This is a genomic window from Endoryza foliicola (assembly GCF_050589245.1).
Classification (GTDB): domain Bacteria; phylum Bacteroidota; class Bacteroidia; order Chitinophagales; family Chitinophagaceae; genus Endoryza; species Endoryza foliicola.
Window position 1 is genome coordinate 1 of record NZ_JBOBEW010000005.1, and the last position, 57,671, is coordinate 57,671.

Here is a 57,671-nt window from a genome sequence, read left to right on the forward strand (position 1 = left end):
TGATGAGGAGCAAGATATGTATTGCAAGTATGATACATTTATTTTTAACTTTGGAGAGAATTTTGACAGTTGGGCAATAACATCCGTTTTTAGTGGCAAAGCTTGCAAATTTCTCTGGCTGAAAAACCCGAAGATAGACAATGAAATTCTTAATAATATACAATGTTTTGATGTTCCTTATACAGATGTACAAGAAGTTTACCGGCAGTTTTGTAAGTTGATTCCAAACAAATATTGGCCAACATCAATTAAAAAACTTGACTAGAATTAGAATAACAATAGATTTTTAAGCTTCGTAATTAGTCTTTAAACTAATTGAATCAATTTGGTTTGCTAGAATTATTAGGAGGCTAGTAGATATCAATCAAAATTGACTCAGTTTAATTTATACATCCAATGCACTAAAACCGTATGAATTAAAAAGCTAAAGTAGATACTTTCAGCCCTTCAATTATACATCTATTTATTGAAGGAGCTTATCCATACCTCATTTACGTTAAAATCTGAGCTATTTTTGGTTTGCCTTTTTGTAAAAATCCCAATCGATTCAAAATGTTCTAATATACAGTCATTCATATTGGAGTATTTTTTTTCAGGAAATTGGACCATATATGTCTCTAAAAAAACATCCCAACTAAGTGGCGTAATTATTATTTTGTTTTCAGAGGCCGCATCGACTTTGAATATTATTTTAACTTTGTTCCACAATAAGGTACAACCTCTTCCATGATAGCGATATTCAATAAATTCATTATCTATTTTGAGTGATCCATTTTTGGGAAACTTTTTGCCGGCCAAGTTATAAGGAATATCATCTAATTTGTACTTTTCAACCAAGCTTGCCTCAAATATTTTTATATAGCTCACATAAATATGCAGCAAAGAAATAAGTCTATCCATATCAATGTTCTGTTTCAAGTGCTTTATTGAAATTACCCTGAATTATATCGTCCATTTTGTCTTTGAAGGTTTTCAATAGAGCATGGCAACAATACCTCTTTTACAATTAAACAACTTCATCTCCTTGGCAACCATTCAATCCAATTTTAAATGATTATTTAGGAAACTCTAGTAACTTCCAAATAAAACCACCATTATGTTCAAAATCAGGTCCTAAAATCCTGACCGGAATCTTTTTATAGTAGATAACAGAACCTGAATTCCATTTAGCTTTCAAATCAACAAAATAATACTGAACAAATCTTAAACAATTATGCCTTCTAAATCTGATTTCATCTGGCTTTATAAGTTGAATTCCCTTATTATACACAGACTGATAATCATAAACAAAGTAGTTTAGATAAAAATCTGAGCGCGAGTTTGACACAATCGAATCTCCTATTACACGAAATGTTTCTATCGTATCATTTCTAATAATTTTAATATCTTGAATTTTTCCAAACTCGGAAAAATCCACAACTACCTGATAGATTTTTTTGTCTCTTTTACCGTTCTTTTTTTTAACAGAATACACGTTGTACTTTAACTGCCCGGATTCTAACTCATATCTCTTTTGATTTTTTTCTAGAGAGACATTCAGATAGCCATTTTGTTGTGAAAAACAAATGTCACTAAATAGAAGTAAAAAAATGATTAAAGAAAAAATATAAGTCTTCATTTTAATTGTTTTTGGGTATCCAAAAGCCTTTCATTCCTCTCCTAAATGCTCGATAAGACACCCCTTTGTGCTCCTTAATCGTGCCGTTTTCTAAGGTAGTATAGTCTACTGTTCTCTCAGCTTTATTTCTTTTAAACTTTAATAAAACAATGTAATGTATACCTACATTCAGTTCTATGCCTTTTCCAACTTCGACTCTTTCTTTGCTGCCTTGAGGACTATTAGGATCAATGCCTGATTGTGTAATAATCTCATTATCAAAGATAATTGGAGTATAGTTAGACTCCACCGCCTCTTCTAATTTCTTAAGAATTCCATTCCCTTGACCACGATAAATTCTTTGGTTTTCAACCGACATTCCTAACCTATTAAACATATCGTCAATTTCCCATGGCAATGTTCCTGCATTTTTTTGAGTATAGTTAGAAATCAGGTTCTGTCCACTGGCTGAACGATCATTTTCAGAAGCTCTTAAACTATACATTACAATTAAATCAATTGCAAAATTTGTAGTTAAGCCTGTACCATGGTAGTTTGATTGGGTTATTGTCCCAATACTCATATCTATATCAGAAATCCATATTGGTAAGACTAATCCATTTTTTAAAGAACCTTCACGATCAGATTTTCCTGTTGTAACAAGATCCCAAACCATTGTAGCATATCCCATTGGATTATTAATTGCAGCTGCACCTAATGCAGCTAATGGTCCACAATACCAGCCAACTTGATTACATGAACTAATAGTCTTTTGATCATGAACTAAATTCATCATCTTCTCGAGCTGATTGAGCACTTCCGTTCGTGATAAATTACTAACAAGTGTTTTATCATTACCTGTTGAAACTATTTCACTCCGCCAATCATTAATCATTCTTTTTGCTAATTCAAACATTTTTGGCTCAGCCCTTTCTTTACCTTCTAATTCTATAAATCGAATTGGGCTATTCTCAGAAAAAGCATACGGACTATTCCACGGAAAACTCTTTGCGATCGGATCAACACTAAAAAATCTCCCAAGCCGAGGATCTTCTGCGCGAAAATCAAAAATAATTGCGCCGTCGAAAAGATCAATATCTATTTCTTGGTTTTGGAAACCAAAGCGATATGACAAACTACTTGACAGATACTTTCTTTCCGGCATCAACATCCCGAACGGAGGCTACTTTCTAACTCAAAGAGCTACCCTAATATACACTGCTTTTTTGACATAGTAAGCAAGTTTATAATTAAAATAATTATTAATGAAAATTCTAATTGATTCAGAATGATTAACAAGTAAAAGTTAATTTTTGACTTACGATACCTATTAAAGAGTATCTTTTTCCTTTTTTTTGAAATTAAAATGATGTAGCCGTCTATTTAATTGCATAGAATACACTGAAAATTAGGATTATGCGGTGTACGCTTTTTTTCAAAGCAATCTACAATGTAAATGCTTAGTGGGTGGATATTACAGACTTAAGCTCTTGTAAGTTAAAGAATTAATACTAATGTCGAATCCATTCAAGAGAAAGGTTGACTTTCTTTCGATCAAATAGCAATGTTTTAAGGGATAAATGTGCTTCACTTAATATATTAAAAAATAAAAGCATGCGAATTGATCATGTTTAGTCTATCTTTATTGCAATTAGAAATATACTTTTGTAATTATTTTAATTACATATCATCAAACTGATCATTTTAAAGCTTTTATTGGTCATTAACTGGTATTAGTTGGTATTGTACTAAGGGTGATTTTAACATAGCAGGGATTGTTATTTTCCCAGTTCTGTAAGCGTTCTGACTTTATCATAAAGGATTGTTGAGGCTTGCTTTAGTCAGATTGGATCTTTTCTCTCCTTAGTAATTTAGATCTGAAAAATGATCTGGCAAGTTCAAATTAATGAATAGGATGAGATTAATGATCAATATGTTAAATCAAATCGGTATTCTTTTTTGCCATAGTGTATTCGTAAAGAACTTAAATTATAAATGAAAAATTGGTTGTTTTAGAATGGCTTTCCAATAAGAACAATAAAAACTAGGTATGGATTTTGCAAAAAACGTTTTTATTTCTATTTGTATTCCTGCATATAAAAGAGTAGAGTATTTGGAACGTCTACTAGCGTCTATTTCTATTCAGGAATATCGAGATTTTGAAGTAGTAGTATCCGATGACAGCCCTGACAACTCTGTTCAGGAACTTTGTGCAGAGTTTTCGACACAGTTTCCTATTAAGCTGCTTAAAAACGAAAAAGCCTTGGGTACACCTGAAAACTGGAATCATGCAATTAGGCACGCAAGTGGAGAATGGATAAAATTGATGCATGATGACGACTGGTTTTCAACCCCAACTAGCTTGAGAGAATTTGCCAATGCTGCACAGGGAAATCCGGGAGCCATTATTTTTTCCAGCTATAAAAACATATTTCTGGATGAAAATAGAGAAGAAGAAGTGGTGCCCCCAACCAATCGACTTAGATGGGTGCAGCTTGAGCCTGCTACCTTGTTTTCTTCCAATTGTATTGGCCCTCCTAGCGTAATCATGCATCCGGCCTCGTTAGCGATCGAGTATGACCGAACCATTAAATGGGTGGTAGATATCGACTTTTATGTTCGCGCTCTTGAAGGTAGAAAATTAAAACATATTGAATCCTCTCTGATTAATGTAGGAATGAGTCAAGAACAAGTAACAGTTTCTTGTGTACATAATCCAAATGTTGAGATCCCCGAGAATTTCTACATGCTTTCAAAAATTGGGTTCAAAAAAATGGAGAATTGGCTTGTGTACGATGCTTTTTGGCGATTGATTCGAAATTTGAATATAAGATCATTGAGAGAAATTGAACTTACGGGCTATACACAGAGAATACCTGCATCAATCGAGAAAATGATATTGTGGCAAAACAAAATCCCGAGAAGGTTATTACGAATCGGGTTATTGTCTAAAGTGTTTATGTTTTTGAATTTTTTAATGTATCGAAAGCACCAGTGAAAACCCTCTCCATTATATTCGTTAACTACAAAACAGCCGATTTATTAATCGATTGTCTTCACTCCATTTTTCAGTTCAAGAAAACCTGGGAATTGGATATAATTGTTGTTGACAATGATAGTAAGGACGGTGGTAAAGAGCGCGTTCTTACGCTTTTCCCCTTTGTACGTTGGTTTGAAACAGGGTACAATGCCGGGTTTGCCAGAGCGAACAATCTAGGAATAAAGCATGCAAATGGTGAGATCGTTTTGTTGCTTAATACGGATACCATAGTTCACGAAGATGCGGTACAACGCTCAGCTACTCGGTTGTCAGAGTTAGAAGCAGCGGCTGTTGGAGTTCAATTGTTGAACCCTGACGGAAGTCCACAGATATCGGGCAATTATTTCATGACAGGAAGCTTGAACAACTTGCTTCCCTTGCCTTTTTTAGGGCCGCTGCTTCGATGGATGGCATTTCAATTTAAAGTTAAAAAGACGAATATACCGGAAGCAGTTTCGGAAGTAGAAGTTGACTGGATCAATGGGGCCTTTCTGATGGTTACTAGAAAAGCTATTGAGCAAGTTGGACCTTTAGATGAAGACTTTTTTCTTTATGCAGAAGAGGCAGAATGGTGTTCTAGGCTTAGAAAAGCCGGGAAACTGATTGTGTTAGGAGAATTAAACGTAACTCATTTACAAGGTGCTTCCGCCATTGCTACAGTGGGATTGGATGCAAAAGGATACCAGCAGATAACCGGAAAAAAAGGTGGACAAATGATTCTCTCCAATCTTGTTAGAATTAGAAAGCAATACGGCTTGCTCTGGTACTTTTTTCATGTTCTGATATTATTCGGAGAGATTCCTATTTTATTTATAGGAGGTATTCTCGAGTCAATTCTTAAGTTCAATAGATTTAGACAAAGGTTTGGATTTGCCTGTCAATATGCTAAAACAATTGCACTCTTGACTCCATTTTTACTTAAATTGTTTGCAAACAAACCAACCTTTTATAAAGTGATGTAAGCTTTGTATTACAAGAAAATTCATATCATCTATTTCGGTCTTTTGTTCTGTTTTCTGAGTATCATGAGTAAAGCTTACTCTCAGGAGTACAGTTTTACGAATTTAACTTCTAAGAATGGCCTAGCGGGTAATCAGGTATACGCTATGGCGCAGGATTCTTCGGGTTTTATTTGGTTTGGAACAGAATCGGGTTTGAGCAGATTTGATGGATCCAAATTTGTTAATTATACTTCGAAAGATGGTCTTCCCGATAATGAAGTTCTTGCTTTGTTCGTGGATTCTAAAAACCGTTTGTGGATCAGCTATTTTAAGAATGCGATTGCTTATTACAGTAAAGGAAAGTTTTATACCGGTTCCAATGATTCTGTTTTAAGAAAATTAGTGCTAAGGGAAAGTGTAGGCTCCCCCTTTTTAGTACCATTTAAAAGTAGACTGTTTCATTCATTGGTTTCTGTTTTAAAGCCTCTGGGGCGTAGTGGAGCGAAGGCGTAGCCGAAGCGGAACGGAGCCCCAGAGGGCGGCCCATTTGCTCCCTGTAGACTCTGGGTGGTAGGCCTCCCAAGGCATCGTGAGGGCGATTGTTATTGTAATCCTCCATCCATTCTGCTGTCACTTCACGTACTTCATCCAGTTTATCGAACAGGTAGGCGTCTAGCACGCACTCACGGTAGGTTTTATTGAACCTTTCGATATAGGCATTTTGCATTGGCTTGCCGGGCTGTATGTATTTAAATTCAATACCGTTTGCTTCACTCCAGCTTTGAGCCAGTTTCGCTACAAATTCGGGCCCATTGTCCATTCTGATTTTTTGAGGTTTGCCATAGCGGTTGATTAAATGCTTTAGCACCCATATTACCCTGCTGCTTTTCAATGAATAATCGGTTTCAATAAACAACACTTCTCGGTTGTAGTCATCAATTACATTAAACGATCTGAACTTGGTACCATTACTCAACGCATCACTCATAAAGTCGATACTCCATGTATTAGTGAACGCTTCTGGTACTGCTAGTGGCTCTTTAACACGCGCTGGAAGCCGTTTCTTTACCTTGCGACGCAGTGACATGCCTAATTGCTTATAAACCCTGTGCAACCTTTTATGATTTACAATTTCACCGGTATTGCGGATGCGGCCATAGCATTTCCAAAAGCCTTCTAGTGGATTCTTAACTGCCAATTCTTGCAGATAAACACTAATGGCTCGATCGTCTTTTACCGATGTATACACTAAACTACTTCTGCTTGTTTTTAATAACCGACACGCCTTGCCGATGTCTTTTGGACGTTCCTCGCGGAGTTCGCTTATGATCCTCCGTTTATCGCAAGGCTTTAGAGCTTTTTTTCAATCAGATATTTTGCTACATCTAATTCCATGGCCAAATTAGCATACATCTTTTTCAAGCGCGCATTTTCCTCTTCTAGCTCTTTGATTCGCTTGAGTTCTGTAGCTTCCATACCGCCGTAGCGCTGGCGCCATTTGTATAAAGTTGCCTTGCTAATACCATGGTCTCGGCTGAGATCTTCAGCACTCTTTCCATGGTCAAATTCTTTCAAAATGTTCGCAATTTGCGTAGGACTAAATTGACTCTTTTTCATACTTTACGTTTTTAAAGTTAACGCTTTTGTCTACTTTCAAAACGTACTATTTTTGGGGGAGCCTACAAAAGTGTGAATTCTTTTACAGAAGATTCGAATGGGAATATCTATGTATTAGATAATTCAGAATTGAATGTAATATCAAATAATACCGTTGTTACTTACTCGAAAGAGAGTTTGGGTAAAGAGATTTTTGGTGCCGTAGGTAGGAGAAAGAGTGGTGGAGTATGGTTGGGGTATGGCGATGTACTGTATTCTTTAAAGAGTCAAAAGCTAAAACCAGAAAAGAGGTTTTCTTATCCTTCATTTCATTCTGCTTATTCTTCTGTAACTGAAAATGTGCTGGTTTGGAGAAATGAACTCTATAGTCAAACTATTTTTGTTTCTGAAACTAAGAATTTTAAGATTCCTTTTGATTTGAAAGTGTTGAAAACACTTATCGTAAAAGACAGTATCGTAGCAATTTGTAAACGCGACGGGGTCTATTTGTACGATCTAATGGATTCCACGAAAAATAAGCATTTACTGCAAAATCAGTTGATATCTTACGCGTTTATTGATAATGAAAACAATTGGTGGTTTTCGACTCTTGGCAAAGGTGTTTTTAAATTGAATTCTCAGGATTTTTTAAACTACCGAATTCCGCTTAATAGAGAACGGAATTTAAGTGTAACGGCAATTGAGGCGCTTAATAGTACACTAATCTTAGGAACGGATCTTGGGTATCTTTATAAATATCAATTAAGCGATCAGCAGAAAATCGAGTTTAAAAAAGAAGCTGAGAGTGTTATTGAAGTTCAACAACCGGTTAGTAAGATAGTTAAACTCCGCGATGGCAATTATTTAATCGGAACACCGTCAGCGGTTTTTGTTTATGACTCTCTTTTGAATTGTGGTATTTTGAAAGCTTTTGTTGTTGTTAAAGATATCTATGAAGACGAAACAGGTGAATTGCTTTTGGCTACAAGTGCAAACGTAATATCTTTGAAACGACCCAGCTTGATTACGCAAGACACAATCTGGCCAAGCAGAGCCACTGCGATAACAAAAATCAGCAACAGTTACTATATTGGAACTTTAAATGGGCTGCGTAAGGCAACTTATTATTCCGGTAGGTATAAAGAAGATAAGATTAACATTATATCTGACCGTATTTCCAGTTTGAAAAAGGATAGATATGGTGGACTTTGGATTGCTACTCTAGGAAATGGCGTTTTCTATATTAAGAACGACTCTATTATAAAGCATTTTGATACTAAAAATGGTTTAATAAGCAATATCTGCCGAAGCCTTGCAATCGACGAAAGTTCACTATGGATTACTACCGATAAAGGCGTCTCAGAAGTTAATTTAAACGATAAAGACCGAATGGTTTCGTTTGCCGAGTCCAATGGTTTAGCCTCCGAGGAGATCAGCAGTATCACCACTTTCCCAAATCTGAATTTGGTTGCAGCAGGGTCATCTGAGGGGTTCACTGTATTTCGAAATCAGGCTTTTAGTTCGAACTCAAAATGTGTGATGCGAATAATCACATTTCGAGCAAACGATTCTTTGTTGAATTGGTCTGATAGTGTGCGCGTATCATTATCTAATCAATTCAATAATGTGGAATTTGAATATACTGGGATTTCTTTTACTGCTCTCGGAGATGTTAAATACTTCTATCGGCTTATGGGGTTTGATTCTGTATGGAAAGTGACAGATCAAACTGTATTGAACTATACACAGCTACCTTCCGGGAATTATGAGTTTCAAATTAGGGCCCAGAACCGTTTTGGTATAATCAGTGAAACAATCAGTTTGCCATTTTTGATTAGTAAAGGGTTTTGGGAACTCAGTATTGTTCGATTTCTACTCTTGGCTTTATCGGTTTTCTTTATCTATCTAATTGTTCGCTGGAGACTTAACATTCAAGCTAGAAAGAATGCAGAAGTAATGATGGTTCAAAATAAGATCACTGAACTAGAACAACAAGTGTTGAGAACACAAATGAACCCGCATTTTATTTATAATAGTTTGAATTCTATTCAGCAATATGTTATTGATAAAGATGTTATAGGGGCAAATCAATATATTTCTTCGTTCTCTAAGTTGCTCAGAAAAACCTTAGACTTAACCTCTAAAACAAAGATTTCTCTCTACGATGAGCTTTCTTTTCTGGAAAATTATTTGAATTTGGAACGAATGAAGTTTGAAGATGATTTTAAAGTGATTACAAGTGGATTTGACGAACCAGTGCTAAAAGATGTTTGGGTGCCCCCTCTGATTCTACAACCTTTTGCAGAGAACGCAATCAGACATGGGGTGCGCAATAGAAACGATAAGTTAGGTAGGGTTGAAGTTCATGTTAAAAGAGTAAAAGGAGAACTTCAAGTTGTTATCCAAGATAATGGTATTGGGATGAATGCTTCAAGAAGTATTAATGAAACGAAGCAAATGCACCAGTCGAAAGGATTGCTCTTGTCTTTAGACAGGATAAATAATTTTGAGGAGTATTCTAATAAGATCAAGATACATATTGAAGATGCAGATAGTGAAGATAAAATGTATCCAGGTGTACGAATTATATTGTCTGTTTTAATTTAAGGTAATGTCTGATTTTTTAAAAATTGTATTAGTAGACGACGAACCAAAGAATGTTCGTGTGATGCAGGAACTCCTCAGCAATTACTGTGATGGTATTGAAATTGTTGGCACTGCTAATTCGATACAACAAGCTCAGGTTGTTATCCAGTCCACGAATCCGAATCTTGTGTTTCTCGATATTGAAATGCCTTTCGGTAATGCTTTCCAGCTCCTAGAAAAATACAAAAGTCGCGGGTTTGAAGTAGTGTTTATTACTGCTTTTGATGAGTATGCGCTCAAAGCATTTAAGTTTGAGGCAGTAGATTATTTGCTAAAACCCGTTTCTATAATTGAATTGAGGCAAACGCTTGAAAAAGTAAGAAAGAGAATACACTTAAAGCAACTGGATCAAGCTTCAATTGACTCTGAGTCAAAAAGTAAGTCACAACAAGAAATAATAAGTATAAGCAATTCAAAAGGTGGGATCGATATCATACCGCTATCTACTATTAGTAAGATCGAAGCATCAGGAGGTTACTCCGTTATCTATACAACTGATTCTAAAAAGCACCTTAGTAACAAGTCTATAAAGGAGTTTGAAGATAGTTTAGATAGTGAACTGTTCTTTCGGATACATCATTCTTACATTATAAATCGTGCTTGGATTAAAAAATATATAAATGGGAGAGGAGGATTTGTGGAGTGTGTAGATGGAACACAATTAGAAGTTGCAGCTCGAAGAAAGAAAGACTTTTTAACGTGGTTGTCGCCAATTTAAGCTCTTTAGCCTAGTTCTGATAATCAATGTATTGTAGTAGTTGATACACGGTTGATCAACGTTTTTACACACTTGGGGAAGCTTATTTCTTCGATGTACCCAACCGCCCTAATTTCACCTCAGAAATTATTCCTACTTTTTTTACCATTTCCTTTTTGAGTGAATCCCGCATTTAACCGTGCGGGATTGTGCTTATTATGCCTACCACTTTCTTCGCGATGTGACCCCAATAATAGTGTTCATAAAATGAGGCCGGTGTGGTGCCAGTTTCAGGCAAGCTGTTAACAGTTGTTGTCGCAAATAGAGTCCAATTTCCATCTTCTAGTTTTACCAATTGATCTCCGCATACTTCCGCTTCTATTCCCATAGCCCCCAATTGCGTGGAAATTACTTTACAGCCATAGGCAATCGCTTCGATGGCTTTTGTTTTTACCCCTCCACCGGTCATTATTGGATTTAAAAAGATATCTGCTGCTTTGAAGTATTCGGAAATATCATCTACAAAACCGGGATACACAATATTGCTATTCGCATATCCTTTTAATTCTTGGTATCGATCGGGTAAACCCTTTCCGCATATTAAAATTTTATACGGGATCCCGGCTTTTTCCAAAACCGGATTTATTTTTTCCAGTATAACATCCAACGCTTCATAGTTCGAGTTTTGATACAGGGCTCCATTGAAAAGCAGGATTCGATCTTGTTCATCAAATCCATGTCTATGCGCAATGGTCTTTTTGAATTCTTGTTTGCTATTCGGTGCAGCTGCAATTTCTATCCCATAAGTAATGGTATGCGTTTTTTCAGATTTCAACCCAAAGCTATTTACGGCATACGTTCGATCGTCATCGGAAATAAAGAAAACAGTGTCTGCTTGCCTGTACACCCACTTTTCGTACCACTTTAATGCAGGCCACCACTTTCTACCAATCGATCGAGAACGTTGGTATTCGATATTATGAGAATGTACGATCCATTTTGCATTTGTTGCCATCCGCAGCATCCATGCCAACCATCCATAATAGGGGTGTTCAATTATGAAATGTTGAGCTCCTGATTCTTTCAGTAGCTTTTTTACTTTAAAGAAAAGAAACAAATTCCCGTAGCGAGTTCGGCTATTAGGAAATACACGAAGAAATTGATACGTCTTTGCGAGAGTGGTATCATTCCCTTCCGTTCCAATTGCTGTGAGTTCCGCCTCTTGTCCCAAGTATTCATTAAACAAAGCAATGCCCTTTTCTCCGCCCATTTTTGCCGGCAACACCGTGTAAGGAACAATGCTGAATATTTTTACTTTGCTCATTACTTCTCTTTTTTGGGGATTGCTTCTATATAAATAAAAGGTGCCAAATGAGTAGCAAATACAGGTACAATTCCTTGTAAAGCGTTCATTGCTTTTCCCAATAGTCGTTTCAATACCGAGCGGTAATGTGTATCCCAAAAACCCGCTGCAAATAGAACTTGATAGCGTTGAGGAATGAACGTTCTGTATTCGCTGAATGGGATGATGTGTTCAGCCCAAACTCCGTATTCAGGATCGCAGGTATTGGTGCGGTGTATTGAAGGATCGGGAACTGTTTTATTCTGAATAAAAGCTTCTACCGAACTCTTAATATCTGTATAGCTCATGCCACGCGTAGCAACAGCTAAGTGTGACCAAACACCTTCCGATAATTGAGGGAACTGATCTTGTATGAATTTTTTTCTCAATGCCAGATAGGCAGGTTCCCATTTCTTATGCCATCGTGCATGCTTCCAACGACTGGCCGGATTGTTGAAATTGGCAGTAGTGGAAGAGATGATGATCGCATCCGGAGCTCTTTTGTCAATTAGTTCAAAAAAAGATTTTAAACTGTAAATATGCTCAACCACATTTCTTGATAAAATAACATCAACCTTAATTTGATGTTGATCTAAATAATCCAACGTAGTATCAATATCACCAACAACATAGTGATCTACTTGCACGCCTATAGCTTCTGCAATCAATTGAGCACTTTTTTTCCAATCCTCCAAATGATCATTATAAACAACTTTACACCCGATCATTTTTGCTAAACTATAAAGGGTTCCAACACCCGCGCCATAGTCCATTACACAGAGTTCTTCAGGTTTTTTTCCTGAGTGCTGCAGCGCTCTATTTAGCAAATGAGCGCTTGTTTGTATGGAAAAGAACAATCTAGTGAAATGGCTTCCTTTGAAGTATATTAAACAGGCCTCCGGCATACCGAGTTGGTCTACCTGCAAACGGGTAAGCTTTTCATAAAGTAAGCCGGCCTTTTCATTGATTAGCCGGCTTACTTCAGTTGTTGGATTTATAAAGTGGTCCATTTTTTTGTTCTATACGGTTGCTTTTTTTGCATCTTTCCATTCAAAAAAGAGGCAAATCAAAATCAAAATCCAAGATACAATTCCCAAAATCAAACTCAATAGGTCTCCTTTTTTAACACTGTCGGGCTCGAATTTGAATTCAATGGTGTGATTTCCTGCCGGTAAGGAAAGCCCTCTAAAGGCATAGTCAACCCGTGCAATGGGTGTCTCTTTTCCATCTACATAAGCTTTCCAACCGTATGGGTAATAGATTTCACTGAACACCGCAAACTGTGGAGCCGCACTTACACTCGTATATTTTATATAATCGTTTTTGTTTTCAACAAAACTGATTTTGGCAGTGGAATCGAATTGAGGAGTACCTGTAATTTTTGATTTCTCCCTTACATCAACATATACGGTATCCAATGGCTTAATTGAATCCAAGGAACGCATTTCTTCATCGGCATTGTTCACATATTTGATGTTTTTTACCAACCATGCAGCTCCAATATTGTCGGGGTTTGTAATGGCCACCGGTATATTATCACTTGGATTGTTGATGATGAAATACTTTGTGTTTAGCATATTGAACAACTGCATATTGCCCTTCCCAATTTGCTCAGAAATCAAATCTTGGTACAATCCCAGTTTTGCCGGATGGTAACCTCCTACAGAGTTATGGTGGTAAGCACTTCTACTATCGTCAGAGAAGTCATTCTCCCTGTCGAATACACGGTAGTAGCCGGTATCTTGTTTTATTTGCATGTCGGCTCTGTTAGGAGTGAATTTCGACAAGAATTCATCTTCCGGTACATATCTGGCATTGTTCAAATAGCGTAAATCAACTTGTATCAGATCAATAAAACTTACTACTGATAGAATGATCACTGCGGTTGTGGCAGCTAGTTTTTTGCGAATGGTGGCATAAATTAAACCTCCACCAATTACAAAAAAGAACAACATTCTTAACAAGTCTTTTCCAAACAATGCCTTACGATCTTCCGATAAACCATTGAACAAATCGCTGGCAATGGCGGTCACTTGCGCTCTTGCTTGTTCGTTTTGACCTTGAGTGAGCGCTTCCACCATCATTTTCTTACCTTCCACGTCGTTTTCCGAGCGATAGTCACTGGTGAAATACATAGCACAAATAATAAGCGCAAAACCTGCAACAGCAATAGCTGCCGGCTTCAAACGCTTCATTAATTCTCCTTCTTTCCAGTCTTCATAAATTAATGCTTGCAAAGCCAATCCCGCTAACACAGAGAACGTCAGTTGTGGAATTACCATCGCAATACTTGGAGCACGAAATTTATTATAGTAGGGTAAATGATCGAATAGGAAATAGTTAATACTGCTTACATGATAGCCCCAAGCGAGTACCAACCCGAATAGGGTGGCGGCTACCAACCATCCTAAATGCCAAGAACGGACTACAAACAAACCAATCAAGAACAACATCACTACGATCGCCCCAAAATAAACAGGGCCTGAAGTGCCGGAACGTTGTGGTCCCCAATAAGAGGAAAGAAATTGATAGAAATACTGTTGAGCATTCTGAGGTAATCCCGATTCTTGCAAAACACTGATTGCTTTTGATTGGTCGCCCAATTCACCAGGGCCACTGCTGCCGCCCTTCAATTCAGGAAGTGCAATGGTGAGCGTTTCATCAATGCCATAACTCCAACGAAACGCGTACTCTTTGTCGAGTCCACCTTTGGTTTTATCGTCTTTGGGTTTGTTAATGGTGAGTTCAGATCTTCCGCCTCTCATGGTTTCTTTGGCATACTCGTTCATGGGAATGAGCATGATGGCATAAGAGCCTGCGCTGATACCCGCCGCTACCAAACCATAAGCAGCAGTTTTTCCCAAAGCCACAAATTGCTTTTCCTTGATTGCTTTGATTGCAAATGCGATAGCCGCAATGGCGATGGTGATAAGGGTATAATAAACAATTTGGATGTGATTTTGATAGAAGAGGAGCGTACTAAATACTAAGGTAGTGATGAAGCCCCAACGGTATTTCCCTTGTGTTAGTAAGATGAACCCTGCTAATACAGCCGGTGCATATCCCATTGAAGAGAACTTCGTTGTATGGCCTACTGCCACTAATATGGCATTGTAAGAGGCAAAGGAATAAGCCAAGGCTGCAAAAACGGCTACCCAGGGTTTCATCTTTAGTACATTTCCTAAAATGTAGAAACAAAGGCAGCTCAAAAAGAACAAACTTGCCGGTGAAGCGAGTCCTAACTTGAACACGAAATCTAACCAAGCAATGCCAAAATTGTATTTGCTTTCAAATGCTACTTGATAAGCAGGCATACCACTGAACAAGCTATTGGTCCAATACGGAAAATGACCGTATTTCTCTTTGAACTCGAAGGATTGTTGCGCCATCCCTTTCCAACCCAATACGTCGTGTTGATTTACCACCATTCCCTTGAATGCCGGCAAACAATAGAACATGGCAATCACAAAGAAAATCGCAATCGCAATCACATGTGGCTGAGATTTCTGCCAAAGATTTTTCATCATAAATCAATAATAATTAAATAGATGGGCAAAATAATGCAATTTTACAGCACAAGGGTATGAGAAACCTATTATTTTTCTTCAGACTGACCGTAATTGTTAATGGCTGCTTCATCCTAAGCGCCTTGCATGAGTACTTTCATTGGACCTTTATTCGCGACATTACTCCCACCTTTCTCGTTTTGGGGCTGGGCATCGGTGTCTTTTTAAACGCCGCCGCAAACATTATAAGCGCCGTTTTGTTGTTGAGTCGATATTCTCAAAAGAACTTGATTCCCAAATGGATGATATTCTTTAACTTTCTGGTTCTCATTGCTCAACTAATCTATTTGTTTTCATGATTCATAATATTATCAAAGACAAGCCAACCCGTTTGTTCATCATTTTGGGAGGGTTTTTTATTGCCAATGCCTTGATCGCTGAAATTATTGGAGTGAAGCTTTTTTCGCTGGAACAAACAGTTGGAATTACTCCCGCTAATTTCACTTTACTGGGTGAGTCGGGACTAGGTTTTACCCTTACTGTTGGGGTGCTTCCTTGGCCGGTAGTGTTTATTATGACAGATATTATAAATGAGTACTACGGTGTAAAAGGGGTGCGCTTTCTTTCAATCATAACTGCCTGTCTCATAGCTTTTGCCTTTCTAGTATTCTATCTCGCTATTCACACTCATCCCGATGATTTCTGGAAAGGTTCTCAAGCCAAAAATGGGGTTCCTGATATGCAGGCTGCGTATACTCAAATTTTAGGACAAGGCATGAATATCATTGTCGCTTCTTTAACTGCCTTCCTAATAGGTCAATTAACTGATGCCTTGGTTTTCAAAAAAATCAAATTGATAACAGGAGAGAAGTCTATTTGGATGAGAGCAACCGTCTCTACTTTGTTTAGCCAATTGGTGGATACCGTTGTGGTGAGCTATATGTATTTGTATTTCTCACTTCATTTTTCCTTTGCCCGCGTAACAGCTATAGCTATTACAGGCTATTCCTACAAGTTCATAGTAGCCATCTTGTGCACCCCGTTAATTTATCTCGTTCATATTTTTATTGAGAAATATCTGGGCAAAGACACAGCGGCTAAAATGAAGGAAGCAGCTTTGAAATCGTCTTAATCAATTTGCAAGTGCGTTTCTTTTAGTCTCCTGCCTTCTCGGATGCTGCGGAGCGATACACGTATTGCTATAAAGTATGATAATAAAGCGCCCAATACTAGCAATCCTTCTGAAACATATCGAGTAACTTCTTTACTTTCTAATAGGAACAAGAAGTAATCGTAACATCCGTGAAATAGTATGGCCAATAGCAAACCTTTCAAAAAGTGTTGTAGTGGTTGGGTTGAGAATTTTGCTAAGCCAATATGAAATCCCATGATCACTCCAAAACTGGCATGTGCGGGAACAGAGAGGAACATGCGAAGAATAGCCGTTGCAAATCCATGTTGCATCACATATCCAATGTTTTCAACGGTCGCAAATCCCATACTTACAATTACCGAATAAACAATTCCATCAAAGGGTTCGTTGAATGCGGGTTTTCGAAAGGCAAAATAGCGAACCATAATAAATTTTGATAGCTCCTCACTAAAAGCCACCATGGCAAAGGCCTGAAAAGCATAGTAACTCCAACTTTTTTCGGCAAATAAGCCATCAAATTTTTCCGGAACAACTATTTGAAAGAGAAGTGGGGGAATAACACTCAGCGCACCTAAAAAAAAGGAGGCGAGTAAATAGCGCCAAGGTTCTTTATCATAACTGTCCTTAAAGTATATGAACAGCACGATCGCGATTCCTGGTGCAATAGCCAATCCAAGTAGTAGCATTACTAAAAATAAAAAATCCCGGTCAAAGACCGGGATTAAATTATGGGAAAAACAGGAATTACAATCCCATTTTAGCTTTCAAATTGGTATCAATTGCATCCAAGAACTCCTCGGTATACAAGAAATGTTCACCGTGGTTTACTTTATTGCCGTGGATACAAACAGCCAAGTCTTTGGTCATTTTTCCTGACTCAACGGTTTCGATACAAACAGCTTCCAATGCATCACAGAATTTGATCAATTCTTGGTTGCCGTCTAATTTACCGCGGAATGCCAAACCTCTGGTCCATGCGAAAATTGACGCGATTGGGTTGGTAGAAGTTGGTTTTCCTTTTTGATGATCGCGGTAGTGACGAGTAACTGTTCCGTGAGCCGCTTCAGCTTCCATGGTTTTTCCATCAGGAGTAACCAATACTGATGTCATCAATCCCAATGATCCAAAACCTTGAGCAACGGTATCACTTTGAACGTCGCCATCATAATTCTTACAAGCCCAAACGAACTTACCGTTCCATTTTAAAGCACTGGCAACCATGTCATCGATCAAACGATGCTCGTAAGTAATGCCGGCGGCTTCGTAGGCAGCTTTGAATTCATTTTGATAGATCTCTTCAAAAATATCTTTGAATCGACCATCGTATTTTTTGAGGATCGTGTTTTTGGTACTCATGTACAAAGGCCATCCTTTTTGCAAAGCCATGTTGAAACAGCTTCTTGCAAAACCTCTAATACTTTCTTCAGTATTGTACATGCTCAATGCAACACCGGCGCCTTTGAATTGAAATACTTCGTGCTCAATCACCTGACCGTCTTCCCCTTCAAATTTGATGGTTAATTTTCCTTTTCCAGGAACCACAAAGTCTGTAGCGCGGTATTGGTCTCCAAAAGCGTGACGGCCAACGATGATTGGGCTATCCCAATTCGTAACCAAGCGGGGAATATTCTGAATTACGATGGGCTCACGGAAAACAGTTCCATCTAAAATATTGCGGATGGTTCCATTCGGACTCTTCCACATTTGCTTCAAATTGAACTCTTTTACACGGGCTTCATCGGGAGTAATGGTAGCACATTTGATACCTACTCCATATTGCTTAATTGCGTTCGCAGCGTCTACGGTAACTTGGTCATTGGTTTGATCGCGGTATTCTACCCCCAAATCGTAGTATTTGATATCCAATTCCAAATAGGGGAGAATCAGCTTGTCTTTGATAAATTTCCAGATAATTCTGGTCATTTCATCGCCATCCAGTTCTACTACCGGATTGGCAACTTTGATTTTGTTTGCCATGTGTTTGCGGGTTTATCAATTTTAGGTTTGCAAACCTACTGTAAATCAAGCTAAATCCAAAAGTCAATTATCCCCCACACCCGCTATTTATTAACTACTTCAAGTTTCATTTCAGAAACTTCTTAAAAAAATTTAAATTGCAAGAGTGATCAATGAAACAAAAGCCTTTTTCGGTCAATACATCAAATTGCTACCGCAAGATGAAGCCTATTTAGTTGAACTGATGCAAGTAAAGCAGTTCGATAAAAAGGTGATTTTGACGCAGTTGGGTGATATTGAAACAAATGTCTACTTCGTTTTTAAAGGACTGCTGAAGAAGTATTTCTATAGCGGTAAAGACGAAATTGTTGCACATATAAGCCGTGAAGGGCAGTTATTGACATCTGAAACCTCCCTATTTCAAAATATTCCGTCGAAGTATATCCTGGAAACAATCGAGCCTTCCACTCTTATCGTATTTAGCAAACAAGGGTTGGAAAACCTGTTCTCAAAAGATAAACGTTGGGAGCGGGCAGGACGGTTGCTCATTAGCGATGTGCTGGTTCGGAAAGAATACTGGTTGCTCAATCACATTCTCTATACCCCTAGAGAGCGGTTTTTTAACTACGTGAGAGAATACCCTGACCTATTAAACCGAGTTCCGCAGAAGTTATTGGCTTCCCATTTAAACATTAAACCTGAGACCTTTAGTAGACTGAAACAATTGATTTAGTAAGTTAAACTTTTAGGTATTATGACAACGGTTCGCGTGTTAAGCAGCGAGGAACTGGCTATTGCTGTCGGTGCTATTCAGCGCTTGGTGGATATTGAAGTGCCTCTAGCAGAGGTCCTCATCAAATATTGCATAGTTAGGGAGTTTAAAAAGAAGACCATCCTCGTTGACGTTGGTGGCATGGAGAACTATGTAAATATTGTTATTAAGGGATTAGTTAGAAAATTCGCACGAAAGGGTAAAAGCGAGTTTACACTTCAATTAGCAACGGAAGGGCATCTAATTCATTCCGAAATTGCATTTATAAAACAAATTCCATCACCGGTAGTTATTGAATGTATAGAGCCTACCGTAATGCTTTCACTAGGGTACACACAAATGATCAAAGCACTTGACTCAGTTGTGGGGGGAGAACGCATGGCACGTCAAATTATGCAGCTAATGTTTGCAAAAAAAGATGATCGGATGTACAAATTGCTGCAACAAACTCCAAAAGAACGGTTCCTCGATTTTATTGAAAACAATTCTCATTTACTTCAGCGCGTTCCGCAGAAATACCTCGCTTCCTATCTGAATATTAAACCTGAAACGTTTAGCAGAATGAAGCACTTGGTAAAGCGAAAAAGCTAACTATTGCTTGCTTTCAATATTTTTATAAATACACAATTAACACAGGTATCGTTAACTCATGACGAACGGAATTGATCGTTTCTCCATAGATCCAATCTTTGATACCGGCATGACCGTGCGCTCCAATAACCAGTAAATCGGCTTCGCTGTTTTTTACCAAGCGTACTATTTCTTTGGTACGCAAATGATACCCCAAGGCACCATCAGCCTTTATTCCGCTGTTTCGTAAATCATTAATGTATTTATGCAATTGCATATTGTCGGCCCTGGTCTCCATATCATCACTGAACTGACCTAAATAGCCGGCAGAAACGCTTTCCACAACATGGATCAAATAATATTCGGTTTCTTCTCGACCTTGTCCAATGGCATGTGCTAAAATCTTCTGATCATTTGCACTGAAATCGAGCGCTACTGCAATTTTCTTGTATTGAGGAACTTGAAACTCCGGACTAATGGACTGCAATTTGTGAATGCCTTGCGATTTTCGTTGTTTGTTTTTAAAGAAAGGAACAAATGTGATGTAAAAAAGTAGTCCACTAAATATGAAAAGGATGACACCAATCAGAATTTTCCAGAATAGATATCCTTCACTCGCATAAAACCCGGTCACTTCATTGATCACCATCTTAATATTCAAGATCACTAGGATGGCTGCTATTAGCCAAGCCGCAATTTTCGTTGGAACTTTAATAGCAAAGCTGCCCATTTTCGATTTGTCACTTACAAAGTGAATCAAAGGAATAATTGCAAAGCCCAATTGTAAACTAAGGATCACTTGACTTAAAATGAGCAAGCTATCTACCTCATTTTCGCCAAAAACATAGATAACGATGATGGCCGGAGCAATCGCTAAAATGCGCGTGAGCAATCGTCTGATCCAAGGATTGATCCGCAATTGCAAGTAACCTTCCATTACAATTTGTCCTGCCAATGTTCCGGTTACCGTAGAGCTTTGTCCGGCAGCAATTAATGCAATGGCGAACAAGGCCGGCGCCAGATTCGTACCAAGCAATTCATTCAATAAGTTGTGCGCATCTTTTAATGCGGCAACCTCGGTTCTTCCGCTTTCAAAAAACACTTTGGCCGCTAGAATTAAAATGGCTGCATTTACTAAGAAAGCTATATTAAGTGCAATGGCCGAATCCAGAAAATTCCATTTCAAGGCTTGCTTGATACCTGCATCACTTTTATTGATTTTTCTTGTTTGCACCAAGGCAGAATGTAAATACAGATTGTGCGGCATAACGGTGGCACCTATTATTCCAATTGCGATATACAATGCTTCATCGTTTGGAATTTTGGGAATAAAGCCTCCGGCAATGGCACCAACACTTGGTTTTGCAAGAATTATTTCAATTAAGAACGAAAGTCCTACAATTGATACCAGCCCAATGATAAAGGCTTCCATTTTTCGAATACCCAAACGTTGTAGGAACAATAGTAATAGGGTATCTAATACCGTTATGGCTACTCCCCAGATCAATGGTAGGCCGGTAAGCAAATGAATGCCAATGGCCATTCCCAGTACTTCGGCTAAGTCGGTAGCGGCAATGGCAATTTCTGCCAATACATAAAGCAAGAAATTGATCTGCTTAGGAAAAGCCTCGTGGTTGGCCTGTGCCAAATCCCTGCCTTGTACGATCCCTAAACGTGTAGCTAAACTCTGCAGCAGTAGCGCCATTAAATTACTCATCAACAGCACCCATATCAGGGTGTAGCCAAACTTACTTCCACCCGCTAAATCAGTGGCCCAGTTGCCGGGGTCCATGTATCCAACGCTCACTAAATAGGCCGGACCAAAAAATGCCAATACCTTCCGCCAGCCTGTTTTCTTGGCACTAACATCAACACTTTCGTGTACTTCACTTAGGGAACTATGGTTGTGCGTTCTGCTCATAATTTTCTATTGATCGTATCGTACGAAAATATTTTTAGCTACAGGCTCGCTAAGCGTAATAACGGGCGATTGTTTCAATTTTAGCTCCATCGATTGGTCGAAACTGAATTTGCGCGTTATTTCCAAACGCGTGCCAATGGCAATTTGCTTGTGGTTGAGAAGCTCCAACATTTCTTGCGATTGATCACCAATACCACTTACTATTGCCGGAGTATTTTCGGGCAACAGGCTCAAAGGAACTTGCATTATTTCGATCAGCTTCCCATTCTTGTCGGGAATAGGATCACCGTGTGGATCGGTTTTGGGAAAGCCTAAAAATTCATCCAAGCGATCGATCAATCGAACACTACTAATATGTTCCAATTCTTCTGCAATTTCATGCACTTCATCCCAACCGAATTGCAATTTCTCCACTAGGAAATACTCCCACAAGCGGTGTTTGCGGATGATCTGTAGGGCCACTTTCTTTCCTTCCGATGATAATTTGAAACCCTTGTAACGCTCATAATTCAACAGTTTCTGTTGCTTTAGTTTTTTGAGCATATCGGTAACGGAGGCCGGCTTGGTTTGAAGGGCAGCCGCCAGTTCATTGGTGGTTACCAAACCATCCGATTCTTGCAGGTGAAATATTGCCTTAATGTGGTTCTCCTTACTGGATGAATATTGCATGTATCTAAAATAATATTTAGACAAATCTAAAAAAAATAATAAACTTCACAAATAAAGTTTTCCAATCATGTTTTTAATCATTACTTTAGCCACCAACACCTCTACTGCATGAAAAAGATTGTTTTCTATGTTTTCATTCCTTTGGTATTGCTGGCCTGTAGAAGCAAGGTGAAATCGATGAAAGGGGATGAGGAAGTAAAACCTAGTGAGTTTATTGAATTCTTTCCTGAGCAAAAATTTCCGCTGAAAATAGCCGATACTTCTTTGGTAAAATTTAGTAAAGACAGTTTAATAGTAGCCTATAAAGTTGCCAAGCAATTCATACCTGATACGGTGTTTACAAAGTATTTTGGAAAGAGCAATAAATTGAAAATTTACGCCATGGGCAGGGTACGGGAAAAAAGCAAGGAGCACTACCTGCTAATGAAAGTTGCCAATGGTAAAAAGCAAGTTGGATACCTTTTGATTTTTAATGAAAAAGATCAGTTCAAGTCTTCCATGCCACTAGTAACAAGCGGGTTTGAGAACTTTGCAGCTTCTTCCGGATCAGTGGATGCCAAATTTCAGATCGCAACGGTAAAAGAATTCAAGCCGGGTACCAATATTAGTTATAAGAGAAATATTTATATCTATAATGCTGAAGCGCAGAACTTTACACTGATTATGACGGAGCCTAATGAAGACATCATTGAAGAAGTCATCAATCCAATTGATACCTTACCGTCGAAGCAAAAAATTTCTGGTAACTACATAAAGAATAAGCGCAACTTTATTTCGTTTAGAGATGGGAAAAAAGCAACAGAGTTTTTGTTTTTTGTGCATTTCGAAAAAGAGAACGCGTCTTGTGTAGGCGAATTAAAAGGCATCGCTCGACAAACCAATAAAAATACGCTCCAATATCAGGAACCCGGCAATACTTGTGCGTTAGAATTCAAATTTGAAGGCAACGAAGTAACCATGAAAGAAACCGGTGGATGTGGGGCGTATAGAGATATCAAGTGTTTCTTCGAAGGATCTTATCCCAAGAAAGCTGAGCCAAAACCTGCTCGAAAAAAGCGTTCCTAAGAAAAAGAAATGCACCGAAAACGTTTGCAGTAGCCAGAATCGCTCCGAACTTCATCGATACAGACTGTGAGGCTTTGGATTTCAATTAATTCTGTTATATTGCGGACTGTTTGTGTAGTATTTACACATCAATTTTTGAACCCTTGCTTGCTGCCATATTAATAACTATTGTTTGATAACTATGAGTTTTAACAACTACAGGGTACCCTACACACCCGACGACCGTTATGCGAAGAAAGTAGCTTACTTTTCAATGGAGTTTGCTGTTCATCAACCCTTGAAGATTTACAGCGGTGGACTTGGTTTTCTTTCCGGTTCCCACTTGAGAAGTGCATATGAGTTGAAACAGAACCTGATTGGTATCGGTATTTTATGGAAATACGGTTACTATGATCAGGCGAGAAACCAGGATCAAACATTACAGGTAACCTGGATGGAGAAGCAGTACAGCTTTTTGGAAGATACCGGTATCAAGTTTCAAATCACCATTCACGACCATCCGGTTTGGGTAAAAGCATATTATTTGAATCCGGAAACCTTCAAATCGGCTCCGCTTTTCTTGTTAAGTACCGATTTGCCTGAGAACGATTACGTGTCTCAAACCATTACCCATCGTTTGTACGACGCCAATGTAGCTACCAAAGTTGCTCAATTCATTTTGTTGGGTGTTGGTGGTGCGAAATTGATGGATGAAATTGGCTTCAATCCTGAATTGTATCATTTGAACGAAGCGCACGGCGTATCTGCTGCGTTTTATCTCTATAAGAAATTTGGCAACACTGAAGATGTAAAGAAGCGTTTGGTATTTACCACGCACACGCCTGAAGAAGCAGGAAATGAAAAGCACGACATGCATTTGTGTCACAAAATGAGTTATTTCTGTGGCCTAAGTGTAGATGAAGTGCGCCGCTTAACAGGCATGGAAGGAGATCAATTCAATCACTCTCTAGCTGCGTTACGCTTTGCACGCTTGGCCAATGGAGTTTCTCAATTGCACGGTGTAGTATCACGCCAAATGTGGGCAAAGTATGACAATATCTGTCCGATCATTTCCATCACCAATTCTCAAAACTGGCGTTACTGGGCCGACAAGCAATTGTACCGTGCCAGCGATGAAGGCAATGATGCGTGGTGGGACGACCGTAAGAAATATTTGAAAAAGCGCGCTTTTGAAATTGTAGCGGATCAAACCGGTAAAGTATACGACCCGAATGTGTTTACCATTGTTTGGGCACGTCGTTTCGCCGGTTATAAAAGAGCCGAACTCATTACTAGAGACCGTGAGCGTTTCAACAAATTGATGAGCAATACGAAGTATCCCATTCAAATTATTTGGGCAGGAAAACCTTACCCAATGGACTATCCTGCTATCAATGATTTCAACAACCTGGTTCACTTGAGTAAGAATTACAAGAATGTATCTGTGTTGGTTGGTTATGAATTAGGACTTTCAAAGCGATTGAAACAAGCTGCCGACTTATGGTTGAATAATCCTCGCGTACCCCGCGAAGCTTCGGGAACCAGTGGAATGACCGCTTGCATGAACGGTGCTGTGAACTTCTCTACTGACGATGGATGGATTCCTGAGTTTGTGAATCATGGCAACAATGGATTTGTGATTCCTAAGGCAGACTATGATCGCATGAATACTTCTGAACAAGATGAATACGATTTGAACAAATTGTATGAAATTTTGGAGAAAGAAATTCTTCCGCTCTATTATGACAACTATGATACTTGGCGCCAAGTGGCTAAGAACGGTATGCGTGATGTTCGTTTCCGTTTCGATGCTGGTAGAATGGCGGAAGAGTATTATGAGTTGCTTTATAAGTAATAAGGTTTAAGTTATTAGTTTTAAGTGGGGCTTCGAAAGAAGCCCTTTTTTTGTAAGAAACAGAAGATGATTAATAATTAAGAAGTAATAATTAATAATGGAACAGCCTGGGTAATTAATAATTAATAAGTAATAATTAATAATTAAACGGCCGGCAGTCAGGTTGATAGAAAAGCGGAGGCTAATCTGTGGGAATCTGTAATAATTTGTGTGAATCGGTGGTCAAAAAAAGCCTAATACCTAAAGCCTAACCCCCCAAAGCCTAGCGCCTAAAGCCTAATACCTAAAGCCTAACGCCCAAAGCCTAACACCTAACACCAAATCCCCACCCCCTCCATATGTAATTCCCCCACACATTGCATCCAGTTCCAAAATAACTGTATGACGGTATCATTACTACTGGCAGGAGTGCTTCATTTTGCGACACCTACCGATACTACGCGACTTACGGCAAACTTAGAATCTGTAACAGTGTACCAAGCAGGAGCCGTGCTGGAACATAAAATGAATGCACCAATCAAAAAGGGAGATCAAACCATTGTTATCACCGGATTGAGTAATGAATTGGAAGAAGCTTCTGTGAAACTGAGCCTGCCAAAGTCGGTCTCAATTAAGTCGGTTCGTTTCTTAAAAGAAACTTTGAAAGAGGCAAGCCCCAACCCCTTACAATTAAAAAAGATTGAAGACTCATTGGCCTATACTGCCATCATGAGTCGTGTAATTCGCGAACAATTAGATATTTTAAAAGAGAATAAACCTCTAAGTGGGCAGCAAGTTACTACGGCGGAGCTCAACTTGTGGATGAATTTACATCGTTCCAAATTACTCGATTTAGAGTTGGAACTGGCTTATTGGAAAGCGAGAGGAACCTATTGGTCGGATAAAAAGACAACCCTTCTAGAGGAAGCAAAAGAAGGGGAAGGAGCTATTAAAAAAGGATTGGGAAAATTGATTTTTTCAATTGATGCTAACGAGGCAACCACACAACAATTGACGCTTTCCTATTTTACTAAACTTGCAAGCTGGGTTCCGTCTTATGAAGTAAAAGCCAATGGAACCGATAGTGCTTTGTTAATGCACTATCAGGCTCGATTGTTTCAATCTTCAGGTTTCGATTGGAAGAATGTAAAACTTAGCATATCAACGGCCATGGGGCTAAGTTTTAATCAAGCGCCCACTCCGCATCCTTGGATGCTTTCTTACTACAAACCGAAACAAGATATTACAGGAGCTTTGAGTGGTAGAGTAGCAGGTGTTGCAATTTCGAGTGGATATGCATTGCCTGGAAACTCAACCGAAGTAAAGTTGCGCGGTATCGGCTCTTTCAACTCTTCTAACCCACCTTTGTATGTGGTTGATGGTGTGGTGGTATCGTCAATCGATCATTTGAATCCCAATCAAGTAGTAAAGGTTGATGTACTAAAAGAAAACGCAGCCAGTTCCATTTATGGTAGTAGGGCAGCCAATGGCGCAGTATTGATTACCACCGCAGGCTCTAAACTTGTAAATGGTGTGTGGGAGCAATCGGCAGTTGCCGCTGTATTTCACTTGAATGGCAATTCTACCGTTTTGAGTGACCAAGATGAACAACAATTCAAATTGGAAGAGCTCTCTTTACCTGTTAATTACAAGTATACTGCGGTTCCTTACGAGTCTTTAGAAACCTACCTTGTGGCATCTGTTACAGATTTCAATTCTTACAATTTACTTCCGGGTTTGGCTAGTTTGGTATATGACGGAACTTATATGGGGAAAACACCTTTGAATAATTTTATTGTAAATGATAGTTTGAATTTAAGCTTGGGAGTAGATCCTACTATCGTAATCGAAAAGAAAATGATCAAAGAGTATTCCAGTACTTCATTTATTGGTAATTCAAAGAAGAGAACAATCACATACGAGTATCAAATAAAAAACAACAAGAGCAAAACTATTCAATTGGAATTGAATGATCGAATACCCGTTTCCGTTATTGATGAGATTCAAGTTGAAGCCATTCAAGTTTCTAATGCGGATTACGACAAAGAGTCGGGATTGCTAAAGTGGAATTTGAGTTTAGCCGCTGGGACCTCCGTTACCGTTAGAATTTCGTACATGGTGAAACATCCTAAGAATCAACAAGTTGCGCTATAAAAGGACGACAGGTACTACCGGTCGTCACTGATTTATTTTGCGGATATCGGCGAATTCCTATCTTTGGTCTTCAATTATTTCCTTTATGGAATCTGACCATCATACGCACCAACAATGGTGCACTTCTAATCAAGACCTAATCAGGTTTACGATTTACAATACTTCTCCTCCCCGTATTTAGCAATACTAGTTCTGCCCAACGGTGGTTGATAACTTATTGCCCCGTTAAACCGAATTACGGTAACCTATCCGTATGTTTAATATATAAACATAACGGACAGTACTAATCTTTTTATACATCTATAACCATAAACCAAAATCAAAATGGAATCTGAATCAAATGTTCTCTATTGGATACTCGTAATTGGAGTACCGTTGCTCGCTTTGCTTTTTTATAAGTTCATATTGCGCGTATTCTTTGGACTTGTAATTGTTCCCGAAGACCGAATTGGTCTGGTAACAAAAAAGTTCGTCTTATTTGGTAAACAAGAATTGCCGGAAGGTCGCATCATCGCAACTTCAGGTGAAGCGGGCTTCCAAGCCCAAACCTTGCCTCCGGGTGTGTATTTCTGGAAGTGGATCTGGCAGTATGAAATCAATTTCCAGCCCTTCACTGTAATCCCAACCGGAAAAATTGGTTTGTTATTGGCGAAAGACGGTTCTGAATTAAAAACAGGGCTGATCCTTGCGCGTAAAGTGGATTGCGACTCGTTCCAAGATGCAGAAGCATTCTTAAGAAATGGAGGTGCCAAAGGTCGTCAAACCGGTATCATACCTCCGGGTTCGTACCGTATCAACACCCATTTGTTTGAATTGGAAATTGTTGATATGACCAATATACCTGAAAATGCAGTGGGTATTGTTACCACATTGGAAGGTAAGCCTTTGGAAGAAGGACAAATTGCCGGACGTGTAATTGATGCCCATAATAAGTTCCAGGATGTGGACACTTTCTTAGCCAGTGGTGGTTACAAAGGTTTGCAAGAACAAGTGATCCTAGCAGGTTCTTATTTCTTGAACCCTTGGTTTGCTAAAGTAGAAATGGTTCGAATGACTGAGATTCCAATCGGTCATGTTGGGGTCGTTATCTCATATGTTGGACCTGAAGGTATTGATACATCCGGTGCCGAGTTTAAACACGGTAACATTGTTACAAGAGGCCAGAAAGGTGTTTGGGCTGAAGCTTTAGGACCCGGGAAATATCCGATCAACCCATATATCATGAAAGTAGAATTGGTTCCTACTACCAACCTCGTTTTGAACTGGGCAAGTGCGAGAAGTGAATCGCATCAGTTGGATAAGAACTTGTCGACTATTACAGTACGTAGCCGCGACGGTTTTACTTTCAACCTCGACGTATCGCAGATCATTCACATTCCAACTACGGAAGCACCGAAGGTGATCGCGCGATTCGGTAATATGGCAAACCTCGTTACGCAAGTATTGGAACCAACTATTGGTAACTATTTCCGTAACAGTGCGCAGGATGCGGAAATGATCGACTTCTTGAAGAGTCGTAAAGAACGTCAAGAATCGGCTAGAAGTCATATCGGAAGAGTATTGGAACAATACAACGTATATGGTGTAGACACTTTGATCGGTGACATCGTGCCTCCTGAAAGCTTGATGAAAACCCTGACCGATCGTAAGTTGGCAGAAGAACAGAAAGTAACTTATGAAACACAGATGAAGGCTCAGGAAACCCGTCAGGCTTTGGAAAAAGAAACGGCTATCGCTGAGATTCAAAAAGAGATCGTAAAAGCTGATCAAGGTGTATTGATCGCTGAACGCATCGCCGATGCTTCCGTGAAAAAAGCTACCGGTGACGCGAATGGAGTACGTATCCAGGCGAATGCCGATGCCGATCGTTTGAAGCTATTGGCAAGTGGTGAGGCGGAAAAAGTACGTCAATTGGCAAAAGCTGAGGCGGAAAGAACTGAATGGTTGGCTAAAGCGGAAGCTGAGAAAATTACCTTGACTGGTAATGCGGAAGCGGAAAAAATCTTGGCAATCGGTAAATCGAACGCGGAATCGTATCGATTGAGTGTAGAAGCGATGGGTGGTTCCAACTTTACACAATTGAAGGTAATGGAGTCTATCGCAAAAGACAAAGTGAAGATCATGCCTGATATCTTAATTGGTGGAGGCGGTGACGCTGCAAACGGGTCTATTAGCGGGCTGTTAGGGCTTCAATTGCTGGAACAGTTGAAACACCCTAAAAAGGAAGAGGGCGGACACACGCCTTCTTAATCCCCGTCTTTGAATCAAACCTTATCATAAAAGCTACGGCCTCATCTTTTGATGGGGCTGTTCTTTTTTCCCCCTTCGTTTTTTTAAGCCCCTGTTTTTAACTAATTTACTTGCAAAATTGAACTGTGAATAAAGCCGCTTGGAAATTACTTCAACCCATATTTATCCTGCATGCCATTATTATCATTGGTATTGTTGGCTATATGTGGATTGAGAAATTCAATTTTATTGAGGCAATTTACATGACTACCATTTCGGTAACAACAGCCGGTTTTACAGAAGTAAGACCACTCACTGATAATGGTCGAATATTCACCATTTTCTTATTAATTTTTAGTTGGGGTTCGTTTGCATTTGCATTGACCCGAATAACACAATACATCATTAGCGGTGAAATCAATCAGTATTTTAAAACCAGAAGAATTATGAAAGCAATAGAGGGGCTTCAACATCACATAATTATTTGTGGTTATGGTAGAAATGGCCAACAAGCAGCGAGAACGCTTGGATTTCATGGTGAAAAATTTGTAGTAGTTGAAAACAATCCCAGCATTATTGAGCGTATCGCGATTGAAGAGCCCGATTTACTGTTATTGCAAGGTGATGGTACGGATGATGATTTGTTGAGAAGGGCCGGCATTTCGAAAGCCAAAGCATTGATCACTACGCTTCCAGTTGACGCGCACAACGTTTTTATTGTTTTATCAGCACGCTCTTTGAACCCGGCAATTCAAATTATTAGTAGAGCCAGTGATAGTAATACGCATCCCAAACTGATCAAAGCCGGCGCTAACAGTGTAATCATGCCCGATAAAATTGGCGGCACCCATATGGCCACTTTAGTATCGAAACCTGATGTTATTGAATTCATTGATTATCTATCGGGAGAAGGTGGGGAGTCGATTCACATTGAATCGGTGAACTATGATCAATTACCAGTTGAGATCAGAGGCAAGTCGTTGCATGAAATTATGAATTGGAAGAAAACCGGAGTTAATTGTATTGGCCTAAAAGATGTGGATGGGAACTTTTTGATCAACCCACCTCAAGATGTGGTAGTAGGAAAAGGGATGAAAGTGATAGTGCTGGGAACAAAGCACCAGATCGAACACATGAAAATGAACTTATAACAAAAAATCCCGCAATTGCGGGATTTTTTGTTTCATTACTTATTTAACAATATCTAATAGTTCAACTTCGAAGATAAGAGCAGAACCCGCTTTAATGGTAGGCCCCATGTCATTATCGCCATAAGCTAAGTAAGAGGGTACGAAAAGCCTCCATTTGCTTCCTACAGGCATCAACTGTAATGCTTCTACCCAGCCTTGAATAACGCCGGTAACACCGAATGTGATGGGTTCCCCTCTTTGAACAGAAGAATCAAACACCGTTCCGTCAATTAAGGTACCATGATAATGAACTTTTACTCGATCAGTCGATACTGGTTTGGGTCCGTCACCTTGTTTTAAAATTTGGTATTGAAGTCCGCTTGCTGTAGTAACAATGCCCTCTTTTTTCTTGTTTTCGGCCAAAAAGGCTTCGTTTTTCTTTCGAGTTTCGGCAGATTTTTCAGACTTCTTTTCTTGCATGTACGCCATGATGATCATGTTTACTGCGTTATCGTCGAATTTTGATTTACCATTTTTTGCATCCGCCATGGCTTTACTAACCAAAGCGCCATTGATTTCACCAATCCCTTGTTCTTTATAAAAATTAGCGATGCTAAGTCCAATTGCATAACTAAATGAATCAGCTTGGTTTTTCAATGTTACGATCGGTGCTGCAGGCTTTTTTACAGGAGCTTTTACAGCAGGCTTTTTTGTTTGTGCTACAGCTACTGCACAAAGCGTAGAAAATAAGATAGTAGTGAGTAAACGCATGTTTTTTAAATTGAAACGTAAAGTTAGGAAAATCAGCCTTTTAGAAGCCTGTTCTCTTAAACGAATTTTTGCTCAGTATATTTTTGTTCATTTTCTCTGAATTGGACTCATTTTTGTTCTCCTTAACAAAATATTTCTTTTTTTTAGCATCTTAATTGAATCAACTTATTGTATGAAAAAACTATTACTCGCATTAACCGTATTGTTTGGATTGAATGCACAGGCTCAGAAAGATACTACTAAGCTCGGCTCAAAACTATTGAAGAAAGCAACAGCGGTATTACCTAAATCCGGTTCAGGAACTACGGGGCTGTCAACAGAAGAAATTGTATCGGGTTTGAAAGAGGCATTATCGGTAGGTGCTAAAAACAGTGCTACCAAATTGTCATCATTGGACGGCTTTTTCGCCAATGCTGCCATCAAAGTATTGATGCCGCCGGAAGCCAAGAAAGTTGAGTCAACCTTGAGAGCTGCAGGAATGGGTGATTTGGTTGATAAAGCAATTCTCTCAATGAACCGTGCAGCAGAAGAAGCTTCAAAATCAGCTGCTCCGATATTTGTAGATGCTATCAAAACAATGAGCATTCAAGACGCTCTCGGGATTTTAAAAGGAGCTGATACTGCCGCTACTTCTTACTTAAAAGGTAAAACTACTCCGGCATTGACAGCTGCATTTAAACCTGTAATTGATGCAGCCTTACAAAAAACAGACGCAACTAAGTATTGGAAAACAGTATTTGATACTTATAACAAGCTTCCAACTACTTTTAAAAAAGTAAACAGCGATTTGTCGGGATATGTAACCGAAAAAGCATTGTATGGTATGTTCTTCCAAGTTTCTGAGGAAGAAAAGAAGATAAGAAAAGATCCTGCTGCTCGAGTTTCCGATATTTTGAAGAAAGTATTTGGTTCATAATAACTACTAAAAACAACAAGGAAAGGCCGATTCAGTCGGCCTTTTTTGTTTTTAAGCCATTGGTAAAACCTAAATTTGCACCATGGTTTCTAAAACCTTCGATTTATACAAAAAAGCGTACACAGGACTATCACCTCAAACATGGCTGCTATCCCTGATCATGCTCATCAATAGGAGCGGAACCATGGTTGTACCTTTTCTAACTCTTTACCTTACGCGTCCTCAAATGGGTTATTCCATCGACCAAGCGGGTATTGTAATGGGTTTGTTCGGGTTAGGCGCTGTAATTGGCGCCCATTTGAGTGGAAAGCTTACTGATAGAATTGGGTTTTATCCCATTCAACTGTTTACCCTTGCGTTTGGAGGATTTTTATTTTTCATGTTGAGTTGGATGAAATCATACGCTTCCATTTGCGTCACAACTTTTTTGCTCAGTTTTGTAAATGAAGCATTTCGACCGGCGAATGCCACTGCTGTTGCCTACTATAGCAAAACTGAAAACAGAACCCGATCGTATGCTTTGAACCGACTCGCTATTAATTTAGGATGGGCTGTGGGAAATGCTATTGGAGGTTTTGTGGCATCTATAAATTATAAATGGCTGTTCTGGATCGATGGTACTACCAATATTCTGGCAGCTATAGCCATGTTTTTCCTCTTGAAACCCGAAAACAATGGAAAACGTGAACACAAGGAAGAAACCATCAATCCGGCAGATTCTGTTTATAAAGACAAAGAATACCGTTGGTTCATTCTCTTAGTAGTGTTGTTTGCAGCATGCTTCTTTCAATTATTTACCAATTTGCCTGCCTATTTCAGAAACGATATGCATTATTCAGAGCGGTTCATTGGGTTGTTAGGGACTGTGAACGGTTTGATAATAGCTTTTATCGAAATGGTATTGATCTTTCAAATTGAAGGTAAGAGACGTAACACCTACTTTATTACCAGAGGCGTACTTATTTGCGGTTTGGCTTACCTACTTCTTGCGGTATTTCCAACCAGTTATTCGCTAGCGATGATCATGATAGTGTCAATGACCTTTGGTGAAATTCTCTCCATGCCCTTTATGAATTCATTCTGGATCGAACGATCAAAAAACCACAACAGAGGGCAATACGCCGCCATGTACACGATGGGTTGGGCAACGGCACAAACACTGGGCCCGGTAATTGGCGCCTTAATTGCTGCACATGCCGGGTTTATTAGTTTGTTTTGGACCCTAGGTGTTTGCCTGCTGGTAGCTTCTATTGGATTTTATTTTTTGAATGAAAAAATGAATCGTATTCAAAACCTTCCCTCATGATTTCTGAAAAACATATCATGTTCAAGAATCGACTTGCCAAAGTGTACAAACATTTGGGCAAGTTGGCACGTCGACAAAACATCAGTTGTTTTCGTTTATACGATAGAGACTTGCCTGAATTTCCACTGATCATCGAATTATACGGAACAAGAGTTTACATCGCTGAATATCGCAGTAAACATTCATTAACAGAAGAAGAATACGAAGCATGGTTAGTAGGTTGTGTTGAAGTGATTAAGGAAGTATTGGAACTGAGTGACGAGCAAGTATTCATTAAGCTTCGTCAGAGAAAAGAAGGGCGGCACGGCCAATATCAAAAGCTGGATGAAAAAGGGGAGAAGTTTACTGTTCAGGAAAGTGGTTTGTACTTTCGAGTGAACCTAACAGACTATTTGGATACCGGCTTGTTTTTAGATCACCGTGTAACAAGACAGCGAGTGCGCGAAAACTGTGAAGGGAAAAAAGTACTCAACTTGTTTTGCTATACCGGGTCATTTTCAGTGTATGCAGCTGCCGGAGGCGCCTCTGAAGTAGTGAGTGTAGACCTTTCAAACACCTACCTCGCCTGGATGGAGGAGAACATGATGTTGAATGGATTTGATGATCCTAAAAAGTACAAAACGGTTCGCGCAGATGTAAAGCAGTATTTGGAAACCTTACCTTCTCAATACTTTGATCTGGTGGTGATGGATCCACCTACATTCAGCAATAGTAAAATGATGAAGGATATTCTCGATATTCAAAGAGATCATGTTGATCTATTGAATGAAGTGATTCGTGCCACCAAACCCGGAGGACAGATCTACTTTAGTAACAATTATCGGAAGTTTGAATTGAACAAGGAAGCGCTTCATGCCACAGAAATCAAAGACATCACCAAAGCAACTACACCTTTCGATTTTGAGGGCAAATTGTTGCGATGGTGTTATCTCATTACTGTCTGATTCTTTAACGAAATGGTTTAATTTATTGTAGCATAAAAAAAGCGAAGGTCAAACCTTCGCTTTTTTCGTAATTATCTGAATTGAGCATCCAGAGGAATGTCTCTTTTCAGCATATCGTTTCTATTGGCCATTTCCCAAGCAGTATAGAATACCAATTGAGCTCTTTTAGCCATTTGTACATAATCGATTTTATCAGGAGTGTCGGTTGGACGGTGATAATCTGCGTGTGTACCATTGAAATAGAAAATGATAGGAACGCCTTTTCTAGCAAAGTTGAAATGGTCGCTTCTGTAATAAATACGCTCAGTATCTTTTGGATCATTGTATTTGTAATCCAATTCTAGTTTGGTGTATTTATTGTTAACGCTCTCACTTATTGGTTTTAAATCAGAACTAAGTTTGTCATCACCAACAACATATACGTAGTTGGTAGAATCACCTTTTCTTTTCGGATCGATGCGACCAATCATGTCGATGTTTAAGTCAACGGTTGTTTTATCCAATGGATAAGTTGGATGATCTCCATAATAAGCAGATCCCCAAAGACCTTTCTCTTCCCCTGAAACAGTGATAAAAATGATGCTTCTGCGAGGTCCTTTTCCGGCTGCTTTCGCTTTAACAAAGGCCTCAGCGATGTCTAACAACCCTGTAGTACCGGATCCGTCGTCATCGGCACCAAAATAAATTACATTGTCTCTTTTACCCAAGTGGTCGTAGTGTGCAGAGATCACTACGTATTCGTCTTTTAAATCTGTTCCTTCCATGAATCCGATCACATTGCTACTGTTTAATTGGGCCGTTACTTTCGCAAAATCTAACATCACATTGGCTGAATACACTTTAGCAGGAGTGGTGCCGGTTTTCAAGGCTTCCTTAGCAGCGTTGAAATCAGCTCCCATAATTGCAGCGGCAACTTCTTCAGAAATAAGGAAGGTATTAGGGTAAATAGTTTTACGAAAACCATTTACGTACATATTTCCTTTGTTTCCTCCCGGTCTGCGAGGAGAGCCATTGGCAACTTGCAATACGGCTATGGCGCCATTTTTTTGAGCTGCTTCTTGAATAGCGAAAGGGTTTCTTCCTCTTACAGTGGTGCCCGTTTGAGCTGGAGGGGTACCGGCAAAAACCAGAACAATTTTACCTTTTGCATTCACCCCTGCATAATCATCACGAGTTGAATCGCTGATTCCGTATCCTGCAAATACTACATCTCCACCGAAAAGGGTAGAAGTATAGGCACTCGCAAAGTTGATCGAGAAGTCTTTGTTGTATTCAAATGATTTTCCGTTTACTTCCAAACCGGCTCTAACCATTGAATCCTGAAATACAGGATACAATTGTTGGTAACTGCTGCCATTTCCAGGCGCTAGTCCCAAGCTTTTAAAATGATTTTCAATGTAAGCGGCGGCCTTTTTTTGACCGTCTGTGGCTGTTTCACGTCCTTCCATCTCGGCACCTGCTACAATGTAAAGATGCTTTTTTAAATCATCGGGAGTGATAGTGGCTGCGAATGGCTTAGGATCCGCTGCCTTAGGGGCTTTCTTAGCTTTTTGAGCTTGAGAAGTCAAACTAAAAAGTAAGGCGCCGGCAATAAAGAGTTTTCTCATGTTGATGCGCTATTTTTTTCAAAAATAAGTTTGTTCTGGGGAGTTTTGTTGCCATTGGTACAGTAATAGAACCCGTTACCCTTTATATGTGGCTAATTTTCGGCAAACTCACTCAATTCTAACCAACGCAGTTCTTTTTCATCCAATTCGTTGGTGATCGAAACCAATGAAGCACTCACTTCTTGTAAGCGTTCATAAGGAAGATCGGGTTTGTTCAACTCATTTTGCAATGCTTCTTTCTTAGCCGCCAATTCCGGTAGTTCTTTTTCCAGTATTTCGAACTCACGTTTTTCTTTATAACTCAGTCTACGTTTCTCAACAGGTTTTACTTCTTCAATTTTCTCTTTTACAGGTTCTGGTGTCGACGTTTTTTGTTGAATGGCTTCTTGCTCTTTCTCCCAAAGGCGGTACTGAGTATAGTTTCCGGGAAAATCGCGAATCTCGCCTTCACCTTCAAATACCAACAAATGATCAACCAATCGGTCCATGAAATAGCGATCGTGTGATACGATCAATAAACATCCGGGAAACTCTGAGAGAAACTGTTCCAGAACTCCCAATGTAGGAAGGTCTAAATCGTTGGTGGGTTCATCAAGTATCAGAAAATTGGGGTTTCTGAAGAGAATCGACAGTAAATGCAATCTCCTCTTTTCACCGCCACTTAATTTGCTGATATACGTATATTGCTTGTCGGGATCAAATAAAAACAATTGTAAGAATTGGGCAGCAGTTAAGGATCCGCCACTTGCCAATGGAAAGTTCTCCGCTATGTTCTTCACAAATTCAATCACCCTTAGGTCTTCTTTGATCACCAAACCCTGTTGCGAATAGTTACCAAAAATAACGGTATCGCCAATGTTTACTTTACCACTATCGGGTTGCTCCAGTTGTTGCAGGATATTGATAAATGTAGATTTCCCAACTCCATTCTTTCCAACAATCCCAACTCGCTCTCCCTTTTTAAAAGTATAATCGTAACCTTTTAGTAGTACTTTCTCACCATAACTCTTGTATACTTTCTTGAGCTCTAAAATCTTTCCACCAAGCCTGCTCATTTTCATATCCAATTGCAGCTTGGCATCTTCTATTTTCTGTTTGGCTTTTGATTCAATATCGTAAAAAGCATCAATGCGGCTTTTCGATTTGGTGGTTCTAGCTTTGGGTTGCTTGCGCATCCATTCCAATTCTTTTCGATAGGTATTTCGAGCTTTGTCAATACTGGCCAACTCGCTTTCCATTCGAGCCGCTTTCTTCTCTAAATAGTTCTCATAGTCTCCCTTATATACATAGAGTGTATTTCGATCCAATTCCCATATTTCATCACAAACCGAGTCAAGAAAATAACGATCATGGGTTACTAATAGAAGGGTAATACGCTCTTGATTGAGGTAATGCTCGAGCCACTCTACCATGGCGATATCGAGGTGGTTGGTAGGCTCATCCATGATCAGCAATACATGTTTGTGCTCAAATCCGATATCGATGAGGGTTTTTGCAAGAGCAATGCGTTTGCGCTGTCCACCCGATAAAGTTCCAACGGGTTGTTGTAAGTGGTGGATGTTCAATCTGCCTAAGATCTGCTTTACTTTAGCGTCAAAATCCCAGGCCCCCAATTGATCCATTTGAACAACGGCTTCATGGATTTTCGTTTCGTCGTTTATATCGCAGGCGTCTTCGTAGGCTTTAATGGCCGCAATGACAGGATTGCTGTGATGAAATATATTATCGAGAATGGTGGCCTTTTCATCGAAATGCGGTTCTTGTTCAAACAACGCGACGGTTACATCTTTATTGATCCAACAAGTACCTTCATCAGGCGTTTCGGCACCTGAAAGTATTTTTAGTAGGGTGGATTTACCGGACCCGTTCTTGGCAATTAGGGCTATTTTATCCCCTTCTTCAATGTGAAAGGAAATAGATGAAAACAGGGGCTGAATCCCATAACTTTTTGAAAGCCCCTCCACAGATACATAATGCATGGCGCAAAGATATTCAATTTAGCTTCCGATCTTCTAATTCCTTTTGCCATTTCAATGAACCTGCTTAACTTATATAAAATTTTAAAAATGGCCAGTTATAGCTTTAAAGTGAACGGAAAAGAGGTAGCGGTGGAGGCAGAACCCGATATGCCGATTTTGTGGGTTTTGCGCGATTTACTTGATTTAACCGGAACGAAATATGGGTGCGGCGTTAATACCTGTGGTGCCTGTACCATTCTCATTAACAATCGATCTGTTCGCGCTTGTCAAACTCCCGTTCGAGCCTGCAGCGGCCAAGACCTCACTACCATTGAAGGACTGGGCAAAGACGCCTTACACCCCATACAAGAAGCCTGGGAGAAGTTCAGTGTGCCACAATGTGGTTACTGCCAAGCAGGACAAATGATGGCTTTTGCCGGCTTATTGAGTCAGGTAAAAAAGCCAACAAAAGACCAGGTAAATTCTGTGATGAGCCAGAATTTATGCCGTTGTGGAACTTATCACAGAATAGAAAAAGCCATTGATCACGTATTATCTAACCTCCCAGCGTAACCGATTATGAAAAAAACTACAATCGATAGAAGAAGATTTCTTCAACTGAGTTCGATGGGAACCGGAAGCTTGTTAATTGGCTTCGTATTGCCATCGCAGGCGCAAGCCATGCTGCCCGATGATTGCGAGTACTTTCAACCCAATACACTTATTAAGATAGATAAATCGGGTGCCATCACCATTTATGTTGCCCGCCAAGAAATGGGACAAGGGGTGAATACATCACTGCCAATGATTGTGGCGGACGAAATGGATGCCGACTGGAAAAAAGTGAAAACAGAAATTGCGCCGTATGGAGCACTGGCGCCAGGTGCCCACGATACAGGAGGGAGTCAAAGTGTATTAACCGACTACAATGAATTACGAAAAGCAGGTGCCATTGCAAAAACGATGTTGATCACTGCTGCAGCTAAAAAATGGGGCATTGCTCCTGAAATGTGTGCTGCCGACAATGGGACCATTGTAAATACCACCACCATGAAATCGATTGGTTATGGTGAATTGGTGTGTGACGCGGCCAAGCTTCCGATTCCTGAAAAAGTGACTTTGAAACAAGCTAAAGATTTCAAACTAATTGGGAAAGAGCAAAAGAAATCAAACTTAAAAGAAATTCTTACCGGAAAAGCAAAGTATGGTATTGATCTTAAGATACCGGGAATGGTATTCGCATCCATTGAACGATGCCCGGTTTTAGGAGGCAGTCTTGTGAAAGTAGACGATACAGCTGCCAAAGCAATTCCCGGTTATTTGAAATACGTTACCATCAAAGGCACGGGCGTTCCTATGCACGTTCGCGATGGTGTAGCAGTGATTGCCACCTCTACTTGGGCCGCACAAAAGGCCAAAGCACAGTTGAAAATTGAGTGGAGCATTCCAAAGGATAAACAACAAAACAGTGCTGATCTTTTCAAACAAATGGCGGTTGTAGCAAAGCAAAAGCCGAAGTTTGAAAAGTTCAAGAAAGGAAATATCGACTCTTTGAAGAAAGATCCTCTAAGAAGTTTACGCCAAACCTACAGTGAACCATTTTTAGCGCATGCCACTATGGAGCCTATCAATTTCATAGCTCAGGTAAAAGATGGCAACTGTGAATTGTGGGGTGGGTTGCAATTGCCCGATTGGACCGTCAATCAAATTGCCGCCGATTGTGGCATTAAAAAAGAAAACATTAAAGTAAACCTCGCATTAATTGGAGGTGGTTTTGGAAGACGCCTCCATTTTGAATTTGCTATCGAAGCCGTGAAAATTGCACAGCAGCTCAACCAGGCCGTTAAAATTGTGTGGGATAGAACGGAAGATATACGCTTCGATCCCTTCCGCCCGGCGAACTATCATTTACTGGAAGCTAGTTGGGACGTAAAAGGGAACATGGAATCTTGGTATCATCATTTGTTGTCAACTTCAATTGCAGTGATGACGGGTGGCCCTTCGGTTCCTGATCCATCGGAAAACTTAGGTGGTGCTACAGGCGATTTTTACTATGATGTCCCCAATGTTAAAACCGGATATACCCACATTGATTTCAATATCAACAGAGGATGGCTTCGATCAGTTGAAATATGTATGAATGTATTTCCAATTGAAAGTTTTATCGATGAAGTTGCTAGAAAGCAGAAAAAGGATCCTTTGAAATTCCGTTTGGGGCTTTTAGAAAACAGACCAATGTTTTTAGTGGGAGAAGGAGCAGGAGCGATGAAACAATATCCCTCTAGAATTGCAAATGTTTTAAAAGCCGCTGCTGAAGGCATAGGATATAACAAGCCACGTAAACCCAAGCATTACATAGGTGTGGCAACCCATTCCTTCATTTTTGCAAAAAGCTATGCAGCTCATGCAATTGAAATTGAAATGGTAGGTCCGAAACAGTTTAAGATTGTAAAAGTAGTTGCTGCGATCGATTGTGGCATTGTGATCAATCCGGATGGATTGAAAAACCAGATGGAAGGAGGATTGGCATTTGCACTTCAACAAACACTGAAAGGAGAAATTACTATTAAAGACGGCCGCGTGGTTCAAGATAGTTTCCGAAACTATGAACTCTTGCGCTACAATGAAATGCCGCCGGTTGAAATCATTGTAGTGCCTAGTGAAGAAGAACCCGGTGGAGTAGGGGAGGTTGGATTGCCAACGGTAGCACCCGCGCTGTGCAACGCTTTAGCAGCAGCAGGCGCAAGACCTAGAACTTTACCAATTCGAAACGAAGGATTTGTATTAGTAACCGGGACTGCCTAGCAGCCCCGGTTTTTCTTTTACTGGATAAAATATACTCTCGCAATCTTTCCTTTTTCAACTTCATAGATCGCTACTGCACGAAGTGGTTTCGCCCCAAAACCCGTAACCGATTCATGATCAATAATACGATTGCCTTGAATGATCCGTTCTGTTATTTCACAATGCAAGTTCTTAACAGAATTGAACATTCCTTTGTAGTCATCGTAGAGTGCTTTTTTACCTTTTGCTAGCAGTTTATTAGGGAATTCATACAACTCTACTGAATCGGAGTAGGTAGCTGCAAATGCATCAATGTTTCGAGCATTGTAGGCGTTTAATTGCTCCTGAACAATTGCAGCAGGCGTTTTCTGAATCAATGTGTCCGGGCTATAAAGAGTTCCTTTGTAGATCAAAGTTCCAATTTGTTGAAGCGCTATTAAACTGTCGAGCGGATTACTATTTAATAAAAGTAGATTGGCGATTTTTCCTTTTTTGATACTCCCATAGAGACTGTCTTTTCCAAACCCTTTTGCGGCTTGAATGGTGGATGCTTTTAGAATATCGGCGTTCGACATTCCACCCTGATGCATCAACTCTAATTCTCTATACAATGAAGCCGCATGTTGTGTTCCAATATTACCCGCATCCGTACCCGATACAATTCGAATGCCGGCCTTGTTCAACAGCCCTAAATTAGTAAGCATAGTGCTGTCTTCTTTGCTGGGTGCGGGTAACCTTCCCACTAATTTTTTATAGTCGAATTTTATAGTGGTAGGGTTTAAGTGTTTTAGATCATAGAGAGAACCCAACATAAATGGATTCGACATGGACAGTTCATAATTGGTAAAATCAAAGTTTTGAGAAAACACTCGATTGTACAACTGAGCTACTTGAAGGGTAGGGATGTAAACGGTGTTTTTAGCTTTTAATAGTTGGATAAAAGCATCGTCTACCAATTGATCGTCTACGCTGTGAACCAAGATGTCGGCTCCTGCAGTGACTGCCAATTTTGCTGTCTGATATTCTGTTGCGTGAACAGCAACTTTAAGTCCATTCACATGGCTCTCTTGAATGGCCGCTTCAATAATGGGAAGTGTTTTTTCTGCGGGTTGACCCGGTAATACGATGTACCAGATTTTAATAAAATCAGGTTTGTAAGGCAATTGTTTTTTAACCAAGTCTCTTGCTTCTTCCGCCGAACTGACCTTAATGATTGGAGGATCTTTTTTATCTAAGTTGGGAGGTAGGTAGGTTGAAATCAATGGACCGGTAACCCATGCATTGGGTGCATATTTTGACTGTTCCAATTGTTCTCGCACAGCATAATTGCTCATAGGGCCACCCACGTCTATAACCGAAGTAATGCCGCAAGCCAAATAACGGCGCATCAGATCGTTCAAATTCTCTTTAATCCACTGCTGGTCTTTTTCATAAGGCAATGCCACATTTAAGTTCAACGCATCGGGGCGGGTATACAAACCTCCACTTTGAAAGAAATGGATATGAGCGTCAATCAAACCCGGCATGATGTATTTGCCGGTAGCATCAATGATAGTGGCTGAAGCAGGAGTTTTTAGTTTTCCTGTTTTGCCTAAAGCAGTAATTCGATTACTATCTATAATAATCGTTTGATCAGGGATTGCTTTTCCGGTTTCAACATCAACAATGGTAACATGCGTTAAGGCCAATGTTTGAGCGATGCTACCATAGCTAACGGATAATAGAAGAATAAAAAAGAAGACGCGTTTCATGGAGAATAGTTCATTAAAACAATGGGTTGACTTCATTTGAAAACAACCCATTGTTTTTGTTATCAATATGATGGTTTACTTTTTCATCAAAGCAGTTGGCGGAACGGGTGCCGGTACTGCATTGCTGATAGCGGGTAATGTTTTCAAATAGGTAAACAGTGCGGTGAGATCTTCATCTTTCCATTGTGCAATGCTTTGCCAAGGCATAGGAGGCAGAAGTGGGCGACCACCGTCTTGGCCCAAGTGTTTCCCTTTTCTAATGGCGCCGATGAAATTTTCAACAGTCCAGCTACCAATGCCGGTTGTTGAATCTGGCGTTAGGTTAGCTGCATAAGACATACCCCAAGGACCAACTGCAGCAGTAAGTGTACCACTTATCAAAACCCAGTTACCGGGTTTGGTGGCATCGTACGTAATTTCAGGAAGAGGAGAGCCTGCTGGATGGCCCGACATAATTTTCGTAGTGTCTAGCATGGGGCCTTGAGGCGTCATTACTTTTGGTGTATGACAATCGTTACAGCCGCCTATAGCCAAAAGGTATTTGCCTTTGTCTAAAACATCTTCTTTCACCACAGCTTTTTCTGTTTCTGCAGTTGAAGTGTTTTTTTCTGATGGTTCGGAGCAGCGAACCAATGTAAATAAGCAAGCAGCTACACTGCCGATCGCGAGCAGTTGTTTTGATTTCATGTTGAGTTGTATTTAAGTTTTAGGATAGAAAACGCATATGTGCACTCACTATTTCAAACTAATGTATAGGATAAAGCGGATAAGCTTTTAATAGGAAAGGAAACGAAGGATTTCCTCAAGGTATTTCTGATCGGTTGTATCGAAACTGTCGAGTTGATCACTGTCTACATCTAGTACTCCCATTACTTCACCTTGATGAAACATCGGTACAACAATTTCTGATTTTGAAAGACTGGAACAGGCGATATGTCCCGGGAATTTTTCGACATCTGGTACAATCAGTGTTTTTGCTTGTTCCCAACTTGAACCACATACACCTCGGCCTTTCCTGATTCTGGTACAAGCTACCGGTCCTTGAAATGGCGCCAGCACTAACTCTCCGTTTTTCACCAAATAGAAACCTACCCAAAACCAATTGAATTGCTCTTTCAAGGCGCCGCAAATATTGGCTAGGTTGGCAATCAGATCGGTTTCACCTTCCAGCAATCCTTTGATTTGAGGTATCAATGCTTGATACTGTTCCTCCTTGGTTCCTTTTATAATGGTTAAATCTTCTGCCATTTTATTTTGTTTCTTCGAATATGCCTGTTTGTTTGTTTTTGCGAACATTGTCCCAATTGAAGGCTTTTCCATTCATCGCCACGTACACTCCCGGCGGAAGTGTTTGCACGAAAGCCAATGCACTGCCCAAATTGAAGAACCCGTCGGAGCTACCAAATTTATAGGGGATCATGGCACCTGTAATAACGATTGTTTTGCCGGGAACTTTCTCTGCCAATACCTGCGCTGTATAGCTCATGGTATCGGTCCCATGCGTAATGATGATTTTATCTTCAGACGCATTTCTACATTGATGAACAATCAAATCTCGGTCCTCTTCCGTCATGTGCAAACTATCGATCATCATCAAGGTTCGAACGGTTACGTCTAAAGAACTTCTGCTTCGTTTGAGCATTTCAGGAAGATGGGTTTCCTTAAAGAAAAGCTCACCGGTGAGTTCATTATACTCCTTATCGAAGGTTCCTCCGGTTACAAATATTCTTATGGCCATGTGAGTCGGTTTGGGCTGTAAACTTACAATTTTAGCAGCAAAAACTAATACTTGTTCGTGTTATTTGTCCCAATTGAAACGAATGTTTAATTGAATATCGGGGTGAAGGCTGTAAAAAACTGGACAGGTATGCGCACAGCGCTCTAAAATGGTTCTTTCTTTTGGGTCGGAAGTTGCAGCGGCCGGGAAATGAAATGTTAAATTAATACCTCCAACACGTCTAGGATCTGCCTTCATGATCTTTTCTACGGAGATCTCTGTTCCTGCCAAATCGACCCCCATGTCTCTTGCCTTGATTCCCATGATCGTCAATGCGCAGGCTCCAAGAGAGGTTGCCAGTAAATCGGTTGGAGAGAATTTTTCTCCTTTTCCGTTATTATCAACAGGCGCATCGGTTAAAATTTCGGTTCCACTCGATAAATGGGTACAAACGGTTCTCAGATTTCCTTCGTATACTACAGTAGAAGTCATAATTCGTGATTTTTGCCCTAAATTTACGTTGAATATATAAATCTATGCGTGTGAAGAATATTGTTCCTGTTTTGATGTTAACGCTACTTAGCGGCTCGGCCATTGGTCAAACGCAAAAACAAACAACGGCAAAGCAAGATAAAAAAGCCGAAAGGAGAGAGCGCATCAGTAAGTTGATGAAGCAAGAGGAGGAAGGTGAAGTGGTATTCAACAAGCAAAGTGTGTTTGGCTTCAAAATGGTTACAGATGGATATGGCATTTCTTATGAATTCGGCAAATTCAAAAGCAATAGAGTAACCAATTTGTTTCAATTCGATTTCAACGAAAAGAAACATCCAAAAGAAAAAAAGATATCCTTGTTCGACGGTTTTGGATTCTCAAGTATCATCTTCGGTAAAACCAATAATTTCTATCAATCCAAATTTAGCTTCGGACAACAAAGACGGATCGGAGGAAAAGGAAATAGAAACGGTATCTCTGTTTCCGGCATTTATACCGGTGGTTTCAGCTTGGGAATGTTGAAGCCTTACTATGTAAATGTGTTGGCAAACGGAAAAGAAATCAAAAGCACCTTCCCAACAATTGTTGACAGCAACTATGCCATTGGGGGCGCTGCTGGTATTACCTACGGTTGGAAAGACTTGAAGATAAAGCCCGGCGTTCAAGTTAGAGGCGCCTTACGCTTCGATTATGGACGTTTCAATGAAGCTGTAAGCGCAATTGAAGTAGGCTTGGCGGCGGAATACTACACACAAAAAATCTCGCAGGTTGCTTATGTGGACCAAAAGCAGTTGTTTTTTACTGCTTATATGTCTTTCCTTTTTGGTCGTCGCAAGTAAGCAAGTAGTTGATATTCAAGTTATTATAAACAGGTAACCTCGAATAAACTTTTCGAGGTTAATTTTGTTCTTATCTTTACATCATCATGACTGAATTACCTGTTATTTCTGGAATTAAAGAGCAAGATTCTCGCGTAAAAAAGCCCGATTGGCTTCGAGTAAAATTGCCGATTGGAGAAAGTTATAAACACGTGAGAGGATTAGTAGATACTCACAAACTCCATACAATCTGTGAAAGTGGGAACTGTCCCAACATGGGCGAATGCTGGGGAGAAGGAACCGCTACATTCATGATTTTAGGAAATGTGTGCACCCGTAGTTGCGGATTCTGTGCTGTTGCAACAGGTCGCCCTGAGCCTATTGACTGGGATGAGCCCCAACGAGTGGCTGAAGCCATTCACCTAATGAAAGTAAAACATGCGGTGATCACTTCTGTAGACAGGGATGAAGTGAAAGACGGTGGAAGTATTATTTGGTACAATACAATCAAAGCTGTAAAAGCCTTGAATCCGGATACAACATTGGAAACTTTGATTCCTGATTTCAAAGGAGAACAAGAAAACATTCAGAGAATCATCGATGCGGCTCCAGAAGTTGTTTCTCACAATATTGAAACAGTGGAACGCTTAACTAGAAAAGTGAGGATTCAGGCCAAATACTGGAGAAGCATGGAGGTGTTGAAGTTATTGAAAGCCGGAGGCATGCGTACTAAAAGTGGTATCATGTTGGGCTTGGGCGAAACAAAGGAGGAAGTAATTCAAACCTTGCATGATTTGAAAGCCCAAGGAGTGGATGTAGTAACCATTGGACAATACCTACAACCCACTAAAAAGCATTTGCCGGTACAACGCTTTGTGCACCCCAATGAATTCGCTGAATACCGTGAAATTGGATATCAAATAGGTTTAGATTATGTAGAAAGTGGTCCATTGGTCCGTTCTTCTTACCACAGTGAACGTCATGTGATTCCCGGTTACGGAATTGAAGCATGGAAAAAAGAAAAAGAAATGATGGTTTCCTAAGTTTATTCCACTTAATTTCATAGAGCAGGTTCATGCCTGCTTTTTTTATGCGTTTATTTTCAGTTTTAATTCTTTCCATTGGCCTTTTCAATTCTGAAATTGCAGTTGCTCAAACGCGATTGAGATGGCAATTGGAGAACGATAGTTTCCAATACTTGCCGCCTTCTATTCGTGTTTTCAAAACCAATGATTCTTTGAACGGCAGGCCTTTCAAAGCCTTTTATGCTGAGATCAATTTAAAAGACCCAAATCTTGCTGTGTCGGCCGAAGTAGGGCGTGGTAGTGCTTACAAGCTTTCCGAATATTTTGAGAAAGAAGAGAAACCGTATATCATTATCAACGGAGGTTATTTTAACAGAGAAACCCTCCAAAATTTGAGCCTGGTAATGCAGAAAGGGGTTCAATTGGCTTTCAATCAGCCCTCGGTAAAAAGTAAAATGACCGACTCTTTCTATTATCCAACCAGAGCTGCTCTTGGTTTTTCGAGATCAAAACGCCCTTTTATAAGTTGGGTGTTTACGGATACGGTTAATAGATATCCCATGTCTTTCGAGGTAAAACCAATAAAAGCCAAAGGCATCAATGCAGACCCCAGTTTCGAAGATCTCGAAACGCTTGAACATTGGCAATGGTGGAGAATGGAAACCGCTATTGGGGGTGGACCTGTACTTGTTCAAAAAGGGAAAGTTTTTATTACTGCGAATGAAGAACAGCTATTTGTAAATTCAGTAAAGGAACTGCATCCGAGAACCGCTGCAGGATATACTAGAACCGGTAAGTTGATTTTTTTAGTAGTAGAAGGGAGAAATAAAGAAGCGAGTGGCGCCAGTTTGGAGGAATTGGCTCAATTGTTTGTTGAATTGAAATGCAAAGAAGCCATTAATTTAGATGGAGGAGGCAGCTCGGCAATGCTCATTAATGGCAAACATTCAATACATCCATCCGACAAAGAAGGAGAACGGCCTGTTCCTTCCGTACTAATGATTAAAGCAGTGGCCGTGGCACAAATTTATTAAAAGAAAAAACTCTCGCTTTTTACGAGAGTTTTTCTTTTATTATTTATCCCATGCCAGAGCGCTGGCGCCTAGGATTGCAGCATCTGATTCTTTTAAGTGACTCACCAGAATCTTTACTTTATTCTGGAACACTTGAATCAAATTTGCTTCCATATGTTCTCGTGTTGGTTTTAATATGAGATCACCGGCTTTGGTGAGTCCCCCAAACAAGATAATTGCTTCAGGACTACTGAACATTACGGCATTTGCAAGCGCCAATCCAAGAATTTTTCCGGTATATTCAAATATCTCAAGGGCCACTTTATCTCCTTGAATAGCAGCATCGAAAACTGCTTTTGAATCTATTTTGTCTGTTGGTACTTCTCTTAATAAAGAAGGTTCGCTTCTTTTTTCTAACACTTCCAGAGCGGTCAATCTAACACCGGTTGCTGAAGCATAACTTTCCAAAGAACCATACTTGCCGGTCCCTTCGTGTAAACGGCCATCCGGTATTACAATGGTATGTCCTAGTTCGCCAGCAAATCCATCATGACCATAAATGAGTTGACCATTCGCTACAATACCACTTCCTACACCTGTACCCAAGGTTATCATGATAAAATCTTTCATCCCTTTGGCTGCTCCGTACATCATTTCACCAATTGCCGCGGCATTTGCGTCATTGGTAAGGGTAACAGGCAACTGGAATTTATCTTCAATCAATTTAGCAAGCGGAACAATTCCTTTCCAAGGTAGATTGGGCGCATATTCAATAGTTCCTGTATAGAAATTCCCGTTGGGCGCGCCTACACCTACGCCTTTGATTCTTCCAATACCACCTACTTTTTCAATTAAGGGAAGAAAGCTTTCATACAGTTCATCGATAAAGGTTTCTACTTCTTTGTGTTTCTTGGTAGAGATTTCACTTGAGAAGAGTACGTTACCATTTCTGTCTACGATCCCAAACTTTGTTCCGGTGCCGCCAATATCGATTCCAATGGCTAAGGGTTCTAGTGCTGAATTAGTTGTTGCCATGTCTTGAAAATGCCCTCGGCAAAACCGAGGGCAGCTGTTTTATGAGTTGATTAATAAATTAGTGTCCACCTCCAATTTGATTGTCGAAGTCCAATCCTTGCGCCTTCAATACACTTCTTAATTTGAGTCCTAACCAAGCAAGGAACAAGAAACAAACTGCAGCAATTAAATAAGATTGATGCATGTCGTGTGTAGTATCACCAACAGATCCTTGCAATGGTGGAATGATAGCACCCCCTAAGATCATCATGATCAAGAAGGCAGAACCTTGACTGGTAAACTTACCCAATCCACTCACACCAAGTGAGAAAATACAAGGCCACATTACAGAGCAACACAAACCACCCGCCATAAATGCATATACTGAAATGATACCATTTGTAAACACACCAATCAGCATCGCAGCCGTTGCTAGCAATGATACTGTAACCAAGGTTTTAACAGGTTTCTCTTGACCAAAGAAGAAGGCTGCAATTGCGATAGCTACGCATGCTGCATAACCATAAAGGTCGGAAATGTCGCTGCCATAAAGATTGTTCACAAACAAAACAATAGCTAACGCAACAAATGGCACAACGATCATTGCTATAGTTTTGGCAGTTCCTTTTAAATTAAAAACGCTCACCGCACCAGTCCAACGACCAATCATTAAACTACCCCAATAGAGGGAAACGTATTTAGAGATTTCACTTTCATCCAAGCCGGCATCTGTTAAATAGCCCGGTGTTTTCAACAAAGCTCCGAAGTTGTTGTCGATGGTTACTTCAACGCCAACGTATACAAAAATACCCAACATGCCATAGATCAACTGTGGGTATTTCATAGCTCCCCAACCTTCCGGGTTTTTGTTAGCACTAATATTAGAGCCAAACAAAATGGCGATGATCATCACTAAAGTGATGATTAATAAGTTGAGTTTAGAAATGCTGGTATATTGACCGGCAATGATTACACCGATCAAGAAGATGGTCATGAAGATCAAAGAGCCGGAGGCTTTTGAAACTTTCTCCACTTTGGCATCATCTTGACCTGCCGGTAATTTTTTTGAAAATTGAAAAAACAGGGCAACAGCAGCAAATACAGCTGCAACGATCATATAAAGCGTATTTACATTGGTAACCGTAACATTCGCAGCTTTGCTGCTAACCGTTCCAAATAAGAAATAGCTTACAATGATGGGTCCTAATGTAGTACCCAATGAGTTTACACTTCCGCCTAAATTCAAACGGTGTGAACCTGTTGAAGGATCTCCCAATGCTACTGCAAATGGTTGGGCGCAAGTTTGTTGCAAGGAAAAGCCCAAGGCTACAACAAAGAAGGATCCTAAAATGGCCGGGAATGAATTCATGTTTGCTGAAGGAATAATTAGTAAGGCACCTGCAACTGAAATCCAGAGGCCATAGATAATCCCTTTCTTATAACCGATTTTGTTAACGATATCGAATCCGATAATGTTAGAAGCTAAAAACAAAATCAAAGAACCAATAAAGTAAGCACCATAAAACGCTGAACCAATCAGTTGTGATTCAAATTGGTTCAATTCGAAATGCGACTTACAAAATGGGATAAAAATACTGTTGGAAGCTGCAATAAAACCCCAGAAAAAAAACACAACAACGAGGGTGCTCAGCGCACTGTTATTGGTGGGTTGCTTGGGTTGACTCATAGCAATCTGTTTGTTTAAAAAAATGAGTGCTGAAAGTAGGCACAAATTTGATAGGAATAAAATTTTTCTTTCCTGCACCAGTATTGGTAATTACTTATTAAATTGATAAAATTTTTATAAACTCTTGTCATGGAAATTCTTCACGTAAGCGCCGAATGTTATCCGGTTGCAAAAGCTGGCGGGTTAGGCGATGTAGTTGGTGCTTTACCCAAGTACCTCAATCAGTTAGGACATTTTGCGAAGGTTGTGATGCCGATGTACCGAACTAAGTATCTCTACAATCATGACTGGGAAGTAGTGCACAAAGGTTATTCTAATTTAGGCAATTGGACATTCGAGTTTACCGTAATTAAGGAAGCCACTAATGAACTCGGTTTTGACTTGTATTTGGTAGACATCAATGGATTGCTCGATAGGGAAAAAGTATACGGCTACGACGATGACTCTGAGCGCTTCTTGGCCTTTCAAATAGCTGTTTTAGACTGGGTAAATGCCTGGGAGCATCATCCAGATGTAATTCATGTTCACGACCATCACACCGGTTTGATCCCCTTTATGATCAAACACTCATTTAGATATCGAAAAATACGCTCCATACCTACTGTACTTACCATTCACAATGCCCAATATCAGGGTTGGATGGATTGGTCGAAAAGCAATCAGATTCCGGAATGGGATAGTTGGCGCTGGGGACTCCTAGATTGGGAAAACAATATCAATCCGCTGGCATCTGCTATTAAATGTGCCGACAAAGTAACAACGGTTAGCACTAGCTATCTTGAAGAACTTCGTTATATGAGCAATGGACTTGAAGATCTGTTTGAATACGAAAAAGGAAAGTGCGTAGGAATTTTGAATGGTATTGATGTAGAAGTTTGGGACCCCAATGCTGATACCTATTTAGAACATCACTATTCTATAAAAACAGCAGCAGCAGGCAAAGAAAAAAGCAAACGCGAACTTTGCGAGACTTTTAATTTGGATCCCGAAAAACCCTTGATCGTTTTTATTGGTCGTTTGGTAGGCGAGAAGGGCTCAGAATTGCTCCCACAAGTTATTGGAGATAGTTTCTACTACGTTGGCAGAAGAATGAATTTCTTGATTTTAGGAAGTGGGTTTCCTGAAGTAGAAGCCGCTTTAAATGCAATGAAACCTTTATCTCAACAAGATTTCAACGTTTTCATAGGATACAATGAAGCGTTAAGCCATAAAATGTACGCCGGCGCCGATTTTTTATTGATGCCTTCCCGTGTTGAACCTTGTGGATTGAATCAAATGTACTCCATGCGATATGGTACCATACCGATGGTTAGAAGAATTGGCGGTTTGAAAGATACCGTTATTGATTTCGGTGAAACAAACGGTTATGGCATTTGTTACAATCATACGGCAGTAGGTGATATTACTCATGCCGTTTGGCGTGCGGTAGAACTATATCAAGACAAAGCGTTGATGCAGACGCTGAGAGAAAGAATGATGAATCTGGATTTTAGCTGGGAAACGAGTGTAAAAAAATATTTAGAGGTTTATCAAAGTATTCAATAAATTCAACCAAAATTAACTCATATATGAGCAGTAACATTGTAGCCGTAATCTTAGGTGGAGGAGCAGGTTCTCGATTATATCCCCTTACAGCTAGTCGTTCGAAACCAGCTGTTCCCATTGCAGGGAAATACCGATTGGTAGACATTCCGATCTCAAACTGTTTGAATGCTAACATCGCTCGCATGTTCGTGCTAACGCAGTTCAACTCAGCTTCGCTCAATCGTCATATCAAGAATACCTATCACTTCAGTGCCTTTAGTAGCGCTTTCGTTGATATCCTTGCTGCAGAGCAAACACCCGATAACCCTACTTGGTTCCAAGGTACTGCCGACGCGGTTCGTCAAAGCTTAAGGCACATCGTTGCCTTTCCAAGTGAATATGTATTGATCCTTTCAGGTGACCAATTGTACCAGATGGATTTCCGTGAAATGCTGCAAAATCACATCGACCGGAAAGCCGATATTTCCATCGCTACCATCCCGGTTGCAGCTCGCGAAGCTTCTGAATTTGGTATCATGAAGAAAAATGATGAAGGGGTGATTACGTCTTTCATCGAAAAACCTAAAAAAGATGTGCTGGCCGATTGGGTAAGCGATACCGGTAAAGAAATGCAAAAGATGGGTAGAGATTACCTGGCTTCTATGGGTATCTATATCTTCAATAGACAATTGTTGTTTGATCTTTTGAACGACGAATGTAAAGATGCAACCGACTTTGGAAAAGAAATCATCCCTCAATCAATCGATCGATACAAAGTTGCCTCCTATCAATATGAAGGATATTGGACTGATATCGGAAACATCTACTCCTTCTTTGAAGCCAACTTGGGACTAACTCAAGATATTCCGGATTTCAATTTATTCGACAATACCAAGGCTATTTACACGCGTGCGCGCATGCTTCCTCCTGCGAAGATCAGTGGCACAACCCTCGAAAAAACAATCATTGCGGAAGGTTGTATCATCAACGCTTCAAGATTGGAAAACAGTGTAATTGGTATTCGAACCAGAATAGGATACGGAACTACCATTGTAAGCAGTTATGTTATGGGTAGCGATTATTATGAAACCCTTACAGAAATGGAATACAATATGGCAAAGGGTACACCTAAACTGGGTATTGGCGAACGCAGTTATATCAAAAATGCTATTGTAGATAAGAACTGTAGAATTGGTGACGATGTTCGCATCAACGGCGGTTCTCACCTTGAGAATTCGGATCATGCCTTGTACACAGTGAAAGACGGAATTGTAGTAATTAAGAAAGGTGCCGTAATTCCAAATGGGTTTGTAATATAAGTTTAAGAGTTATTTGTTTTAGTCAGGTTTCGGTTCAACAAAATCGTATCCTTCTACTACAAATAACTTTTTTAGTATATTTTTCAAATAGTGTATAAATTACACATTAGGAGCGTGCAGCTCTCACATTAAAACGATTGCTATGGCCTTAAGTTCAGCTACCGGCGGCTCAAGTTTGAAGCCCAAGCCGAGAATGTCCCTCGCTCAAATATTCTACATGAGCTTTGGGTTCTTAGGAATTCAATTTGGATTTGCACTCCAGAATTCCAACGCTAGTGGTATCCTTCGAAATTATGGAGCCGATGTAGAGAGCCTATCTTGGTTTTGGCTGGCAGCACCGGTTGTTGGGCTAATTGTTCAGCCCATTGTAGGTCATTACAGCGATCGAACTTGGAATAGATTGGGTAGGCGCAAACCTTATTTTCTTGCAGGTGCAATCTTATCATCTTCGGCCCTTACGCTCATGCCGAATGCAAATATTCTAGGTAGTTTGGCACCGCTTGTGATCATTGGCGCCAGTTTCTTAATGATTATGGATGCCTGTTTCAATTTGGCGATGGAGCCTTTCCGAGCTTTGGTAGCCGACAACCTTCCTGATGAGCAAAGAACAGCCGGATTCTCTATTCAAACGTTTTTAATTGGAGTAGGTGCCGTTATTGGTTCTTGGTTGCCCGCTATTCTTGCAAAAGCAGGTGTTGCCTCGAACGCCAGTGAAGGGGTTGTGGGAAACAATGTGAAATATGCATTCTATATAGGAGCGGCCGTTTTTATCGTATCTATATTGATCACCGTATTTACAACCAAGGAGTTTAATCCGGAAGAATACAGGTCTTATCATGGTGGCGAATCGGATCACAAAGAAGGTTTGGGAAGCATTTTTACCGATTTACGAAAAATGCCAAAAACCATGCGCCAATTAGGACTCGTGCAATTTTTCTCATGGTTTGCCTTGTTTGGAATGTGGGTGTTTACTACCGACACAATTTCAACTCATATATTTCACTTGCCCATCAGCGATAGAAGTTCTCAATTGTACCGAGATGCAGGAGCCTGGACGGGTGTAATTTTCGGCGTTTACAATGGGGTCTCAGCTTTGTATGCCTTGGCCCTTCCCAAAATTGCCTCCGCTATTGGAAGAAAGCAAACACATGCGCTTTCACTTTTAATCGGTGGTATTGGTTTGATATCCATTTATTTTGCTCCCAACAAAGAGTTTCTCATCTTCTCTATGGCTTGTGTAGGAATTGCATGGGCTTCTATTTTGGCAATGCCTTATGTGATATTGTCCGGTTCAATTCCTGCCGGTAAAATGGGGGTTTACATGGGAATCTTTAACTTCTTTATTACGTTACCTCAAATATTGAATGGAATTGTTGGTGGGCCGATGGTAAAACATGTGTACAATGAACAACCCGTTTATGCAATTGTAATGGCCGGCGTATTCATGTTGTGCGCAGCAGTGAGTGTTGTGTATGTATATGATCCGGCTGCTATAAAAATTAAAAAGGATTAAAATGAAGAATTTTTGCTTTTTAGCTACCATGCTTCTTGCATCAATAAACTTATTGGCTCAAGACAACCTTACGGTGTATCCAACCAATTGGTGGACCGGTATGAAACACAAAAACCTTACACTACTAGTTAAAAGCACTGAGGCGATCGGGTCCCCAAAACTTGCAGCAAGCGTAAATAAAAAAGGCATCTCCATAAAAGAAGTACGCTCTATGGAGAACAACCACTATGTGAAAATCAATATCGCCATTGATTCCAATGCTACGCCGGGCTTGTATACCATCCGATTTGGTGGAATAGTTGGAAATACTTGGAAATCTTTTCAGTTCGAATTGAAGAAGAAAAGTACCGATGATGGCAAATCGCGGGTAAGAGGAGTAACTAGTGAAGACTTTACCTACCTCTTAATGCCCGATCGGTTTGCAAACGGTGATCCTTCCAACGATGCTTTCGACGACATGCGTGATAAAACAAGTGATCGCGCAAATAAATTCGCACGCCACGGAGGCGATTTAAAAGGGGTACAAGACCACCTTGAATATTTCAAAGACCTTGGTATTACCACGCTATGGTTTACACCTGTTTTTGACAACGACATGCCGAAAATGAAAGAGAACAATACCGATATGGCAGGATACCATGGTTATTGGTTCACTGATCATTATAAAGTAGACAAGCGATTCGGCGGCAACGAAGGGTATAAAACCTTGGTAAATGCGGCCCATCAAAAAGGATTGAAGATTATTCAAGATGCGATCTATAATCACGTAGGATTGTATCACTGGATTTATCAAGATGCTCCTGCAAAAGATTGGATCAATGAATGGCCAAGTTTTACCGGGCCTAATCATAGAGAAGAGACCATGTTTGATCCATATGGATCAAAGTTTGATAAAAATAATATGGTAAAGGGATGGTTTGTTCCACATCTTCCTGACCTAAACCTAGCAAATCCGGATCTGTCCACTTTTTTGGTACAACATGCTATTTGGAGTGTTGAAGAATTCGGAATTGACGGATACCGTATCGATACCTATAAATATTGCGATGAGAAATTTGTGAATCGCGTAAATGAAGAATTAAAAACGGAGTTTCCTCAGCTTACAACTTTCGTAGAAGCCTGGGTAAATACAGTTGTAGGGAATGCATATTTCGTTCAAAACAATTTCAATATTCCCTTTAAACACAATGCACCCGGTGCCATTGATTTTTCTCTCTGTTTTGCCATGCAAGCCGGTATGAACCAACCGGCCGGATGGACGGAAGGCGTTAATCGCGTTTATATGACCCTGTCGCAGGATTTAGTGTACAAGAATCCACTCAATAATTGCATCTTCCTCGACAATCATGATATGGACCGCGTGTATTCTGTGATTGGCGAAGATTGGAATAAAATGAAATGGGGTTTGAATTGGCTTTTAACCATGCGGGGAATTCCACAAATATTTTATGGTACTGAATTACTCATGAAGAATTTCAAAAATCCAACAGATGCAGAAGTTCGGTACGATTTCCCGGGTGGATGGAAGGAAGATGCGGTAAACAAGTTCACTGCCGCTGGTAGAAATGAGAAGGAAAATGCAGCCTATAATTACATTAGTAAGCTGGCACATTTCCGCCAAAGCAGCTCAGCCCTTAAAACTGGAAAAACCATCCAGTTCATTGTACGAGACGGGGTGTATGTTTACTTCCGTTACGATGCAAAAGAAACGGTTATGGTGGTTACCAATACCGGCTCGAAAGAATTTACTCCTGATTGGGCGATGTATGCTGAAGTGGCTGCAGGTTTTACAAAAGCCTGGAATGTACAAACAGAAACTACCACTACACTTACTGATTTAAAAATCCAACCAGGTGACTCGCAAGTTTTAAAACTAATAAAATAGCGTAAACAAAAAAGCCCATCAAGTGGGCTTTTTTGTATTTTGATACTTACAAGTTGCAGAGCCAGATGTTGCGCTCGCCCCATTTACCCCAATCTTTTAAGCTTTCCTTTAATTTGTCGCGCATTCCAACAGCCGTTGTTTTCTTTCCTTTCGTAGGTGGTAAGAATTCCTTGTTAGGGATCTCAGCCAATTCTAGTTTGGTAGCGAAATAGGTATAACCAATACGAGGAATGGCGATACCTAAAATCATACCCGGCAGCCCATTAAAGCCTTCCGGACCGCCCTGGCAAAGAATTTCATCGGTATAATACGCGAAAATAAACACCGAATCATTGATAATGGTTGTGGCTTTTCTGCAGAGAAAACCCGCAATTTTTCTTGTGTCAGAAGTCAGTTTCCATTCAAAGTTTTTGATACTGTCTTGAATGAGGTATTGCGTTTCGAATACTTGTTTCTGACTGGCAGTGGTATGATTGGTGTAATTTGAATACACTACGTTTTCTGAGGCCGGTGCGGAGCCAAAGAATCCATTTTTAGGTGCATCCACTTCACGCCCCGGTTTGTAAACCGAAGCAGTATCGTTGAAATAGAAATTGAAATACGTGATGCCGAATTGTGGAATCTGTTTTTTTAATTCCTGCACCCAGGAATCATCTTCTCCCTCGAATTGCTTGTGATTATTGATTTTCCTTTCAAACTCAATTTTTCCTTTCGCAATGAACTGTTGAGCTTCTGATTGAATTGCAGCACAAAGTGCAATTAATATGATTAGTTTTTTCATTGTTGTAATCTTTATTTTTCGGTTTTCTTGGCGGCGGCACTGTGATTAA

General features: G+C 39.9%; 50 protein-coding genes (1 of these 50 running past the window's edge). 27 read left to right on the forward strand and 23 right to left on the reverse strand.

What is annotated here, in order from left to right; translation table 11 throughout:
* On the forward strand, positions 1 to 265 hold a 265-nt coding region (locus tag ACQ2HE_RS12290), incomplete at its 5' end, for a hypothetical protein (protein WP_430902453.1).
* A gap of 194 nt (positions 266 to 459) precedes the next feature.
* Here the strand turns inward: ACQ2HE_RS12290 and ACQ2HE_RS12295 are convergent.
* The 3 genes from ACQ2HE_RS12295 to ACQ2HE_RS12305 all read right to left on the reverse strand — a co-directional run bounded on the left by ACQ2HE_RS12295 (position 460) and on the right by ACQ2HE_RS12305 (position 2,768).
* Entirely contained in the window at positions 460 to 900 is a 441-nt protein-coding gene (locus ACQ2HE_RS12295) for a DUF6896 domain-containing protein (protein WP_430901905.1), read from the reverse strand.
* Positions 901 to 1,054: 154 nt separating this feature from the next.
* Complete coding sequence (locus ACQ2HE_RS12300) at positions 1,055 to 1,618, reverse strand: hypothetical protein (protein WP_430901907.1); 564 nt, start codon at positions 1,616 to 1,618, stop codon at positions 1,055 to 1,057.
* A gap of 1 nt (position 1,619) precedes the next feature.
* Positions 1,620 to 2,768: a hypothetical protein gene (locus tag ACQ2HE_RS12305; RefSeq protein WP_430902454.1), complete on the reverse strand. Its 1,149-nt coding sequence runs from the start codon at positions 2,766 to 2,768 to the stop codon at positions 1,620 to 1,622.
* Positions 2,769 to 3,647: 879 nt separating this feature from the next.
* On the opposite strand from ACQ2HE_RS12305, the gene ACQ2HE_RS12310 reads away from it, so the two are divergent.
* From ACQ2HE_RS12310 to ACQ2HE_RS12320, 3 genes are all read left to right on the forward strand, one after another.
* Entirely contained in the window at positions 3,648 to 4,595 is a 948-nt protein-coding gene (locus ACQ2HE_RS12310) for a glycosyltransferase family 2 protein (protein ID WP_430901890.1), read from the forward strand.
* Entirely contained in the window at positions 4,592 to 5,599 is a 1,008-nt protein-coding gene (locus ACQ2HE_RS12315; protein ID WP_430901892.1) for a glycosyltransferase family 2 protein, read from the forward strand. Before ACQ2HE_RS12310 ends, ACQ2HE_RS12315 begins: the two co-directional genes overlap by 4 nt.
* Before the next feature lie 63 nt (positions 5,600 to 5,662).
* The gene (locus tag ACQ2HE_RS12320) at positions 5,663 to 6,091 is read left to right on the forward strand and encodes a ligand-binding sensor domain-containing protein (RefSeq protein ID WP_430902455.1); all 429 of its coding nucleotides are present in this window, start codon (positions 5,663 to 5,665) and stop codon (positions 6,089 to 6,091) included.
* Here the strand turns inward: ACQ2HE_RS12320 and ACQ2HE_RS12325 are convergent.
* A protein-coding gene (locus tag ACQ2HE_RS12325) for an IS3 family transposase (protein ID WP_430902456.1) occupies positions 6,021 to 7,195 on the reverse strand; the annotation gives its coding sequence in 2 pieces (ribosomal slippage) (positions 6,021 to 6,934 and positions 6,934 to 7,195; 1,176 coding nt in all). The genes ACQ2HE_RS12320 and ACQ2HE_RS12325 overlap by 71 nt on opposite strands.
* A gap of 177 nt (positions 7,196 to 7,372) precedes the next feature.
* On the opposite strand from ACQ2HE_RS12325, the gene ACQ2HE_RS12330 reads away from it, so the two are divergent.
* Entirely contained in the window at positions 7,373 to 9,781 is a 2,409-nt protein-coding gene (locus tag ACQ2HE_RS12330; RefSeq protein ID WP_430896506.1) for a sensor histidine kinase, read from the forward strand.
* A gap of 4 nt (positions 9,782 to 9,785) precedes the next feature.
* Positions 9,786 to 10,538 (forward strand): LytR/AlgR family response regulator transcription factor, encoded by a 753-nt coding sequence (locus ACQ2HE_RS12335; RefSeq protein ID WP_430896504.1) that lies wholly within the window; start codon positions 9,786 to 9,788, stop codon positions 10,536 to 10,538.
* Positions 10,539 to 10,710: 172 nt separating this feature from the next.
* On the opposite strand, the gene ACQ2HE_RS12340 is transcribed toward ACQ2HE_RS12335, so the two are convergent.
* The 3 genes from ACQ2HE_RS12340 to ACQ2HE_RS12350 are packed head-to-tail and all read right to left on the reverse strand — an operon-like array spanning position 10,711 to position 15,386.
* The gene (locus ACQ2HE_RS12340) at positions 10,711 to 11,841 is read right to left on the reverse strand and encodes a glycosyltransferase family 4 protein (protein WP_430896502.1); all 1,131 of its coding nucleotides are present in this window, start codon (positions 11,839 to 11,841) and stop codon (positions 10,711 to 10,713) included.
* Positions 11,841 to 12,869 (reverse strand): class I SAM-dependent methyltransferase, encoded by a 1,029-nt coding sequence (locus ACQ2HE_RS12345; protein WP_430896500.1) that lies wholly within the window; start codon positions 12,867 to 12,869, stop codon positions 11,841 to 11,843. The genes ACQ2HE_RS12340 and ACQ2HE_RS12345 overlap by 1 nt, the downstream gene beginning before the upstream one ends.
* Before the next feature lie 9 nt (positions 12,870 to 12,878).
* Complete coding sequence (locus ACQ2HE_RS12350; RefSeq protein ID WP_430896498.1) at positions 12,879 to 15,386, reverse strand: YfhO family protein; 2,508 nt, start codon at positions 15,384 to 15,386, stop codon at positions 12,879 to 12,881.
* Between the two features lie 56 nt (positions 15,387 to 15,442).
* Between ACQ2HE_RS12350 and ACQ2HE_RS12355 the strand changes: the two genes are divergently transcribed.
* The gene (locus ACQ2HE_RS12355) at positions 15,443 to 15,724 is read left to right on the forward strand and encodes a hypothetical protein (RefSeq protein WP_430896496.1); all 282 of its coding nucleotides are present in this window, start codon (positions 15,443 to 15,445) and stop codon (positions 15,722 to 15,724) included.
* Positions 15,721 to 16,497 (forward strand): queuosine precursor transporter, encoded by a 777-nt coding sequence (locus ACQ2HE_RS12360; protein ID WP_430896494.1) that lies wholly within the window; start codon positions 15,721 to 15,723, stop codon positions 16,495 to 16,497. The genes ACQ2HE_RS12355 and ACQ2HE_RS12360 overlap by 4 nt, the downstream gene beginning before the upstream one ends.
* Here ACQ2HE_RS12360 and ACQ2HE_RS12365 read toward each other — a convergent pair.
* A complete protein-coding gene (locus tag ACQ2HE_RS12365) occupies positions 16,494 to 17,204 on the reverse strand; it encodes a PrsW family intramembrane metalloprotease (protein WP_430896492.1) in 711 nt (236 codons plus the stop codon). The two genes, ACQ2HE_RS12360 and ACQ2HE_RS12365, sit on opposite strands and share 4 nt — an antisense overlap.
* A gap of 58 nt (positions 17,205 to 17,262) precedes the next feature.
* Positions 17,263 to 18,495: an NADP-dependent isocitrate dehydrogenase gene (locus ACQ2HE_RS12370; RefSeq protein ID WP_430896490.1), complete on the reverse strand. Its 1,233-nt coding sequence runs from the start codon at positions 18,493 to 18,495 to the stop codon at positions 17,263 to 17,265.
* Positions 18,496 to 18,640: 145 nt separating this feature from the next.
* Here ACQ2HE_RS12370 and ACQ2HE_RS12375 point away from each other — a divergent pair, with 145 nt between their 5' ends.
* The gene (locus ACQ2HE_RS12375) at positions 18,641 to 19,207 is read left to right on the forward strand and encodes a Crp/Fnr family transcriptional regulator (protein WP_430896488.1); all 567 of its coding nucleotides are present in this window, start codon (positions 18,641 to 18,643) and stop codon (positions 19,205 to 19,207) included.
* 21 nt (positions 19,208 to 19,228) lie between these two features.
* Complete coding sequence (locus tag ACQ2HE_RS12380; protein WP_430896486.1) at positions 19,229 to 19,837, forward strand: Crp/Fnr family transcriptional regulator; 609 nt, start codon at positions 19,229 to 19,231, stop codon at positions 19,835 to 19,837.
* Between the two features lie 22 nt (positions 19,838 to 19,859).
* Here the strand turns inward: ACQ2HE_RS12380 and ACQ2HE_RS12385 are convergent, their stop codons facing one another.
* Both ACQ2HE_RS12385 and ACQ2HE_RS12390 read right to left on the reverse strand, forming a co-directional pair.
* Complete coding sequence (locus ACQ2HE_RS12385) at positions 19,860 to 21,737, reverse strand: Nramp family divalent metal transporter (protein ID WP_430896484.1); 1,878 nt, start codon at positions 21,735 to 21,737, stop codon at positions 19,860 to 19,862.
* Positions 21,738 to 21,743: 6 nt separating this feature from the next.
* Positions 21,744 to 22,406 carry a metal-dependent transcriptional regulator gene (locus tag ACQ2HE_RS12390; RefSeq protein ID WP_430896482.1) on the reverse strand — a complete coding sequence of 221 codons (663 nt, stop codon included), beginning with the start codon at positions 22,404 to 22,406 and terminating at the stop codon, positions 21,744 to 21,746.
* A gap of 108 nt (positions 22,407 to 22,514) precedes the next feature.
* On the opposite strand from ACQ2HE_RS12390, the gene ACQ2HE_RS12395 reads away from it, so the two are divergent.
* The 5 genes from ACQ2HE_RS12395 to ACQ2HE_RS12415 all read left to right on the forward strand — a co-directional run bounded on the left by ACQ2HE_RS12395 (position 22,515) and on the right by ACQ2HE_RS12415 (position 30,818).
* Positions 22,515 to 23,471, forward strand: coding sequence for a hypothetical protein (locus ACQ2HE_RS12395; RefSeq protein WP_430896480.1), 957 nt, complete (start codon positions 22,515 to 22,517; stop codon positions 23,469 to 23,471).
* A gap of 181 nt (positions 23,472 to 23,652) precedes the next feature.
* Positions 23,653 to 25,305: an alpha-glucan family phosphorylase gene (gene glgP, locus ACQ2HE_RS12400; RefSeq protein WP_430896478.1), complete on the forward strand. Its 1,653-nt coding sequence runs from the start codon at positions 23,653 to 23,655 to the stop codon at positions 25,303 to 25,305.
* Positions 25,306 to 25,686: 381 nt separating this feature from the next.
* Positions 25,687 to 27,438 (forward strand): DUF4139 domain-containing protein, encoded by a 1,752-nt coding sequence (locus ACQ2HE_RS12405; RefSeq protein ID WP_430896476.1) that lies wholly within the window; start codon positions 25,687 to 25,689, stop codon positions 27,436 to 27,438.
* A gap of 324 nt (positions 27,439 to 27,762) precedes the next feature.
* Complete coding sequence (locus ACQ2HE_RS12410; RefSeq protein ID WP_430896474.1) at positions 27,763 to 29,688, forward strand: SPFH domain-containing protein; 1,926 nt, start codon at positions 27,763 to 27,765, stop codon at positions 29,686 to 29,688.
* Between the two features lie 125 nt (positions 29,689 to 29,813).
* The gene (locus tag ACQ2HE_RS12415) at positions 29,814 to 30,818 is read left to right on the forward strand and encodes a potassium channel family protein (RefSeq protein WP_430896472.1); all 1,005 of its coding nucleotides are present in this window, start codon (positions 29,814 to 29,816) and stop codon (positions 30,816 to 30,818) included.
* Between the two features lie 39 nt (positions 30,819 to 30,857).
* Here ACQ2HE_RS12415 and ACQ2HE_RS12420 read toward each other — a convergent pair whose 3' ends face one another.
* Positions 30,858 to 31,568, reverse strand: a complete 711-nt coding sequence (locus tag ACQ2HE_RS12420) for an FKBP-type peptidyl-prolyl cis-trans isomerase (RefSeq protein WP_430896470.1) — start codon at positions 31,566 to 31,568, stop codon at positions 30,858 to 30,860.
* Positions 31,569 to 31,740: 172 nt separating this feature from the next.
* On the opposite strand from ACQ2HE_RS12420, the gene ACQ2HE_RS12425 reads away from it, so the two are divergent.
* From ACQ2HE_RS12425 to ACQ2HE_RS12435, 3 genes are all read left to right on the forward strand, one after another.
* Complete coding sequence (locus ACQ2HE_RS12425; RefSeq protein WP_430896468.1) at positions 31,741 to 32,484, forward strand: DUF4197 domain-containing protein; 744 nt, start codon at positions 31,741 to 31,743, stop codon at positions 32,482 to 32,484.
* A gap of 82 nt (positions 32,485 to 32,566) precedes the next feature.
* On the forward strand, positions 32,567 to 33,790 hold the full coding sequence (locus ACQ2HE_RS12430; protein WP_430896466.1) for an MDR family MFS transporter: 1,224 nt from the start codon (positions 32,567 to 32,569) through the stop codon (positions 33,788 to 33,790).
* Complete coding sequence (locus tag ACQ2HE_RS12435) at positions 33,787 to 34,734, forward strand: class I SAM-dependent methyltransferase (RefSeq protein WP_430896464.1); 948 nt, start codon at positions 33,787 to 33,789, stop codon at positions 34,732 to 34,734. Before ACQ2HE_RS12430 ends, ACQ2HE_RS12435 begins: the two co-directional genes overlap by 4 nt.
* Positions 34,735 to 34,805: 71 nt before the next feature.
* Here the strand turns inward: ACQ2HE_RS12435 and ACQ2HE_RS12440 are convergent, their stop codons facing one another.
* Both ACQ2HE_RS12440 and ACQ2HE_RS12445 read right to left on the reverse strand, forming a co-directional pair.
* Positions 34,806 to 36,341 carry a M28 family peptidase gene (locus ACQ2HE_RS12440; RefSeq protein ID WP_430896462.1) on the reverse strand — a complete coding sequence of 512 codons (1,536 nt, stop codon included), beginning with the start codon at positions 36,339 to 36,341 and terminating at the stop codon, positions 34,806 to 34,808.
* Between the two features lie 92 nt (positions 36,342 to 36,433).
* The gene (locus ACQ2HE_RS12445) at positions 36,434 to 38,320 is read right to left on the reverse strand and encodes an ABC-F family ATP-binding cassette domain-containing protein (RefSeq protein WP_430896461.1); all 1,887 of its coding nucleotides are present in this window, start codon (positions 38,318 to 38,320) and stop codon (positions 36,434 to 36,436) included.
* An 87-nt stretch (positions 38,321 to 38,407) separates the two neighbouring features.
* Between ACQ2HE_RS12445 and ACQ2HE_RS12450 the strand changes: the two genes are divergently transcribed.
* Entirely contained in the window at positions 38,408 to 38,872 is a 465-nt protein-coding gene (locus ACQ2HE_RS12450; RefSeq protein ID WP_430896459.1) for a (2Fe-2S)-binding protein, read from the forward strand.
* A gap of 6 nt (positions 38,873 to 38,878) precedes the next feature.
* Positions 38,879 to 41,104, forward strand: a complete 2,226-nt coding sequence (locus ACQ2HE_RS12455; RefSeq protein WP_430896457.1) for a xanthine dehydrogenase family protein molybdopterin-binding subunit — start codon at positions 38,879 to 38,881, stop codon at positions 41,102 to 41,104.
* A 17-nt stretch (positions 41,105 to 41,121) separates the two neighbouring features.
* Here the strand turns inward: ACQ2HE_RS12455 and ACQ2HE_RS12460 are convergent, their stop codons facing one another.
* From ACQ2HE_RS12460 to ACQ2HE_RS12480, 5 genes are all read right to left on the reverse strand, one after another.
* Complete coding sequence (locus tag ACQ2HE_RS12460) at positions 41,122 to 42,834, reverse strand: amidohydrolase family protein (protein ID WP_430896455.1); 1,713 nt, start codon at positions 42,832 to 42,834, stop codon at positions 41,122 to 41,124.
* Positions 42,835 to 42,909: 75 nt separating this feature from the next.
* Positions 42,910 to 43,521, reverse strand: a complete 612-nt coding sequence (locus tag ACQ2HE_RS12465) for a diheme cytochrome c-553 (protein WP_430896453.1) — start codon at positions 43,519 to 43,521, stop codon at positions 42,910 to 42,912.
* Positions 43,522 to 43,608: 87 nt separating this feature from the next.
* A complete protein-coding gene (locus ACQ2HE_RS12470) occupies positions 43,609 to 44,082 on the reverse strand; it encodes a GAF domain-containing protein (protein WP_430896452.1) in 474 nt (157 codons plus the stop codon).
* Between the two features lies 1 nt (position 44,083).
* Positions 44,084 to 44,572, reverse strand: a complete 489-nt coding sequence (locus ACQ2HE_RS12475; RefSeq protein WP_430896450.1) for an asparaginase domain-containing protein — start codon at positions 44,570 to 44,572, stop codon at positions 44,084 to 44,086.
* Positions 44,573 to 44,632: 60 nt separating this feature from the next.
* On the reverse strand, positions 44,633 to 45,043 hold the full coding sequence (locus ACQ2HE_RS12480) for an OsmC family protein (RefSeq protein ID WP_430896448.1): 411 nt from the start codon (positions 45,041 to 45,043) through the stop codon (positions 44,633 to 44,635).
* A gap of 50 nt (positions 45,044 to 45,093) precedes the next feature.
* Here ACQ2HE_RS12480 and ACQ2HE_RS12485 point away from each other — a divergent pair, with 50 nt between their 5' ends.
* The 3 genes from ACQ2HE_RS12485 (at position 45,094) to ACQ2HE_RS12495 (ending at position 47,920) form a co-directional block, all read left to right on the forward strand.
* The gene (locus ACQ2HE_RS12485; protein ID WP_430896446.1) at positions 45,094 to 45,882 is read left to right on the forward strand and encodes a hypothetical protein; all 789 of its coding nucleotides are present in this window, start codon (positions 45,094 to 45,096) and stop codon (positions 45,880 to 45,882) included.
* A gap of 86 nt (positions 45,883 to 45,968) precedes the next feature.
* On the forward strand, positions 45,969 to 46,904 hold the full coding sequence (lipA, locus tag ACQ2HE_RS12490; RefSeq protein ID WP_430896444.1) for a lipoyl synthase: 936 nt from the start codon (positions 45,969 to 45,971) through the stop codon (positions 46,902 to 46,904).
* A gap of 32 nt (positions 46,905 to 46,936) precedes the next feature.
* Positions 46,937 to 47,920, forward strand: a complete 984-nt coding sequence (locus tag ACQ2HE_RS12495) for a phosphodiester glycosidase family protein (protein WP_430902457.1) — start codon at positions 46,937 to 46,939, stop codon at positions 47,918 to 47,920.
* 39 nt (positions 47,921 to 47,959) lie between these two features.
* Here the strand turns inward: ACQ2HE_RS12495 and ACQ2HE_RS12500 are convergent, their stop codons facing one another.
* Together ACQ2HE_RS12500 and ACQ2HE_RS12505 are read right to left on the reverse strand one after the other, a co-directional pair.
* Positions 47,960 to 48,934, reverse strand: a complete 975-nt coding sequence (locus tag ACQ2HE_RS12500; protein WP_430896440.1) for an ROK family protein — start codon at positions 48,932 to 48,934, stop codon at positions 47,960 to 47,962.
* A gap of 58 nt (positions 48,935 to 48,992) precedes the next feature.
* A complete protein-coding gene (locus ACQ2HE_RS12505; RefSeq protein WP_430896438.1) occupies positions 48,993 to 50,600 on the reverse strand; it encodes an MFS transporter in 1,608 nt (535 codons plus the stop codon).
* A 129-nt stretch (positions 50,601 to 50,729) separates the two neighbouring features.
* On the opposite strand from ACQ2HE_RS12505, the gene ACQ2HE_RS12510 reads away from it, so the two are divergent.
* The 4 genes from ACQ2HE_RS12510 (at position 50,730) to ACQ2HE_RS12525 (ending at position 56,841) form a co-directional block, all read left to right on the forward strand.
* Positions 50,730 to 52,145 (forward strand): glycogen synthase, encoded by a 1,416-nt coding sequence (locus tag ACQ2HE_RS12510; protein ID WP_430896437.1) that lies wholly within the window; start codon positions 50,730 to 50,732, stop codon positions 52,143 to 52,145.
* 23 nt (positions 52,146 to 52,168) lie between these two features.
* Positions 52,169 to 53,443, forward strand: a complete 1,275-nt coding sequence (locus ACQ2HE_RS12515; RefSeq protein ID WP_430896435.1) for a glucose-1-phosphate adenylyltransferase — start codon at positions 52,169 to 52,171, stop codon at positions 53,441 to 53,443.
* Between the two features lie 142 nt (positions 53,444 to 53,585).
* Positions 53,586 to 54,956: an MFS transporter gene (locus tag ACQ2HE_RS12520; protein ID WP_430896433.1), complete on the forward strand. Its 1,371-nt coding sequence runs from the start codon at positions 53,586 to 53,588 to the stop codon at positions 54,954 to 54,956.
* 1 nt (position 54,957) lies between these two features.
* A complete protein-coding gene (locus ACQ2HE_RS12525; RefSeq protein WP_430896431.1) occupies positions 54,958 to 56,841 on the forward strand; it encodes an alpha-amylase family glycosyl hydrolase in 1,884 nt (627 codons plus the stop codon).
* A gap of 46 nt (positions 56,842 to 56,887) precedes the next feature.
* Here the strand turns inward: ACQ2HE_RS12525 and ACQ2HE_RS12530 are convergent, their stop codons facing one another.
* Both ACQ2HE_RS12530 and ACQ2HE_RS12535 read right to left on the reverse strand, forming a co-directional pair.
* Entirely contained in the window at positions 56,888 to 57,622 is a 735-nt protein-coding gene (locus ACQ2HE_RS12530) for a GLPGLI family protein (protein ID WP_430896429.1), read from the reverse strand.
* 11 nt (positions 57,623 to 57,633) lie between these two features.
* On the reverse strand, positions 57,634 to 57,671 hold the end of the coding sequence (locus tag ACQ2HE_RS12535) for an outer membrane beta-barrel family protein (protein ID WP_430896427.1). It continues 2,740 nt past the right edge of the window; the window shows 38 of its 2,778 coding nt (coding positions 2,741–2,778); its start codon lies beyond the right edge, outside the window; its stop codon occupies positions 57,634 to 57,636.

What these genes read in the sequence shown, in the direction of transcription:
- ACQ2HE_RS12335 (WP_430896504.1), top strand. Translation starts at nt 9,786, where the DNA reads ATGTCTGATTTTTTAAAAATTGTATTAGTAGACGACGAACCAAAGAAT.
- ACQ2HE_RS12425 (WP_430896468.1), top strand. Translation starts at nt 31,741, where the DNA reads ATGAAAAAACTATTACTCGCATTAACCGTATTGTTTGGATTGAATGCA.
- ACQ2HE_RS12390 (WP_430896482.1), bottom strand. Translation starts at nt 22,406, where the DNA reads ATGCAATATTCATCCAGTAAGGAGAACCACATTAAGGCAATATTTCAC.
- ACQ2HE_RS12480 (WP_430896448.1), bottom strand. Translation starts at nt 45,043, where the DNA reads ATGACTTCTACTGTAGTATACGAAGGAAATCTGAGAACCGTTTGTACC.
- ACQ2HE_RS12310 (WP_430901890.1), top strand. Translation starts at nt 3,648, where the DNA reads ATGGATTTTGCAAAAAACGTTTTTATTTCTATTTGTATTCCTGCATAT.
- ACQ2HE_RS12295 (WP_430901905.1), bottom strand. Translation starts at nt 900, where the DNA reads ATGGATAGACTTATTTCTTTGCTGCATATTTATGTGAGCTATATAAAA.
- ACQ2HE_RS12520 (WP_430896433.1), top strand. Translation starts at nt 53,586, where the DNA reads ATGGCCTTAAGTTCAGCTACCGGCGGCTCAAGTTTGAAGCCCAAGCCG.
- ACQ2HE_RS12350 (WP_430896498.1), bottom strand. Translation starts at nt 15,386, where the DNA reads ATGATGAAAAATCTTTGGCAGAAATCTCAGCCACATGTGATTGCGATT.
- ACQ2HE_RS12430 (WP_430896466.1), top strand. Translation starts at nt 32,567, where the DNA reads ATGGTTTCTAAAACCTTCGATTTATACAAAAAAGCGTACACAGGACTA.
- ACQ2HE_RS12380 (WP_430896486.1), top strand. Translation starts at nt 19,229, where the DNA reads ATGACAACGGTTCGCGTGTTAAGCAGCGAGGAACTGGCTATTGCTGTC.
- ACQ2HE_RS12420 (WP_430896470.1), bottom strand. Translation starts at nt 31,568, where the DNA reads ATGCGTTTACTCACTACTATCTTATTTTCTACGCTTTGTGCAGTAGCT.
- ACQ2HE_RS12345 (WP_430896500.1), bottom strand. Translation starts at nt 12,869, where the DNA reads ATGGACCACTTTATAAATCCAACAACTGAAGTAAGCCGGCTAATCAAT.
- ACQ2HE_RS12435 (WP_430896464.1), top strand. Translation starts at nt 33,787, where the DNA reads ATGATTTCTGAAAAACATATCATGTTCAAGAATCGACTTGCCAAAGTG.
- ACQ2HE_RS12360 (WP_430896494.1), top strand. Translation starts at nt 15,721, where the DNA reads ATGATTCATAATATTATCAAAGACAAGCCAACCCGTTTGTTCATCATT.
- ACQ2HE_RS12370 (WP_430896490.1), bottom strand. Translation starts at nt 18,495, where the DNA reads ATGGCAAACAAAATCAAAGTTGCCAATCCGGTAGTAGAACTGGATGGC.
- ACQ2HE_RS12465 (WP_430896453.1), bottom strand. Translation starts at nt 43,521, where the DNA reads ATGAAATCAAAACAACTGCTCGCGATCGGCAGTGTAGCTGCTTGCTTA.
- ACQ2HE_RS12505 (WP_430896438.1), bottom strand. Translation starts at nt 50,600, where the DNA reads ATGAGTCAACCCAAGCAACCCACCAATAACAGTGCGCTGAGCACCCTC.
- ACQ2HE_RS12445 (WP_430896461.1), bottom strand. Translation starts at nt 38,320, where the DNA reads ATGCATTATGTATCTGTGGAGGGGCTTTCAAAAAGTTATGGGATTCAG.
- ACQ2HE_RS12515 (WP_430896435.1), top strand. Translation starts at nt 52,169, where the DNA reads ATGAGCAGTAACATTGTAGCCGTAATCTTAGGTGGAGGAGCAGGTTCT.
- ACQ2HE_RS12385 (WP_430896484.1), bottom strand. Translation starts at nt 21,737, where the DNA reads ATGAGCAGAACGCACAACCATAGTTCCCTAAGTGAAGTACACGAAAGT.
- ACQ2HE_RS12405 (WP_430896476.1), top strand. Translation starts at nt 25,687, where the DNA reads ATGACGGTATCATTACTACTGGCAGGAGTGCTTCATTTTGCGACACCT.
- glgP (WP_430896478.1), top strand. Translation starts at nt 23,653, where the DNA reads ATGAGTTTTAACAACTACAGGGTACCCTACACACCCGACGACCGTTAT.
- ACQ2HE_RS12510 (WP_430896437.1), top strand. Translation starts at nt 50,730, where the DNA reads ATGGAAATTCTTCACGTAAGCGCCGAATGTTATCCGGTTGCAAAAGCT.
- ACQ2HE_RS12500 (WP_430896440.1), bottom strand. Translation starts at nt 48,934, where the DNA reads ATGGCAACAACTAATTCAGCACTAGAACCCTTAGCCATTGGAATCGAT.
- ACQ2HE_RS12320 (WP_430902455.1), top strand. Translation starts at nt 5,663, where the DNA reads ATGAGTAAAGCTTACTCTCAGGAGTACAGTTTTACGAATTTAACTTCT.
- ACQ2HE_RS12305 (WP_430902454.1), bottom strand. Translation starts at nt 2,768, where the DNA reads ATGTTGATGCCGGAAAGAAAGTATCTGTCAAGTAGTTTGTCATATCGC.
- ACQ2HE_RS12495 (WP_430902457.1), top strand. Translation starts at nt 46,937, where the DNA reads ATGCCTGCTTTTTTTATGCGTTTATTTTCAGTTTTAATTCTTTCCATT.
- ACQ2HE_RS12460 (WP_430896455.1), bottom strand. Translation starts at nt 42,834, where the DNA reads ATGAAACGCGTCTTCTTTTTTATTCTTCTATTATCCGTTAGCTATGGT.
- ACQ2HE_RS12355 (WP_430896496.1), top strand. Translation starts at nt 15,443, where the DNA reads ATGAGAAACCTATTATTTTTCTTCAGACTGACCGTAATTGTTAATGGC.
- ACQ2HE_RS12475 (WP_430896450.1), bottom strand. Translation starts at nt 44,572, where the DNA reads ATGGCCATAAGAATATTTGTAACCGGAGGAACCTTCGATAAGGAGTAT.
- ACQ2HE_RS12300 (WP_430901907.1), bottom strand. Translation starts at nt 1,618, where the DNA reads ATGAAGACTTATATTTTTTCTTTAATCATTTTTTTACTTCTATTTAGT.
- ACQ2HE_RS12450 (WP_430896459.1), top strand. Translation starts at nt 38,408, where the DNA reads ATGGCCAGTTATAGCTTTAAAGTGAACGGAAAAGAGGTAGCGGTGGAG.
- ACQ2HE_RS12365 (WP_430896492.1), bottom strand. Translation starts at nt 17,204, where the DNA reads ATGCTACTACTTGGATTGGCTATTGCACCAGGAATCGCGATCGTGCTG.
- ACQ2HE_RS12525 (WP_430896431.1), top strand. Translation starts at nt 54,958, where the DNA reads ATGAAGAATTTTTGCTTTTTAGCTACCATGCTTCTTGCATCAATAAAC.
- lipA (WP_430896444.1), top strand. Translation starts at nt 45,969, where the DNA reads ATGACTGAATTACCTGTTATTTCTGGAATTAAAGAGCAAGATTCTCGC.
- ACQ2HE_RS12440 (WP_430896462.1), bottom strand. Translation starts at nt 36,341, where the DNA reads ATGAGAAAACTCTTTATTGCCGGCGCCTTACTTTTTAGTTTGACTTCT.
- ACQ2HE_RS12410 (WP_430896474.1), top strand. Translation starts at nt 27,763, where the DNA reads ATGGAATCTGAATCAAATGTTCTCTATTGGATACTCGTAATTGGAGTA.
- ACQ2HE_RS12455 (WP_430896457.1), top strand. Translation starts at nt 38,879, where the DNA reads ATGAAAAAAACTACAATCGATAGAAGAAGATTTCTTCAACTGAGTTCG.
- ACQ2HE_RS12340 (WP_430896502.1), bottom strand. Translation starts at nt 11,841, where the DNA reads ATGAGCAAAGTAAAAATATTCAGCATTGTTCCTTACACGGTGTTGCCG.
- ACQ2HE_RS12530 (WP_430896429.1), bottom strand. Translation starts at nt 57,622, where the DNA reads ATGAAAAAACTAATCATATTAATTGCACTTTGTGCTGCAATTCAATCA.
- ACQ2HE_RS12470 (WP_430896452.1), bottom strand. Translation starts at nt 44,082, where the DNA reads ATGGCAGAAGATTTAACCATTATAAAAGGAACCAAGGAGGAACAGTAT.
- ACQ2HE_RS12395 (WP_430896480.1), top strand. Translation starts at nt 22,515, where the DNA reads ATGAAAAAGATTGTTTTCTATGTTTTCATTCCTTTGGTATTGCTGGCC.